The organism is Mesorhizobium sp. M0618 (assembly GCF_040320765.1).
GTDB lineage: Bacteria > Pseudomonadota > Alphaproteobacteria > Rhizobiales > Rhizobiaceae > Mesorhizobium.
In genome coordinates this window covers 1-56,663 of sequence record NZ_JAMYQH010000031.1, presented here as the reverse complement: position 1 = coordinate 56,663, position 56,663 = coordinate 1, and the positions used below count along the sequence as shown (strand labels likewise).

Genomic DNA, 56,663 nt, shown 5'->3' with positions numbered 1-56,663 from the left:
CCCTTGCTCGAGCCGCCCGGCGCCCTCGGCGTTGGTGCGATTGATTTAAGGGCTCACAATCATCGGGAGAATTGCTGAGCAGCGGCATTCACTTCACCGCTTTTCGGCAGAATGTCTATTGCGCGTAGTTTATCGGCGCTTCGCGATTCAGGCGTAACGAGTGGGCCGCAGCCAATACCAAAGTGTCGGGCACACCTTCGGACAATACCGGTCAGAATCCACCTTGTTTACCTGACGTCACCGCGAAAAGACCCTGCGGCGGGCTAACAATAGGAGCCGACATGACCGACCCGACGCTGCAAGCGAAACCACCGGCTAAGACATTAGACACCAGTCCGCCCAGCATGAATCTTGAACTCGTTGTAATCCCGGTATCCGACGTGGATCGTGCTTTAACGTTCTACAAAAACCTGGGCTGGCGGCTGGACATCGACCACGGCAAGGGCGACGATTACCGCATTGTCCAGTTAACCCCAGTCGGCTCAGGAGGCTCCGTGATGTTCGGCCAGAACATCACCACGGCGGCGCCCGGCTCTGCCCAGGGCATGCATCTAGTCGTGCCCGACATCCTTGCCGCGCGCGACGACCTCGTACGACGCGGCGTAAAAGTCAGCGACCTTTTCCACGACGTCGGCGGAATCTTCCATCACTCTAACGGCAAGGGAATTGCCAAGGGGCCGAATCCCGATAGGAAGAGCTATGCCTCTTATTTGACGTTCGAGGATCCCGACGGCAACGGATGGACCTTGCAGGAGGTGACGGCGCGTCTACCTGGAGCTCCTACCGACACCAGCTTCACGACGCAGCTTCACGAAGCCGTCTGGGGATCTGAGCGGTAAGCGAATTTGTTGATTCAGGTTCGGCTCGCGCAGGGCTCGACTACGTCACCACGTCCCACGCCTATTGCAATCAAATCTCGTGCGATCTGACTGAATGCATTGCGTGGTTTTCATTGCGCTTCAAGGAAACGCAGGACGTGGTGACGGTTTGCTCGACCTAACCACTGGCGCTAAACGGCGTCGATAAATCACGAAGGCCGGCGCATCCCCGCCTGAGGGCGTCCGCTCGACTCACCTTGGAGTGACCCTGGCTCGAAACGCTTTGAAGCAGAACGGCGATCTTGCAAGTCGCATCGTCGAAGACAAGGCCGGGAATTTTGGGCGCATTGAGCCCTGACCGGCCGATGCAGGTTACGTTCGCTTTACAAACACGATCGTTCCCTGCACCGCCGCTAAATGCGAACGCAGCGTCGCACAGGCGGACCGCGACGGCCGCTACAAGATCCATTTGTTCATCAAACATGGTGCAGCCTCCAGCGGCGGGCCGTCCGACAGCAAGGCAAAATCACGACGGGCGATACCAAAGTGCACTTATGCAGGGGCGGCGTCAGGGATAGCGTCTAGACATCGCCTCCGTCTTTGACAAGGCGATCCGCTGCAAGCAGCGAAACGCTCCTGCGTCCTCCCCTCCGCCGGAGCGCGCGGATTTAGCCAAGATCCGCCTTGGGGCCGTCTCCTTCCGCCGGGAGACGGCCTCTTTCAAACGCCTCGCCCAGTGACATGCAATGGCAGCGGACGCCGCTTTAGGCCGAATAAACCGTTCAAGGAAAATAAAATGAAGAAGACCCGCCCCCCGGGTATTTTGCGCTACGACCATCCGGCAGGTGGCTGGGATGCGTTGAAGGCGGTTGCCAAGACGCTGGCCCGCCAGCAGATTGCCGTGCAGGGCAGCAGAACCTTGCTGAGGGCGAACCAGCCGGAAGGATTCGACTGTCCCGGATGCGCGTGGCCAGACCCCAAGCACACCTCGTCGTTCGAGTTCTGCGAGAACGGCGCCAAGGCGATCACGTGGGAGTCCACCGCGAAGACGACCGATGCGAGCTTCTTCGCGGAACACACCGTGTCAAAACTCTGGAACTGGAAGGATCACCAGTTGGAAGATGCCGGGCGTATCACGCTCCCACTACGCTACGACGCCTCCAGCGACCGCTTTGAACCAATCGATTGGGATGCGGCATTCAAGTTGATCGGCAGCGAACTGAATACTCTCGTCTCGCCAGATCAGGCGGAATTCTACACGTCTGGACGGGCTTCCAACGAAGCTGCGTTTCTATATCAGCTTTTCGTTCGCGCCTACGGCACCAACAATCTCCCGGACTGCTCCAACATGTGTCATGAAGCCACCAGCGTTGGCCTTCCAAAATCCATCGGCGTCGGCAAGGGGACAGTGACGCTCGAAGACTTCAATCACGCCGACGCGATCTTCAGCTTCGGACACAATCCGGGTACCAACCACCCGCGAATGATGACGACTCTTCATCAGGCGGCCCGCCGCGGCGTTCCAATCATCGTTTTCAATCCCCTTAAGGAGCGCGCGCTCGAACGGTTCGCGGCGCCCCAAGACCCCGTCGAGATGGTCACGATGTCCTCGACGCCGATCGCCTCGGCCTATTACCAGGTCCGCGTGGGCGGCGATATGGCCGCTCTAAAGGGACTCATGAAAGCGGTTTTCGAGCTTGACGCAGCAAGTCTTGCCGCAGGCCGCGGCGGAGTCCTCGACAGGCAGTTTATCGGCGAGCATACCTCCGGTATTGATGCACTTCGCGCCGACGTCGAAGCCACCCGTTGGGACGAGATCTTCGAGGCCAGCGGCTTGACGAAGCAGGCCATCGAGAGCACTGCGGGCGTCTACGCGAAGGCAGAAAGGGTCATCGTCTGCTACGGCATGGGGATCACGCAGCATGCGCGGGGCACCTACAACGTCCAGCAGATTGCAAACTTTTTGATGCTGCGAGGAAACATCGGCCGCGAGGGCGCAGGCATCGCGCCTATCCGGGGTCACTCGAACGTTCAGGGCGACCGGACAGTCGGCATAACCGAGATTCCGAGCAAGACACTTCTCGACGGCATGGAACGTGCGTTTGGATTTCGACCGCCAAGCGGGAAAGGCCACAACGCGGTCGACGCCGTGGAAGCCGCTATCGATGGCCGCGCCAAGGCGCTGATCTGCCTCGGCGGCAATCTCGCTGTCGCAATGTCTGATCCAGAGGCCACGTTTCAAGGCATGCGCAAACTCGACCTTTCGGTGCATATCGCAACGAAGCTCAACCGCTCCCATCTGCTAACCGCGAAGACTACCCTCGTGCTGCCGTGCCTCGGTCGCACCGACCTCGATATGCAGTCATCGGGACCACAGTTGGTTACGGTCGAAGATTCGATGTCCATGGTTCACGCGTCGCGAGGCTTCCTGTACCCACCGAGCGATCTCGTCCGATCCGAGCCCGCAATCATCGCAGGGATCGCCAAAGCCACGCTTGGCAATCGGCATGGCATCAACTGGGACGGCATGATCGCAGACTATGACGTTATCCGCGACAAGATCGAGGAGGTCTTTCCCGACTTCTGTGAGTTTAACAAGCGCGTGCGCAAGCCAGGCGGCTTCAGGCTGGACATCGCGGCGTCGTTTCGCCGGTGGGACACCCCTGGGGGCAAGGCAAATTTTCTGACATCTCCAGGCCTTTGGGAAGATCCACTACCTGACGGTCATGACTCACTAATGCTGACCACGATCCGTAGCCACGACCAGTACAACACGACCATCTATGGATTGGACGATCGTTATCGCGGTGTGTTCGGGCGGCGCGACGTGGTCTTCATGAATGGCGAGGATCTCGCCGGCCGAGGACTGAAAGACGGAGATCGTGTCGACGTCCAGGGGCTGACCGAAGGGGCAGACGACAAGCATCTCGTGCGCGGATTCACGGTCGTCGCCTATGACATTCCCAGAGGTTCGTTGGCGGGCTACTATCCGGAGATGAACGTGGTCATGTCGCTTAATCACTACGATCGATTGTCAGGCACGCCATCCTACAAAGGCGTTCCGGTTCGAGTATCACTAGCTTCATCCTGATCGCAAAAGAAATCGTCTCCGTCGTGTCGTGCGCCTCCAAACAATCAGTTCGGCAAGAGAAGGCGACGAGGCCGTCACCGTCAGTCACTCCCGACACCTTCGTCTACTAGCGGTTTTGACCCGTCAGTCTCAAACTTCGCTGGTCAGCCGCCGCGCTGCGATAGAATTTTGAGCGGCAGCCATTCATCGTCCATCATCAGAGAGGCAATCATGCGCAATCTTGAATTTGAGAACCTCACACGTCGGTCTTTCGGCGGGGTCGCACTAGGACTGACGGCGGCGGGTATCCTCCCCGGACGCGCCGCGGGTGCGGACCAGGGAAAGAAGGCCGTTCGTAAGAATAGCCATGAACTGGTTGCCGACAAGCGTATAGACGCCGGAGACCTCAATATCGGATACGCCGAACTGGGCCCTGCCGACGGCTCGCCCGTGATCCTTTTTCACGGTTGGCCGTATGACATCAACGCCTTTGCCGAGGTGGCCCCGATGCTCGCAGAGAGGGGGCATCGTGTGATCGTGCCACATCTGCGCGGATACGGCAGCACGAGGTTTCGTTCCGACGACAGGATGCGCAATGGCCAGCCGTCGGCCCTTGCCGTAGACGCCATAGAGCTGATGAACGCACTTAAGATCGGCAAGGCGACGTTGGGCGGGTTCGACTGGGGTGCGCGGACAGCCGACATCGTAGCCGCGCTTTGGCCGGAACGATGCAAAGGCCTGGTTTCCGTCAGCGGCTACCTGATCGGGAACCAGACCGCCGGAAAGTCCCCCCTCCCACCCGCTGCCGAACTCCAGTGGTGGTACCAGTTCTATTTTGCGACGGATCGTGGCCGAGACGGGTATGAAAAATACACGAGCGAGTTCGCTAAACTGATCTGGCAACTCGCCTCCCCGCATTGGAAGTTCGACGACCCGACGTTCGAGCGAAGCGCCAAGGCGTTTGCTAATCCGGACCACGTCGCGATCGTTGTTCATAACTATCGCTGGCGGCTTGGTCTGACGAAAGGCGAGAAGCGGTTCGAGGAATTCGAAACCAAGCTCGCTTCAGCTCCCGAAATCCACATTCCCACGATCACGATGGAGGGCGACGCTAACGGAGCCCCCCATCCGGATCCTAAATCCTACGCCGGCAAATTCAAAGGGAAGTACGAACACCGTCTGATAACTGGCGGGGTTGGCCACAACCTCCCGCAGGAGGCCCCCGAGGCCTTCGCCAAGGCGGTACGGGATGTCGATTCCTGGGCGTGACCGATCACGAAGGGTTCAACCTGCGCCCTGTCCAACGGGATTGGTTATCCGTGATACCCATTATAAAAACAGGCTGGCGCGAGGCTCGCCAGCCGTATGCTAGCTTGCGTGTTCATCCGCGTCCTCAACTACTTAAGCGCCTCGTCGTCCCCAAAGGATTTATGAATTGGAAATCGGAATCGACAGTTTCGCAATGCTGCTGACCGACCCCGCTACAGGTCAGTTGCAGTCAGCCATCGAACGGATGGCGAGCGTGCTCGCAGAAGTCGAGCTCGCAGATCAAGTCGGACTCGATGTCTTCGGAATGGGCGAACATCACCGGGAGAACGCGCTCGATTCAGCACCTGCGGTGATCCTTGCCGCGGCTGCCGCACGCACGACGTCGATCAGGCTTACAAGCGCCGTCGCCGTTTTGAGCGCCGCCGACCCCGTGCGGCTTTTCCAGGAGTTCGCCACACTGGATCTCATATCCCGCGGACGAGCGGAAATGGTGGTCGGTCGCGGTTCCTCCGTGGAGGCTTACCCTTTGTTCGGACTCGACCTGCGTAACTACGATGCGCTCTTTGCGGAGAAACTGGACCTGTTGCTGAAGATTAGGGAGCAGCCCAACATTACGTGGGCGGGCCGCTTTCGCCCTGCGATCAATGGCGAAGGTGTTTTTCCTCGCCCGCACCAGCCAGCCTTGCCCATTTGGCTGGGCGTCGGCGGGACGCCCGAATCGTTCGTCCGTGCCGGAACGCTCGGTCTGCCGCTGATGGTCGCCATCATCGGCGGAAGTTTCGAGCGTTTCCTGCCCCTCGTCGAACTCTATCGTCGCGCATGGCTGGCCGCCGGCCGTCCTCCAAAGAACCAGAAGATCGGCATCCACGCTCTGGGCTTCGTCGGGGAGACTGATGTCGCTGCCAGGGAAGCGTTCTTCCCCGGGTGGTTCCAGATGTTCACGGAGGCGGGAAGGGAGCGCGGCTGGCCGCCGCCAACACAAGCTCAGTTCCAGCATATGTGCGGGCCAGGTGGCGCGTTTCTGGTCGGCAGCCCGCAAACTGTTGCTGCGAAGATATTGCATGTTAACGGGACGTTGGGAGGGATCGCTCGAATCACCTTCCAGATGAGCACTGCCGCCCTCGAGGCGAAAGCGATGCGTCGTTCGATCGAACTGCTGGGAACCCACGTTGCGCCTTTGGTGAGAGGACAACTTGGCGACTAGCAAGAGCGCTTCTACGGCGGGCGCCGACATCGGGAGGCGCCCCCCTCTTTTGCCGATCTTTTATCCGAAAATCAATCTCTGGTAATTGGCCAGCATTTTCGGATCCTCGACCGACCCGTGATGGTGTAGCTGCCGCCAGGCCCCTTCCTGCGTACGAACCACCGGGTCGTCCGGAAGGCGACGTCGAGCTTTTCCTTCGCCGTGCTGCATGCTCCACGCTCGCGACCGACGAACAGATGCCAGTCGTCGGCGCCCTGGCTGGTGAAGTCATGGAAGGTCACGTGAACCTTCGCCTGACCTCTGAAGACCTTCGAATACCCGTCTGCGATCTCCTGCCATCCACGGCGGATACCACCGATAGGGTTGTCCATGCTGGGCTCCGAACCGCCGAGCCACACGGCTTCGAGCCCGGTGAGATCGCCATCATTGAAGGCTCGGTAGAATTCGATCAGCGCATCCAAGGGACTGCCTTCGCCCGGCTTCGTCTCGCCGCCGTCGACTTCTGTAAGATTCGGGTTCATCGGCATCGTCCTCGCATCTAAGTCCACGGCGGTATCCTCATTCATTGCGCGCTTCGTCCGCTCTGGAAGCAATGCTCGATGGACATCGCCGATTCCATTGTACGATGGTGTCGTCGGTTTTTTGAGGGACGAACGTGCGCTTAGGGCGCAAGCAAAGCTCTCATCGAATCGATGCGGCCTTACCTTCGGCTGAAGTTGACGTTGACGTTGACCGCAGCCGTTGTCGCCGCCCTAATTTCGGTCAAGGCCTGCCCAAGTCCCACAACGTTTAACTGTGGGCTTGGAAGGGAACCGAGAGCGCCGGCCTTGTCAGCGGCGACGACCATGTCGACCGTCGTTGGGCCAGCCATCGGCGCCTGGATGATGGAAAGCTCGACTTCCGAACAGGTCGAGAATTAGGCGATCCGGCCAGCGGGTCATGGGGACTCCTTGCCGAGCGTGACGTTCCACGCTGATAGCTCCGGACCCCCTCCACGTCCACTAGACCTTGGTGTGCTGACGAAACTTCCGATCCCAAGGTATCGGAGACACCTTGGTACAATACCGGGTCTGAATTTAATGCGCGATGGTTTTTGACAGAGGGGAAGACGGCGCGACCGTCGGAACACTCCCGGCTCGTGGCCGGTCCAACGAACACTCAACACCAGAGCGACCGACCGCCACCTGGCGGCCGAGGGTACCCGCGTCGCCAGAACGGAGGCAGGCATGAGCGTGCATAAGACTGTGATCGGCACCGGCACGTCACAAGGGATCGGAGCAGGCCTGGTGAAGACAGGCGACGTCGATGGCGTGGTCTATCTGACAAAATCGTCAAGCATTTCCGGGGAGGTGCTGCACGTCGACAACTGCGCACATCACGTCAAATGGTAGTCGCGAGCGCGGAAGCGCGGTTGAAGGAACTCGATCTGCTCGTGCCGGTGGCACCCACCCCGTTCGGCGCTTACGTCCAGTCAGCGCGGGCCGGCTCCCTGCTGTTCTTGAGTGGCATGCTTCCGGTGGTCGACCACGTCCCCCGTTACACTGGCCTTGTCGGCAAGGACTTATCGGTCGCCGAGGGCTATGACGCAGCGCGAACCGCGTGCCTCAGCGGTCTTGCTGCTGCGCGGTCTCATCTAGGATCGTTGGATAGGATTCGTTCAGTTGCCAAACTGGGCGTTTACATCGCCTGCCCGGCGGAATTTCACGAGCATCCAAAGGTAGCCGACGGCGCCTCAGAGCTGTTGCTCGAGGTTTTTGGTGCCGCCCGGCTTCCGCCCCGCATCGTGCTTGGCGTTTCTAGCATACCGCTTGGAATGCCCGTCGAGATCGAACTCGTCTTCGAGATCGAATCTTAGCGAGGCAACTTGCTCTAACCCGAAACGGAGGCAGTCATGAAGATCAGACCCCCTACTACGACAAGAGCCATTACCATGTCGTCAAAACTGCTCACTGCTACTGCCGTGCTGCTGATTCCGGCGCTTGCCCTCGCGGGGGAGATGAAGGCGCCCGAGAAGGTCTATCGATCTCTGGACGTCAGAGCCGTGGCCGGTCAGGAGAAGGCGCTGATCAAGCTTGAGAAGCGGACGGCTGCCTATTGGCGCGTCACCTTCGACAATCCGCCGTTCAACATTTTCGGGCCGCAAACAATCCCGCAGATGGAAAAGGTCGTTTCTCAGATAGAGAAGGATCCCGATCTCCGCGTCATCGTGTTCGATAGCGCGGTGCCCGGCTTCTTTCTGACCCATTATAACTTTACGCCACCCCTTGCTGAATCCACCGGCCTCCCCTCTGGACCGACCGGACTGCACCCACTCCCCGACATGCTGGTCCGCATCAGCAAGGCGCCCGTGGTTTCCATCGCCCTGATCCGCGGCCGCGCGACGGGGGTCGGGAGCGAGCTTGCGCTGGCTAGCGACATGCGGTTCGCCAGCCGCCAGAAGGCGATTCTGTCGCAATGGGAAGTCGGCGCGGGCCTCGTCCCTGGTGGCGGCCCGATGGCACGGCTTCCCAGACTGATGGGACGTGGCCGCGCCCTCGAAGTCCTCCTTGGATCCGACGACATCAACGGCGATCTCGCCGAGGAGTACGGCTACGTCAATCGGTCGTTCGATGACGACAAGCTCGATCCGTTCGTCGACGGGCTGGCAACCCGGATCTCCGGGTTCGACCGCCAGGCGATCGCTGACACCAAACGCCTCGTCGATTTCGCGAGCCTTCCGAGCGATCCCGAGATCGCGGCAGGATGGGACGCCTTCATAACATCGGTCCAGCGCCCGGTCGCGCAGAAGAACATCGGCCGTCTCATCGATATGGGCCTGCAGAAAGACCCGGACGTCGAAGCAAGACTGGGACATTACACGCAGTCTCTTGCCGACAAATAGCTAAGGCGGAGCCCGCCAGTGACGGCAGGTCGCGCGGGCACCAATTTGAACTGCCAAACCCAGTCGCGAAGTCGCACTTCGCCTCGCGGTAACGCGATAATCGCAGCCCGTAAAAACCCCGTTAAACCATGGAGAGACACATGCACAGCATCGAAAACCAGATCGTCGATTCAAGCTTCTCGGCGATTATCAACGCTCCGATCGAGAAGATCGACATTCCGAAGTGGTGCTTCAATCTTCCGGAAAAAGAATACCAGGGATGCTCCCCCGCGCACATCGCAGCAGGTTTCACGACTGCGGCGGACGGCACCCGGATGTCGATCAACGTCGAAACGATCGGCGGGAGCCTGATGGTCCAGCACTATCACGAGACCTTGGGTGAAAAGAATCGTCTGATCCTCGACTCCGATTCCGACGTCTTCACGTCGAACGGCCGAGTGACCATCCACGTCACCTGGGAACTGAGCGTGAAGAAGATCGATGCCGTCCGCTGCGAGTTTACGAATCGCGTTAGATCCTACGCGACCGACGAAATGATTGCCTACCTCGGGAGCCAGGGGATTCCGTTCGATATCTTCCGCTCTCAGCGGCAGCCGATGTCGATCGCGCACAACAAGGGGGAGACACCTCTGTTTGCGGCAAGCATCGAGCGGGCTGCACTTCAGAACACGTCCACGAAGGCAGCCTGAGCGCCGAAGGAGGTATCCCATGACAGAACTGTCGTTCGACCGGAGCAACACTGGCTTGCTGGTGGTGGACCCATACAACGATTTCATCTCCGAGGGCGGCAAGATCTGGCCTCGGATCCAGGAGGTCGCGGAGGCGAATAACTGCATTCCGCACATGCTTGAGGTGTTGACGGCCGCACGCAAGGCCAAGTTCCGGGTCTTCTTTGCGATGCATCATCGCTATCGTGCCGGCGACTATGAGAACTGGAAGTTTGTGGCGCCCATCCAGCGGGCGGCATGGCACCGCAAGAGTTTCGAATTCGGAACGTGGGGCGGTGAATTCCGCGCCGAATTCGTGCCGATGGCCGGCGAGGTCGTCGCCTCCGAGCACTGGTGCTCGAGTGGCTTTGCCAACACCGACCTCGATCTGGAACTGAAGCGGCATGGAATCCAGAGGGTCATCGTGATCGGGCTCGTCGCTCACACCTGCATAGAGGCCACGGTACGATACGCCGCGGAGCTCGGCTACGACGTTACGGTCGTAAAGGACGCGGTTGCCGACTACTCGCCAGAGATGATGCATGCGGCACTGGAGGTCAATCTCCCAAGCTATGCCAGCGCGATTGTCGACACTAAGGAAACCATCGCGGCGATCGCCCTCACGCAGGCGGCGTAGTCTCGCGGTAGCGCCGTCTCCACAATCCGGCAGGCGTCTACGCGCACGCCGGATTTTTTTTGCCCGGAACAAGTATTATGCGGGTCGAGTGTTGGGATGCCTTTTCGATGCTTACTTGGGTTCGGAAGCCATCCCTCGAGGCCTGCGCGGCGGGCTGCGATTTACCGCAATCGCGCCCGCGGAGTGCGGTTCCGTCGAAGGTCGGCTTCTTGCACTGGGCGATGTTCTCGTTCTGCAAGCGCTGCACGTGGACGCATCAAAGTGAGCTCGCTAGTCCGTGGGACGGCTTCGCCTCTTCGCGAAAGGGGTCCGCGACGGCAGTTTGCAGGAAATCGCGGTGTTCGAGCGTCGAAGTTTCCACTGGCGTCTTCAGTCGTCGGCGGTGAAACCGCGTCTGCCCTCGCCGCCGATCATCTTCAAGACTTGCACCGCCCTTCACTAAACCTCTGCGCTGGTCGGCAAAGCCGCCGCCGGCGCCCGGTCGCGGGGTTGGGGCTCCAATCGGGGACTTTTGCGCTTTTGTCGGTGCCGGATTCGAGGTTGGCCAGACCCTCGTCGCCGAACTGCCTTTCTGGCTGCACAGATACAATTGGCATCGCCCACACGGCAGCCTAAATTCCAAACTACCCATCAGACGCCTCGATCTAACCCTGGACAACCTGTTGAGGTTCCACAGCTAGGCGGGCCGTCCCCGCGCCAAGAAAGACGATATCAATGGCGGGGGCGGCTCATGCCCCCGCGACATCCGGATCCCACGTCAGGCGCCTGCAGTCTTGGCGGCCATCGTTGCCCCCGCCCACCAGACAAGTTCGTCGAGCGCAGTCTTCGCCGACGGCAGGAGGTTGGCTTCGATCTCCTCGATCGGCTTGTTGGCGCCCATTGAGGAGACTGTGAAGAAATCGCTGCCGCCGATATGAACAGCCGCATGGGTAGAGACCATCTGCAGCTCGACCCCGATCCCACGCAGATGTTCGAGCGCGCGTGAACCGCCTGCAGTGCCGTATGCGATCGCGGTAAACGGCTTGCGAGCCCATTCCGTGTAGGACTGGTCGAGGGCATTTTTCAGTACGCCGGTGATGGAGCGGTTGTATTCCGCGACGACGAATATGTAGCCGTCGTAGCGACCCACAGTCTGCTGCCAGCGGACCGCTTCCGCGTTCTGGCTGGGAGCATAGGCATTGGATGCCACCTCGTCGAAAAACGGCAAGGGATGGTCGCGCAGATCAACCACTTCAACGTCGATGTCGTTGCGGCCCCGCGCCTGCTTCAGGATCCACTGCGCCGGCTTGTCGGCGAAACGAGTAGGCCGCGTGGAGCCGATGATGATGGCGATTTTTGGTTTCATAGCCATAGTATTCCTCATTTTTGAGTTGAAAATGATTACCTCTTGAAGAGGATCAGTTGCTGTTCAGGGCGTCTGCGTAAGCAAAAAGCCCGGGGGAACCTCCCGTCATGATGAATAGGACGTTCGATCCAGGGGCGATGACTTCGGTTTCAATATCGGAGAGCAGACCCGCAAAGGCCTTGCCTCCGTAAACGGGATCAAGGAGCAAGCCTTCCGAGCGGCCGACGAGCTTGACCGCTCCAACCATTTCGGAGGTCGGTATGCCGTAGCCCCCACCGAGCTGCGTGCCGTTTATGTTCAGATCTTCCGCTTGAATACGGGCTTTGCTCCCGAGAAGCTCAAAGACAGCGTTGACTTTGCCGGCCGTCGCGGCGACGCATGCGTCCGCTGGCGACAGGACGGTATGTGCCCTTATTTGGAAAGGATCTCTTCCCGAGATAGCTGCTCCCGCCACAAGGCCTGCGTGCATGCCGCCGCTGCCGTTCGGGATGACGACCTGGTCGAACGGAGTGCCGATTTCAGTCGACTGCGATTCGATTTCGAATGCGCAGCCGACGTAGCCCAGAGCCCCGACCGGAGTCGAACCGCCGAGCGTGCCCACGAAAGCCTTCCCCCCAGACGCCGCTATCTCCGCCGCCCGGCGCAAAGCGAACCCGCCTGCATCGTCTCCCAGTTCCAGAATATGGACGTGCGCACCGAACAGTCGGTCCAATACGACGTTGCCGTTGGCTTGATAGATCTCGGTCTCGCGGGGCACCATTTGAGCCAGAACGACTTCGCATGCCAGACCGGTTCTGGCGCAGGCGGCGGCGGCTAATCGGGCGAAGTTGGACTGAATTCCGCCGGTCACGACCACGGTATCGCAGCCTTCCGCCATCGCCTCCCCGAGGAGAAACTCGAGCTTGCGGAGCTTATTACCGCCCCCGCCGAGTTCCATCAGATCGTCACGCTTCACCCAGATCGAGACGCCTTTGCGTCTTTCGCCAAGGACCTTCTCCAGATGACTGAGCTGCTGGATCGGCGTTGGTCCATTCATGAGACGTACGCGCGGAAACCGGTTCACTAGATCGCTATCGGGCATTGCTCGCCTCGCAGTTCGTAATCAAGATTCGTGAGAGCAGCGTTCGACGCTTCAGCGCAGGGTCTTGAACGCCGCACGCAGTTCATATGTGAAGAGTTCAGGCTGTTCCCACGCGGCGAAATGCCCGCCCTTATCGACTTTGTTGTAGTAGATGAGGTCGTGGTATGCCTTGTCGGCCCAACTCTTGGGCGCTTGGTAGATCTCGCCGGGAAACACGGTGATTGCCGCGGGAATATTGATGTCGACAGCGTTGAAGTTGTTGGCGTTGTTTTCCCAGTACAGACGCGCGCCCGAGGTTGCCGTCCCGGTGAACCAATAGAGCGAGATGTCGTCCAGCATCTCGTCTTTAGTCAGCGACTTCTCCGGATCACCTCCGCTGTACGTCCAGTCTGCGAACTTGTCGTAGTACCAGGCGGCAAGACCGACCGGTGAATCCGTCAACGCATAGCCCAAGGTTTGCGGCCGGGTGACCATCATCAGGGCGTAACCCGCTCCCTTCGTGTAAAGAGCGCTCATCTGCTCGTATGCGACTTTTTCGTCTGCGGAGAGACCGTCGGGAGCGGGCTCGCCATCGGCAAGAGCCTTCGCGATCTCCGGAGGGACAGTGGCCGGCATGTTAGTGTGGATGCCGAGCAGGCCTTCCGGCGCTTGGGCTGCCATCTTGTCGGAAACGACCGCGCCCCAGTCGCCGCCCTGCGAGACATAGCGGTCATAGCCCAACCGCTTCATGAGCGCGTGCCAGGCACGTGCGATGCGGTCCGGTCCCCACCCAGTCTCGGTCGGAACCTCGGAGAAGCCGTATCCTGGCATAGAAGGTATGACCACATCGAAGGCGTCCTCGGCGGCACCGCCGTACGCGGTCGGATCGGTAAGCGGTCCGATCGTCTTGACAAGTTCAAGGACAGATCCCGGCCAGCCATGCGTCATGATCAGCGGCAGCGCATTCTCATGCTTGGACTTGACGTGAATGAAGTGGATGTCCAGGCCGTCGATCCTGGTCATGAACTGCGCATGCGTGTTCAGCTTCTTTTCGCACTGGCGCCAGTCGTAATGTGTCCCCCAGTATTCGATGAGCGGCTTCAACCTTTGAAGCTGAGCGCCTTGCGTGCGATCGGAGACCGTCTCCTTGCCGGGCCAGCGGGTGGCGCGAACGCGGCGACGGAGCTCGTCGACGTCCTGCTGCGGAATCTCGCACTTGAACTGACGCACTGCGTCGCCTCCCGCCGCCGCGCGGGCAGGTCTCGGGAGAGCGCTGAGGGCGGCGGTTGCGGCTGTGGCGGCGAGTACTTCGCGCCTCGTCGGCGACAGTACGGTCTTGGTCTCGACTTCTGCTGACATGACGTCCTCCGTCTGGATCGAAGTGGTTGTGATGTGGTCCAAGGATCGTCTGGCAGCAGCGCTGCCGATGATATTGTGCCTAGGTATCGCCGATACCTAAGCACCGGTTGTCGGGGTGAGCGGCGGGTCGACACCTTCGAACAATGGACGCTGACCTTGGCAATCGCAGATCGTTCTCGGATCTGGTGTAACTGCCCCGTGCGACGGAATGGTCCAAGAACCAAGCTCACCGACGTCCGTGCACGCCGACCACATCGACATGAAGTTCAACGCCGTCATTCGCATTGTCCGACGTCGATCGCGCCAACGGGCTTGCGCTGGCGGCCTCGATGCCGACGTCTCCGGAAAGGACGGTTTCGGCGTCTCCGAAGGGCTGTGCCGCAGCGCCCTCCCCGCCTGTGCGGCGCGTGAAAGGGTCGATCCGATCGGACCGGCGTGTTCCCCGCTGGCTACCTGCGACAGCGTTTGTGTCCGCCATTCACGTCAGGCGCTAAGCCGTAGCTCGCCATGTTGGTTAGGGAGTTAGACGCGTCCGCTGTTCTTCAGAATAGTCACTTGCCTAAAGACGCCCGCCGCAACTCAAATCACCCAAGGCTACCCGATTCCGCCGCGATGCGTCCAATTTCTGATCGAAGACGCGGAACAGCGAAGTCAATGAACGTTCGGACTTTCGGAACGGCTGCACGGCCTTGAGGGGTCAATATATGAACGGGCAGAGCCGGCGGCTCGGCGTGCGGAAGAATGATCTTGAGGCGGCCGTCGCGGACGTACTCAGCGACGTGATAGGAATAAAGCCGTGTCACACCCATTCCCTCCGCAGCCGACGCGGCGGCCGCCCGAACGCTGTTGACGAGATACCGAGGAGCGAAGTGCACGGTTCTCGGGATGGACGAATCCTGGGGCGGTGCGAAGCTCCAGGATTCGAGACCGAAATTTGAGAAGGCGATGAGGTCGTGTTTGGCCAGATCGGGAAGCTCGTTGATGTCGGGGTGGCTTTCGAGGTATTTCGGGGCGGCTACAACCACGCGCCGGACGTCGCCTCCGATGCGCGTGGCGATATGTGTTGAGTCCGTGAGGTTGCCGATCCGAAGCGCCGCGTCCACGCCTTCGTCGACCAAATTTACGAGCCGATCAAGCATCAGAAGCCGAACCGAGACGCTCGGATTCTCGCGCAGATAGCTGTCAAGAATGGGTCGCAGCACTTCCTCCCCCAATATGGGAGGTGCGGAGATGGTCAACGTTCCCCGAGGAGAGGATCGTTCCGAACCCGCGACCAGGTCGGCTTCCTCAAGGTCGACCAGCACCCTCCGGCATGCTTCGACGTAGCGCTGACCAGCCTCGCTTAGTTTCAGGCTGCGCGTCGTACGATGAAGAAGTTCGACGCCGACATGTCGCTCCAGCATTCCCAGTGCGCGACTGATTGCAGTTGGGGATCGCTTCAGTCTGCGGGCCGCTGCCGCGAGGCTTCCTTCCTCGACGGCCGTGACGAAGACCTTCATTGCGTCGATACGATCCATCAGGGCAGTCCCTCTGCTTGTGCAAACGTACGGCAGCCCAAGCCGTTCGTCTCGACGAAATACGCCCAATTCTCTTCAAAGGCATAGCGGACACCTTGGTGCATTGCTCGCAAAAGCCGTGGATGCGAGGTCCCGAAAGTCTCAAGGTCCATCCAAGGCCGCTTGACGAGGTCTTCGCGGGCGGGAAATAACCGCCCGCCATTTTTTCGACGACGATAGCTGTTGGGAGTATCGACGCCCTCGTAGCCCATCGGAACAAGAAACATGGTTTATTGCCGTGATCGTTAGCTTAAGCGAGCAACTGGCATCCCGGAAATTCATGTCCGGTTCTGCGATCTATCGCGAGTGCCGGTCCAATCCGACGTATGTCGCGAGAACCAGATCATGCAATTCGTTACCGTGCATTTGACCCGCGAAGCGAGAATCTTCCGACAGGCGGAGGACGGTGCTCTCCTCGCCGCGACCTACACCCGCCTCCATTCGTCACGGCCTCCCGAGTCATGGCGCGGCTTGGCCGAGGTAACGCATTGCAGCGTCGAGCTAGTATTTCCGGATCGTTCCAAGCTTCGCGACATCTAACTCCAGGCTGAACTGGCATCCGCGACGTTGCTTTCGGGAATGCCCCGTGGCCTATGTCGTGCACGAGGCAGTGTTCGGCCGGGCAGCGAATCGACCAGGTACCCGCCGCGTTGCGCGAAGTGAGATGCATGGTTGCCTAAGCTCAAACCTGCGCTTATGGCCCAGACGTCTCTCATTCCCATCCCGCGCCGCAGTGAGCGGCAGAAGGCCATATTCACCGGCATTGGAGTCATCTGTTTAGAATGCCATTGATCAGAGCGACGCGCTCGATGCTTGCCGCGAGTGAAGGTGTTCGTGCAGTATTATGAGTCGTACACCAAAGTTGCTGTTGTGACCGTATCTGATCGAACGAAATACCTTCGCGCCCGAGATAAGAGAGGAAGTCGTCTGTTGCGCGGGAACGCAGGCGGTTTGTAAACGCGCATCGGCGGTTGTCGACTGCATTGACGCTGAGGTCCCACTCGGTGTCGATCGTAGTACGGCCCGAAGGCGTGAACATTTCGGAGACGGACTTCAATATGAGACGATCGCTGCGGTGAACTGTCTCAACATAGTGGTGGACAAGAAGGGTTTTCCCGGCAGCTGCGACATGAATTGACATTCGCCGGCCATCTAAAGCTGTCGTGAAGCACGGCGGCGATGTGGTCGGGCGAGCATGCGCGATACTCGTCTTCGGGAAGGGAAAAGCACCAGGTTAGGAATATCAATTGCCTGGATAGGCGCGTTGACCATCGCCGTGAAACTTTGATCGTTAGCTCCCGATGGTCCAGCCTCGTCCCCGGTGAGCGGGAGGCAATAGATGTGTGAACAGGTCCGATAGCCGGAAACGAAGACATGCTCTCTCTCCACGTGAAGCCATACGGAAGAGAGCAAGTAACAGGCGTTGTCGCTATGCACTTTGCGAAACTCAAGGGGTTTCGTTTTCTGCATAGCCGACTCCCAGGCAGTCGGCGTTTATCCGCGTGCAGGCGCGGAGTGGATGATCTCACGTCATCTCACGTTGATGAAATCACGTATTCAACATAGCATGCAGGCATAGGTTTGACCTGCGGTTTGCTCTGGAGCTTGCTCATGGAATTGTTGTCCTCCCATCATGTGTTCTCAAGCGGTGATCTCGAGGAGGGCGCGAGCTTTGCTGGCCAGGTTTGGGAGCGCAATCGAAGTATAAAGACCGATCGTCGCCGATATGGCATCCGGTGGAACCAGTTTGACATGGAAAAAATCGGGTTCTCTGACGTCGAGCATGATTGCGCCGTGGATCTTACGGCCCAGGGACCGTTATCCGACCATTTTCGCCTATTCTTCCACGAGTATGGATCGATCAATTACACCGTTGACGGCAAGGCATTTGAATCCCATTCACGCAACCCGCGTGATGCATGCGCCAGACACTGACTTGCGTCTCGGCATCAACCCGTTCGGACTCCTCCTTATGACAGTTGACGGGGCCGGCATCAGGAAGGCGATGCGCCAACGGTTCCGAAAGCTGGCGCCTTTCCGAGAATGGGTAGGCTTATTGCCGGAAAGCCCACGACTAGCGACGCTGCAATCTACGGCAAGATGGATTGCCTCCGAGGCGGATCGCGTGGGTTCACCGGTGGCTACGCCAGGCAAACCCCGCCTATTTGCGCAACGTCTTCTCTTGAGCTTGATCGTCGAGTGCCTATCTGAGGCTTCCCCGTCTGAATCGGAGCTAGTGCAGGACCTCAGTCTCGCACAGGTCCGACGTGCCGAAGATTGGATCAACGCGAATTTGAGCGAAGTAATCGGAGTGGACGAAGTCTCATCGGCTACAGGCGTGGGGGTTCGTTCCCTGCAGTTGAGCTTCAATCGTGTCCATGGATGTCCGCCGCAGGAATTCATTATCAATCGACGCCTTGATGAAGCTCGGCAACAGCTGCTCGTTGCCACGCACGAGGCAACCGTCACGTCGATTGCGACAGGTCTGGGTTTTTTCGAACTCGGGCGATTTGCTCAGCCCTACCGCCGACGCTTCGCCGAGAGCCCCTCGGCAACGCGTGCGAGAAGTCTCGGGCCGCGGATGTCCTCGGAAACTTGAACATCCTTTTGTCAGCCTCGGCCTTATTTCGATATCCATCCTTGGACGACGTAGGCACAAAATCTTCTGTCACGGTCGACCTTGATCTTGCGCATGGGGTCGTTGGAGCCTGGGCGCGTTCGACCAGGCCTTCGCAGTCTTTTGACTAGTTGATCACAAGGGGCGCGGGGCTCGGTTCATTGTTCCGTGCGAGGGTCGTCTTTCAGATCCACATAATCCAGCCCCAATGGGCCGATCGCAATTACCTGTGTCACATAGTCTCCCGATTTGGCCCAATGGAAATGTGGTTGGCCACCCGGAAGGAAGATCAAGGTTCCCGGCGCAAAAGCCTCCAGCTTATCCTCATCGAAGACTTCCCCGCGGCCTATATAGAAGACGCCGGAAATCACGGTGTAGAGACGGTCTTCAGGATGGCGGTGCGGCGCCATCCGAGTCCCAGCAGACAACCTGACTCGGACGGCGTAGGGCCCTGGCTGGGTAGGGTCTCCCACCAGGGTCGCTACGCGGGCGGCGTTCGGGTATCCGGCAAATGGCTCCCAAACGATTTCCTCTGGTCGGACGGCCAAGAAGTGCTCTTGGCCGGGCTGATGGGACCGACTCGACCCTGACGGGATATCAGATGCTATGGACATGGAAAACCTCACTCGATGTGGTCGGATGGGAATGCTGCAGTCGCATGGAACGGCCCCTCAGGGTCGCGGACTTCCAACCCATTACTGCTGCGATGCCGCGATCAAGGTAGCGAACAGGTGAACTCTTGACCTATTGTCCCAAGGTGTCATCGATACAATGGGATCGGCCCGGCATGCATGGTCAATGGTTGATACCAAGTGTAGCGGCCATAGTGACGAGATCCGGCAGCGACTTGGCGTGCATCTTACGCGTCATCTGCCCCCGATGCGCCTTGACTGTGATCTCGCTGATGCCGAGTTCAAAAGCGATCTGTTTGTTCATCAGACCGGACACAACAAACGACAGAACCTGCTGTTCACGCCGACTGAGTGAAGCGTATCGTTGCCTGAGCACCTCCAGATCAGATTGCGATGAGAGCGCGGCCCTACTGCGCTTGAGTGCGTGCTCAATGGCCGACAGCATAACATCCTCGCGGAACGGTTTTGTCAGAAATTCGGCGGCACCAGCCTTTATTGCCTTGACGCTGGTGGGTATGTCGCCGTAGCCGGTTACAAAGATTATGGGGGTCTCGGTACGCTCGGCAGCGATGAGTTGCTGCAGATCAAGTCCATTCAACTCAGGCAGATTGACGTCAAGGATAAGACAATTTGGCACTGCCATCCGAGGTTGAGCAAGAAACTCCATGGCAGATTCGAATATCCCCGGCTGCCAGCCGGCGGATCCAATGAGCAGCTCGAGGGATTCGCGGACTGAAATGTCGTCGTCGACCACGAACACGACAGGCGTCTCATTCGTCATGGGTGTTGATCCGATATGGTTCGGTGCGTAACCTAAATCCCTAAGCATTGCGCAGCTCCAGTCAACAAATCTCGTATTCGGTCGTGTTGTTCAAACGAATGGAATTGCCTTCGCCAGAGCCACTTGCAAGGCGGCGTCGCTGAATGGCTTGTAAAGGCAATCCACGGCCCCGTCGGCCATTAGTCGCCGCCTGACGAATTCATCCCGATGTGCGGTGATGAAAATGATCGGCACCTGTTGCCCCCTGTTGCGTAAGTTGCGCAACAACTCGGTTCCAGTCATGCCCGGCATCGCAATATCTAGTATCAAGCAACTGGTCCCGACCTCGTCGCCTGACGCTAGAAAGCGTTCGGCCGATGAGAACGCCTCTACACGATAGCCCAACTCCCTTAGGAGGTCAGGCAAGGACTCACGTACAGATTCGTCATCGTCGACGATCGACACGAGTGGACTTTTTTTGTTCATCAAAACCTCACCGTAATGCACTGCTTTTTGGCCGTTCGGAATCGAACGGTGTCGTAAGATCGCAGGCCATTGTCGGGACGGAGAGTGTGAAGGTCGCGCCCGGTCCTTCGTTTGCTTCAGCCCACAGCTTCCCGCCGTGACTCTCGATAATCGTTCGGCTGACGGACAATCCGATGCCCATACCATCGCGCTTAGTTGAGTAGAACGCATCGAATACGCGAGCAGGATCGACGGTGCGAAATCCGATACCCGAGTCGGATATAGAAAGGCGAACCGCATCCCCTTCGCCAAGTGTGGTCGTCAGGACGACGTGTCGTGGTGCGTTGTCGATATCTGCTACCGCATCAGCAGAATTGCGCAGCAGGTTCATAACCACTTGCTGTAGTTGGACTCGGTCGCCTGAAACGAGCGGAAGCCATTCGGCCAATTCGGTCCTTAGACTGGCCCGGGCTCGTTGCAAATCGCTCCAGCAAAGCGCGACGACCTCTCGCACGGCTTCGTTGAGGTCGACCTGCTCAACTTGGAAAACACGCTTGCCGAATAAGGCACGCAAACGCGTGATCACATCTGCCGCGCGGTTTCCGTCGCGGATGGTGCGACGCGCGGTTTCCCGGGCCCCCTCAATGTTAGGGGGATCAGCAGCCAGCATCCTTAGCGACGTGCTGGCGTTCGTGACGATGCCTGAAAGCGGCTGATTGACCTCATGCGCGATGGAGGCGGCCATTGCGCCGAGGCTTGTCACCCTGGTGACATGGGCAAGTTCCGACCGCAGCTCGTCGCGGGCCTGTTCGGCCAGCCGCTTCTGTGTAACGTCTTGTACTGCTCCGATACATTCCGATCGGCCGTTGTCGCTTCTTATCAAGCGACCTATCACCCTGAGATATTTGATCGCACCGTCAGGCATGCGCAGCCTGATTGCATACTCCGGATTGTCGCCGCCTGAGCGCACCTCCGCCATTTTTCCAGCAAGTAGCGGTAAATCTTCCGGGTGAACCCGGCCTTGAATGGCCTCGAATGTGATCAGAACGCCCTCGTCGAAACCGAAGATGCGCTTAAGTTCTTCGGAGAATGTCAATTCGTCTGACTCGACCAGCCATGAAAAGGTGCCTGAGAGGCTCATTCGCTGACCTTCGGCCAATAGCATCTGGCTGTGCTTTAACTTCTCTTCCGCATGTTTGCGATCGTCGATGTCGGTTAGGAGCCCGTACCAGCGAATGATATCTCCCTGAGAGTTGAGGAGAGGCAGCCCGCGTATCTGAAACCAGCGAAAGACGCCGTCAAAACGGCGAAAACGGGTCTCGAAATCGTAAGGTTCACCCGAAACGACGGATGCCATGAAACTGTCGATACAATGTTGCAGGTCGTCGGGATGGGTGATCCCGTTCGTTGCCCAGTTCATTACTTCTTCGAGGGGCAGGTTGAAGTAGTCCAGAAGCTGCCTGTTGCCGCCGTTCAGCGCGCCCTCTGGTGTAAAGAGGCAGATCATACCGTCGATGCTGTCCATGGCGAGGCGTGCTTCGATCTCGCTTGCGGCAAGGGCCTGCTCAGCACGCTTCCGATCCTCGATATCGGTGATAAAACCGTAGAATTTGACCACGCTTCCATTCTTGTCGCGAACAGAACTGGATCGAAACAGGAACCATCGATACGTTCCGTCATGGCGGCGTAGGCGGCCCTCTGCTTCCAGGGGAAGGCCTGTATCAATGCCTTCGCGCCAAAGCTTGGCCATTCCTTCGATCTCGTCCGGATGAACAGCGGCTACCCAGCGCCAGCCGAGAAGCTCCTCTATGGGCAGGCCGGTGAAATCGACATAATGTTGATTCATAAAGTCCACCCATCCGTCTGGCTGGGCTGACCATGCAAGGGCAGGAATTGAGTCCACTATGTTGCGAATATCGACTTCATTCGCTCGCGATGCGGCCTCCGCGCGTTTCTGTGCCTCAATGTCGGTGTTGACTCCGTACCACTTAACAATGTTTCCGGCCTTGTCGAACAATGGCTCCACGCGGAACAGAAACCATCTGTACGATCCGTCGAAGCGTTGAAGCCGCGCTTCACATTCACCGCGCCGCGCGGTCGCCATAGTTGCGCCCCAGACGGATTTCAAAGTCTCGACGTCAGCCGGATGGACGGAAGCTATCCATCCCCAATCTCGTATATTTTCAAGGCCGAGACCGACGTACTCCAGGTAATGCCGGTTAAAAAAGTCGGCCGTACCGTCGGCCCTCGCAGACCATACAAGGGCGGGTATCGTGTCGATGATCATTTGTAGATTGTTTTCGCTGTTTCTCAGCGATTCCTCGATCCGCTTCCTGTCATCGATGTCAATGAGCAGATGGAACCAGCGCAGGATGTCCCCGCTGGGATTTCGCAACGGCAGTCCTAGGACGTTGTACCACCGATAGACACCGTCGACGCGTAGGTGACGGCTCTCAACATCGTAGCTGGTCCCCTGAAGGTGAGCGTAGGCCTGCGCGGCGATCGTTCTCTCCAGGTCGTCTGGATGCACCACGTCGGACGCTTTCCAGCCCTTCAAATCTTCCAAAGTCTTCCCGAAATAATTGAGAGTTGGCTGGTTAAGCCATTCGACAGCGCCTGTCGGCGACGTCACGGCGACCGGGATCGGAATGCTATCCACAATGTGTTGGAAACTAGTCGTCTGCTCCAAGGGGCCTTCTACTAGAGGCTGCAGTGTCTCTAGCTCCGTTCCTACGCCGCACCATCTTTCGACTTGCCCCTGATCATCGAATAGCGGACTGCACCTGACGAGGAACCTGCGGTGGACTCCGTCGAAGCGACGCAGGCGAACCTCCAGTTCGGCCAGGTCTGCCGCCTCAGACATCGATCGCCATCGTTCAAGCAGCGCGGGCAGATCGTCAGGGTGAACGATCGACTTCCATTCACTGCCGTGAGCCTCATCGAGGCCGAGACCGGTGTATTCGGCCCATTGTCGGTTGACGAAATCGATACGGCCGTCTCGCAATGCAGTCCAGACCAGTCCGGGCAGTGCATACAGAACGCGGCCTAGGTCCATCTTCATTGGTCCATCTTCATTGGTCCATCTTCATTGCCGTCCCTTTGCGGAAATCGCGCGGCTCTGATCCTGCGCCAAGCGGGCTGTGACGTCCACTATGCCTTGGTGTTGGTTTTGTCACAGATTTGCGCGTCCAGCCGCGGGCAATACAAAGGTATCGCCAATACGTTCGTGCAATCGCGTTCCGGCTCACGTCGAGCGAAATGTTCACCCATCGACTTGACCGGGAAACAGAGGACACCGCAATGCGAGCAAACTCGACGATGCCCAACCGACGCGAAGTCATTGCCACCACAGTTGCCTTGGGAGCGTTATCCGTCGTTCCGAGTGCTTTGAAGGCGGCCGCGGCAGAAACTTCTATCCGCAAATTTTCCGCCCGTTTCACGCAACACCAGCTTGACGATCTGCGCAAAAGGGTCAGTGCGACTCGTTGGCCTGACAAGGAAACCGTCGCTGGCGACACGCAGGGCGTTCAATTGGCCACAATCCAGAAACTGGCCGCTTACTGGGCGTCAGACTACGACTGGAGCCCAATGCAGGCGCGGCTGGATGCGCTGCCACACTTCATAACGGGCATAGACGGGCTGGACATCCACTTCATCCATGTCCGATCCAAGCACAAAGACGCCCTGCCGCTGATTGTCACGCATGGCTGGCCGGGTTCAATCATCGAGCAGTTGAAGATCATCGGGCCACTGACGGACCCAACAGCTCATGGAGGCAGCGCTTCCGACGCCTTCCACGTGGTCATCCCATCGCTGCCGGGCTACGGCTTCTCTGGCAAGCCAACGGCGCCGGGCTGGACTCCGACCCGCATCGCGAAGGCCTGGGCGGAGCTTATGCAGCGTCTTGGCTACACCAAGTACGTGGCTCAGGGCGGTGATTGGGGCAATGCGGTCACCGAAACGATGGCCCTGCAGCAGCCTTCCGGACTGCTGGGTATCCACACCAACATGGCAGCCACGGTTCCAGCCGAAATTGCGAAGGCGCTTGCCGCTGGGACGCCGCCGCCGGCAACTCTGACTCCGGACGAAAGGCGTGCCTGGAATCAGCTCGACGATTTTTACAAGAACGGACTCGGCTACGCGATTGAGATGAACAATCGTCCGCAGACGCTCTACGGCATTTCTGACTCGCCGGTCGGCCTCGCGGCTTGGATGCTTGATCACGACATTCGCAGCTATGAACTGATAGCGCGTGTCTTCGACGGACAAACCGAGGGTCTGACACGTGATGACATCCTGGACAACGTCACACTTTATTGGCTGACCAACACCGCGATTTCCTCGGCGCGTCTCTACTGGGATAACGCACACTTCCCTGCAGGAGGATTTTTCGATCCTCGGGGCATCCAGATTCCGGTGGCAGTCAGCGCGTTTCCCGACGAGATTTACCAAGCTCCGCAGAGCTGGGCCGAGAAGGCTTATCCGAAGCTCATCCACTATAACCGGCTTCCTAAAGGCGGTCATTTCGCCGCCTGGGAACAGCCGGCGACCTTTAGCGCCGAGCTTCGGGCTTCGTTCAAAACGCTACGCGAATCTATCTAGTGCGAGCACAGGCGCCTCCCACGCCTCCTCGCAAGGGCGCGGCTGGGTTCCCCGGCCCGGCCGCGCCAATGTCAAGCTGCACCTTCAAGTGGAGAACACCATGAAAACGTCGGTAAAAGGAACTGCATTGGTAACGGGCGCGTCCTCGGGCATCGGGGCCATCTATGCCGACCGGCTCGCACGCCGCGGCTACGATCTCATTCTCGTGGCGCGCAACCAGGAAAAGCTTGACGGCGTGGCGCGCCACATATCGGGCGTAACAGGCCGCGCCGTCAAAACGGTTGCGGCCGACCTTAACGACAAGGCTGACCGCGGCAGGATTGAGGCGCTCCTTCGAGGTGGAAGCGGGATCTCGATGCTTGTCAACAATGCAGGTCTCGGAGCCGTCAGCTCCATACTCGAGACCGATGTCGACGCCATGGATGACATGATAGAATTGAATGTCACAGCGGTGACCCGCCTGACCTATGCGGCGGCGCCGGCTTTTGTGGCACGGGGAGGCGGGGCTATCATCAACATCAGTTCGGCTATGGGCCTCTGGCCGGAGCTGCTCAACGGTGTCTACGGCGCAACAAAGGCTTATGTCACGGCCTTCACCCTCTCACTACACAAGGAGCTTGCGGACAAGAATATCGCCGTCCAGGCGGTGCTCCCAGGCGCGGTGCAGACCAACTTCTGGGATGTGGCCGGTGGTGATCTTTCCAACTACCCGGACGAACGGGTGATGCAGGCAGAAGACCTGGTCGACGCCGCACTGGCCGGCTTTGACCAGGGAGAGCTTGTCACGATTCCGTCGCTCCCGGACCGTTCGGATTGGGATAGCTACGAGGCGGCGCGCCAAAAGCTGATCCCGAACCTGTCCCGAAAAGTGCCGGCGTCCCGTTATAGGCTTGCTGTCGACGCATAGCAGCGCAACTGGGATCCTTCTGCGCCTTCGAATCGACGAAAGGAGAATGCTATGACCCTTGCCGAAGTTGTTAGCGGCAATGCCGCACCGACCGTGACGAGCGATATGAAGCTCGAAGTTGTTGTGATCCCGGTGTCGGATGTAGATCGCGCCAAGGCCTTTTACGGCCGAATCGGGTGGCGGCTCGACGCCGATTTCCCGGTAGACGAGTCGTTCCGCGTTGTGCAATTCACGCCGCCGGGTTCCCCGGCGTCGGTGCACTTCGGGATAGGGCTCACATCTGCCAAACCCGACGCAGCAAGTACAACTTATCTCGTGGTATCTGACATCGAAATCGCACGCGCCGAGCTTTTGGCAAAGGGGGTTGAGGTCAGTGAGGTGTTCCACCGGGCCGGGCCAGGCCAACCGCCTATCCAGGGGCGCGATCCCGAAGGACGTAGCTACGTCTCGTTCGCGACATTCACCGATCCTGACCGCAACATATGGCTGATGCAAGAGATCACCAATCGCTTTCCCGGTAGGGTCGATGCCGATTCGACAAGCTTTGTCTCCTTGGCGGATCTCGCAGGCGCACTGCGCCGCGCGGCTGCTGCACATGGAAAACACGAAAAGCGCGACGGTGGCCGGCATGATGAGAACTGGCCGGATTGGTACGCCGAATACATCGTTGCCGAATATACGGGCAAAAAGCTGCCTCTTTAGCCTTACAAGCGGATGACAAGCTGCCGCGTGCTTCTGGAACCGAGGCTATTGATCTGGGACACAGTTGACGGTGAACCCGTCGCGTAAGGAGTATTAATGGCTACCGCGCCCCTTTTCGGCAGGTGCAAACCCCACCTGCTTGGCCAGAATGTTGTTGTCATTGGAGGCAGCGCCGGGATCGGGCTAGAGACAGCCCGGCGTGCCCGCTCGGAGGGCGCCAGCCTCATCTTGGCAAGCCCGCGACAAGAATCGTCTCGAACTGGCAGCGCAAGAGACCGGCGCGAAACACATTGCCACTTTCGACGCCAACGATGCCGACGCGCTGGAGGCGTTTTTCTGGAATCTTCCAATGTTAGTGGATCACGTCATGGTCACAGCCGGCGCGCCCCACTATCGCCCACCGCTTGAAGTGTCGCCTGAGGAGGGCGCAAAGATGTCACGGAGCATCTGCTGCTCGCGATTAATGTGGCCCGATAAGCCGTGGGCAAGTTAATGCCAGGTGGATCGCTAACATTCATTGGCGGCACTGGCGCACGTCGTCCCCGTCAGGGCCTTGCAATCGCTTCGACGGTCACGGTTGCGTTGCCTGCGCTCATCGCCAATCTGGGCCCTCGAACTGGCCCCCGCCCGCGTGAACCTGATCGCGGCCGGCTTCGTCAATACGCAACTCTCGGCGTCGTTGTTGGGCGACAATCTTGAAAAGCGGCGTGAAGAGCTGAGGCGAATTTTGCCTATCCGGCGTGTCGTCGAGCCGGCCGACGTCGCAGCGCTCGCCGTTCATATCATGAGTAACAAGGCGATGACGGGCGCGACATACGACATCGACGGCGGTCAGCAACTTGTCTCGTAGCAATGCCGAGCCTTCTGCTGATTTCTTATGTCTGATGTGTCTTGGCTAGTGCGCTTCGAAATGGAACCCGCCGTTTGCGGACGCCAGGACCACAAGCGGCAACAGCACCTTGAGACGATGTTGGCTGGCCGGGTCGATCGGGGAAGATGGCGTTGAACGTATCGATAACACCGCAGCGTCGGCGCGATAGCCGTCAAGCAAGCCGCATGCATAGATGCAAATGCCCATCCATAAAGCAAAGGCCACGAGTAGCGGATCACGGCAACCTCCGCGATCATCCGATGCAGATCGGCGAAGGCCAAGGAGCTGACAGGAAGTCGAACGACAGCACAGGCCAATGTTTGTCGGCTGCGCTCACGGCCGGGGCCATTTCTTCATCCGAGGATCATGCCTGCGGCGGAAACCAAGATCCACAATCCGAACAGCGGAACCAGGATCCACCGCGCTTGGTTGACGCTGATTTCGTTCTTCGTTTTGACGATTGCTGCGACGCGTGAATTGCTCAGCCGTTGGTCGCGCATGGCACATCTCCTGTGTTGAATGCGCTAGTGATCGAATGGCGACCGCCGCAAATCCATTGCACGATAGTGTCGGCAATACTTTTGTGTTGGTCTACGAAGCAGCGTCTTCCCGCCTGATATTGAGGCACGACAAATTGTGATTGGAAGGGTATCGCTTCGGAGAGAATACCTCAGATACAGTTGATGATCACCCCGGCTTAGGTAGCTTGCAGGGCTTGAGAATCCTAGTCTTGAGCCTCAATGCAGGTCTGTTTTCAAAGCGATGGTCGGGATGTAAAATGCATACGTTGCGCGCCGATCCAAGCGGCGCCCATTCAAGAGACTTGGGTCCAGCGGCAGTCTGGAAACCCCGAGATCCGCGCGTCCGGCCAGGATGTGCTCGCCTCATAGCTTCCCGAAATCGAGCGGACATTCGAAGCGGTCTTCAAGTGGATGATCGCTACGACCTTGGGCAAGGTCACGAAACCGAAAACAGAAGGCGCGGCAATCGCGATCCTCTGCTTTTCCTCGTTCTTCATCGCGAAGAGCGACGCGTCCAGCCGATCCAGCGACGTCAGGGCCAGTTCTGCGTTTCGCAGGAGTTCCCAGGCCTCCTGCCCGCGGCGGACCTATGCTGGCATCGGCGCGCCACAGCCGATGCGCTTCGGCGCCTACACCTTGGCGGACCTTCGCGCCGGCCTCGAAAGCGCAGATGGCAGGCGCCGGGCGTCGATCTGGCCGCAATGTCACCGAAGCCTACTACTGGAGCAACGTCTTCCTGAACGCAAACGTCGTGTCGCGCTTCGTCGGCCAACCGGCCACCTACGGCGTGGCGGTCTCCGGGCGGCTCTGACAGGCCCTCAACGAGAGCGGCTACAGGAACCGCGACGACCGACACCATAGTCCTATGGACGCGTGCGGGTCGGGCTCTGCATTCTCGTCAACCGGGGACAGCACGAAAGTCAATGATGGAGACGGATCAGACTCGCCTGCTGGACGCACTGCCAGGGATGGTATGGACTGCCACGCCAGACGGATCCTGTGACTTCGTCAACCGACTTTGGCGCGAGTACACGGGAACTACGCTCGAGCTGGCGAACGCTTCCGGCTGGATCTCGCTCTTCCATCCGGATGACTTGGCGGTCGTTGAGGCGGCGTGGAAAGAAACCCTTAGCGTCACGGCGCCTGAGGAAATCAACGTGACGGCTCGGCTCCGCCGACACGATGGTGTCTATAGGCGTTTCAACCTGCAGACCCGTCCACTCAGAGACATGGCGGGAAACCTGATCGGTTGGTGCGGCGTGAACACCGATATCGAGGACCGCACGCGGGCCGAGGCTCAGTTGGCGGCGGAAAAGCGTCTGCTTGAGCTCGTCGCACGTGGTCTGCCGCTTCCTAGCGTGCTTAACGAGCTTTGTCTTCTCGTTGAGGATCTCTCGTCTGGCTCGGTGTGCAGTATCCTCTACGTCGACCACGACGGGCAGCGATTCCGGGTTGCGGCGGGCCCAAACCTTCCGGCAGACTACAACGCGGCGCTCGAAGGCTTGAAGATCGACCCGGAGTACGGCCCCTGCTCACTGGCCGTCGTATCCCGCGCGACCATTATCGCCGCCGACCCGCCGCGAGATCCTCGTTGGGCAGCGTCGCCCTGGCCGCAACTCGTCACGGGTTTCGGCTTGGCGTCGTGCTGGTCTGCCCCGATCTTTGACAGTCATAGAAACGTGCTCGGGATTTTCGCGATCTACAAGCATGTGCCGCAAGGCCCCACGGGCCAGGACGAGGAACTGGTCGACCGCTTCGCGCGCATTGCCGGCATCGCTATCGAGCGCGCCAGATCCGACCTCGCCCTGAAGGCCGGGGAGGCCAACCTCCGGCGGGCCAACCACTTCCTAGTGGGAGGGCAGCGGCTCAGCAAGACCGGCAGTTTTTCGCTGGACACGGCTTCCGACGAGCAGGTGTGGTCGGAGGAGAATTATCGCATCTGGGAGTTCGATCCGGCCGTGCCCCCGACCATAGAGATGGTCATCGCCGCCATCCATCCGGAGGATCGCGAGCAGATGCTGGAGACCTTCGCCGCGGCTACGCAAGCCAAGGAAGGGTTCGAGGTCTTCTATCGCATCGTCACGCCTGTTGGGGGCGTGAAGCACCTGCATACTGTGATGGAGATCATTTCCGAAATCTCTGACCGGGCGGTTTATCTCGGCAGCTCGCAGGACATCACCGAGAGCAAGCTGGCCGAAGCGGCTCTGAAGACGGGCGAAGCGGATCTCATGCGAGTCAACCTGTACTTAACCGCGGCCCAACGGCTCAGCAAGACGGGCAGCTTCACCTGGGGGGTTGAAACAGGCCACCTCGACTGGTCAGCCGAGTCTTACCGAATCTGGGGCATCGACCCCTCGCTACCACCTGCAATGTCGATGGTCTTGAACGGAATCCACCCCGATGATCGGGAGTGGGTCACGACGGGCATGAGCGAGGCGACGCAGGCAGGCGCCAACTTCGAGATGGTGCACCGCATCGTAACCCCCGCGGGCGTCACCAAGCATATTCGCTCGGTCGTCACACGCATGTCGGAAACCACGGATGGGCCGGCCTATTTCGGCGCACTTCAGGACATCACCGAAGCCAAAGTCGCCGAAGAGGCGTTGAAGGCGAGTGAGGCTGGTCTGCGGCGTGCCAACCGCTACCTCAAGGCCGCGCAGACCCTCAGTCGCGTTGGCAGTTACACCTGGGATGTAGATTCCAACAAGCTTGACTGGTCGGACGAGAACTATCGGATTTGGGAGGTCGACCCGGCCGTCACGCCCACGTTAGACGTCATCGTGAACGCAATCCATCCCGACGATGTAGATGTGGTCTTGAAGACCATCGATGGTGCCCGCCGGTCTGGCGAGAACTTCGATGTCATCTACCGCATTGTCACGTCGGCAGGCGTAAAGCATATACACACCGTTAGCACCCGGATTCCCGAGATCACCGATCGTATTGTTTATATCGGCAGCAACCAAGACGTAACCAAAGACCGGCTCGCTGAGGCCGCTCTTAAGGCGAGTGAAGCGAGGCTAGCGCGCGCCAACCGCTACCTAAAGATCGCTCAGTCGCTCAGCCGGATCGGCAGCTTCACGTGGGACCCAGAGTCCGATGATATCGACTGGTCAGACGAAAACTATCGGATCTGGGGCGTTGACCCGGAACAGCCTCCGACAATGGACACGATCTTCAGCGGCATCCATCCCGAGGACCTGCCCCGGGTGGCTCAGGTTACCGCCGACGGTCAGCGCTTCGGGACCGACTTCGACGTCTTCTATCGGATCGTCACGCCAGCCGGTGAGACCAAGCATGTCCACACCGTCATCGCGCGCATTCCGGAAGTCGCTGAGCGTCTCCTCTACCTGGGCAGCACGCAAGACGTCACGGTCAGCAAACGGGCGGAAGACGAACTGGCACGGGCCAACACTTACCTTACCGCGGCCCAACGCTTGAGCCAGACCGGGAGCTTTACTTGGGACGTCCATGCTGATGAGCACAATTGGTCTGAGGTCATTTACAAAGTGTTTGGGTTCGAGCCCGGTTGCAAGGTGACTATGGACATGATGATGACGGCGATTCATCCGGACGACGTGGGTCAGGTCGAGGCCCTGATCGGCGGCGCGCGAATAGGCGAAAACTTCGAGCTCGAATTCCGTGTTATTAACACCGATGGGGGTATCCGCCACACTCAAGTGGTCGGCCATCGGATCGACCAGATTCCCGATCGCCCGGTGTTCATGGGCGCGCTGCAGGATATCACGGCCAGGAAGCTTGCCGAAGACGACCTCAATCGGGCACGTGAGGACTTGGCTCATGTCGCGCGCGTGACGGCGCTTAGCACGCTCACCGCATCCATAGCCCACGAGGTCAGCCAACCACTGGCTGGTATCATCACCAATTCAAGCACCTGCCTGCGCCTGCTCGCGGCCGAGCCGCCTGACGTGGCGGGAGCCTTAGCGAACACCCAGCGCACTCTCCGTGACGGCAATCGCGCATCGGAAGTGATCAAGCGCCTGCGCTCGCTCTACGCTCGTCGCGCCCCGACCCTTGAACCCATCGACCTGCAGGAGATTGCCCGCGAAGTCCTTGCCCTTCTCGCAAGCGAACTACAGCGTCGCCGTGTGATCGTGCGAACGACCTTTGCAGGAGACCTGCCCCCCGCTGCCGCGGACCGAGTCCAGATCCAACAGGTTATTCTGAACCTCGTCCTGAATGCCGCTGAGGCCATGAGCGAGGTCACGGACCGTGTCCGAATGCTTCGGATCGCGACCCGGTGCGAACCCGATGGCGATATTTCGCTTGAAGTGCGCGATTCCGGGCACGGTATCAACCCACAGGGGACCGAAAAGCTTTTCGAGGCGTTTCAGACGACCAAACCCGATGGCATGGGCATAGGGCTGTCCATCAGTCGCTCGATCATCCAGGCCCACGGTGGCAGCCTCACGGCGGTACCCAACGGGAACGAGCCTGGAGCGACGTTCACATTCTCCCTGCCGTGCAAGGCCGTAGAGGTTGCAGGTCTCAATTCAAGGCAAGCGTAATGATGCACCGTGATCTGGTCTGCGTGGTGGACGACGACGAATCCGTTCGTGAGTCCCTTCCTGACCTCCTGAATTCCTACGGGTTCGTCACGCGCCCCTTCGAGTCGGCGGAAGCTTTTCTCGCTTCCGAAGTACTGACGTCGCCTGGGTGTCTGGTTATTGACGTCTCGATGCCGGGGATGACAGGCCCCGAACTGCAGATTCAGCTTCTGAATCGGCAAATCGACGTAGGCATTGTATTCATAACGGCTCACGCCGATGCGATGTTGGAAGCGCAAGTGCTCGAGCGCGGCGCGGTGGCTTTTCTGCTCAAACCTTTTACGGAGGAGGCGATCGTCAAGGCCGTGGAAGCTGCGCTAGGAAGGGGATGAGGGTTCCGCATGCAAAAGCCGTTCAACGCGACGATGGCCCCTCACCCGCCCTCCGCCATAGGAGTACCCCGGCCTGACAACGCTCGAAACGGTCTGTGTCGTCGACGATGACATCTCTGTTCGCGAGTCCCTCGAAGGCCACATCCGGGTCTCGGGCTGGACCGCGCGGGTGTTCCCCTCTGCGGCGAAAGCCGTTCATGGCGGGTTGTTTATCGATGCCCGCTTATCGGCACGGATAGGAACGCCCTATCGGCCGATTTTGGGCGCAAAGCGGCCATATCGTTGGGCCTGCATAAGGAATAGAGGTCTGATGCTGGCGCCGTCAGTGATACCGATCCCTAAGCAGGCTACCATTCCCAATGTCCTTCGCTCGAATGCCCTTCGTAGAGGGTGGAATTCTTTTGGGGCAGGCTGTGGATTGCACTCACCAAGCAGAAAGAATGAGGAACCCTTTGTCCGGCGAAAACAGCAGCAGCCAAGTTCATCCCATCGAGCTCACAGCAGAGGTCGTCTCCTAGACTATCCGTGCTGCTATTGGTCGGCCGAAGCGCTCGACGCGTTTCGGGCGGCATCGACACAGTACAGCGCACGTTCGTGACGTGGGATCGCTGTTACTGCTTCGTTGGCGATTGCCGGCGCGCAGACGGCACCAGCGTGGCGGACTGGATGGTCGAGCACGGCCAAGCGCTGCATTAGGCCTCGCTACCGCCACGGCGCCTATGCAGGTAGCGGGCAAAAGGCTGAAGCGACCAAGGCGGATTTTGAGTGGGGAAACTCCAAGAGCCGTGCGACTGGCGGGCGGCGTACGCGGACGGCGCGGCGCCGTCGCGCCAGCCTCTAGGCATCATCAGTTGCAAGTTGGTTGCGCAAAGCGGTCTGTCGTGCGCGCGAAGGCGAACGTGTGGCCAGACTAGCTCATGCGACGAGGCCCAGTGGTATCTCCACAACTGCTCGCGGGGCGGCAAGCTGGACCGTGACGCCGACGGCATGGCCTGCGAGCCTTTGCTGAGACCGCGCTGGGCTTGTCCCAATGCTCATGGTCGAACGTCACCACACCAACAACCAGGGTTGTCCCTCAACCTGTAGCGGAAAAGTGGAGCCAATCTCGCGACTGATTGGATGTCGGCCCCATGCTACCCCCGGGTATCGGCGCGGATGAAATATAGGAGGAGGGGCGCAACGCAGCTGCGCCTTCCCCAAAAACCAGCTAAGTGACAGGTCACCAGCTGGAACTGCCCCATACTACCTTACGTGCTTCGGTTGATCCATTTTGTTCAAATACCGGATGTCACGGCCACGTTGCTGAACCGGTTGCCTTGAGATCATTCTCTGAACGTCCTCTGTGAGTTCCTGAAGATCCCTTTCGAACCTTCCATCATCATCTTCATCCCCCATTTCGTTGTGGAGTTTGAATTCACTCCAGACCTTTTCTCTGTTTAGCGTGTGGAAGGGCACTTGGCACTGATATGCTACCTGAAGCGCGTTTGGTTCGCTGACCCACACCTCATCGAAACCGCCGCACATTGCGGCTCCAGCACCACGGCATTGTTCTAACGCAACAACGCTCACCCAGGTATATTTTTCATTGAGATAGCTGACTATAGATTTTGCCGATTCAGCATTTCCGCTTTCTGTTTGCAGGAAGAGAAAGAGGAATCCTCTTTCGCCGATTTTTTCAGTTTCCTGCACTACATATCTGATGGCAGTCCCATCAATGTCAGAGTTTACATAGAGGAAATTACAATCCCACCTGTGTTCAAAAAAATTAGCTGCGAGCGATACGTATTCACGAAATTCCATCGACATCCTTTCGAGTTCGCCGCCAACACGCTTGCCGCGCCGGCTCGAGCTGTGAAATAGTCACCGCTGTCTCGCCTTTCGATGGGCAGATTAGACTTGCCCTATAGTATCGGGCAGAAAGGCCGAGCCCAGTCAGCTTGATACGCCGAATGTTGCCGCGAAAGACCTGTAGGCAGGAATCATCGCCTCGCCGGAGGGCCTAGTTCGCTGAACTGGGGTTGATACGACGAAGCCAGTCGGCGGTTGCACTGGTCCACTAGCTTTCTGCGAGATGCGCTGCCGAACGTGAGTGTTCCTCGCGTTCCGTACTATTATTTCACGTGGCCTAGGCTGCCTCGACCTCTCTGAAATTCCGCCAGAGCCGATTGACTGCCGGAAATAGGTTGCTCACGCCCTCCAGCTGGGCGATACGATCGCGTACGGCATCCTCGCTGATCACATCGAGCGGCATGCCCATGTGCTGGAGCCACAAAGCCGAGAACTGCCAGTCGCAACATTTCCCACCAGAGAGCCACTCGGCGATCTTGTCAGGGCGATAGTATATTCGATTGCCCTGCCCCCGACGCATCGGCTCGGTTGCGGGCCCCAAATCGCGCATTCTCCAATTCGCTAAGCTCTGGAGGCTGGCGCCAAGAAACCTTGCCGCGAGGCGAGATGGTATCGGGCGCCATGGAGGAAGGTTTGTCGTCATGGCAACCGAGAAGAAGTGCTTTACGTCGAGGTGTTTGGCGATCCCCTTCGGTGTCCAGCTGTCCAACTGTCCAACCTCTTTTTCTTCAAAGTGATAGCTAGAAGAGATACAAGTCTGCATGGTCCGTTGCTCCGCGCACCTGGTCAGTTGGCCACTTGGACAGCCGCCGCGACAATCGGCATCAATCCCGATGTCATGACATCCACGTCTCTAGCCACCAGAGCAGTTCTGACCTCGTCGCTCGAAGCGTTTAGCCACCTTTCCACCTCCTGCCACGCCCAGACGTAGCCACGCGGCGATCTTCCAAGGCGCGGGACTGATGTCTTAGTGCTCCGCTTGCAGTCACCGAGCTTTTTCAGGATCGGAGTGATCTGCTGCACGGTTACCGTTCGCCTCATGCGCTCTTCAACGGCGCTGGCCACATCTTCTGCCAGGTACACCTGACGATTGAACGGCGCCGAACCCGTTTCCCGAAGCTCAGTGATAACCTGTTCCAGAAGGGATGCGCTGGCCCGGATCAACTCTTCTTTGGCACCGGTAAGCGGCGGCTCTGCATTCGCGTCGAAGTCTGATAGATCGAGGTGGAGGAGATAGTGCTTGAAGGCCGCAACACTCTCGTCTGACATGCCTCCCTGCCAAAGTTCACTGTAGTATGCGTCCTCCCGTTTAGCGGCTTCCACCTTGCACACGAAGAGCCGCCGGTCGTCATGCTCGATGGCCATGGGCTTGTCGCTGTTGGTCATGATGATGATGCCGCGCGGCGTTCTCACGTTGAACGCATCAACCCCCTTGCGCTCGACGGACTGGATCTCCTCCGTGGTCCATCTCTTCAGGCGATTGTAAGCGGTCTTCAGCTCGTCGATCTGCAGTTCGTCGAGGGCTAGCAGACGAGTGTTTCCCAGCTCCGCCTGCCAACGCTCGCCTAGGATGCCACCGTACACCTCGCGAACATCGTTCTCATGAAACATGCGCTTTACGGCGCGCACCAAGAGGTTTTTGCCGACGCCTTGTTTAGATTGCAGCACGATAGCTGACTTGATCTTAGCAGCCGGCCGCTGGACGAGATGAGCAAGGTATTGGAGAACCCATTTCCTCTCGCCCTCGCCAGGCAAAAGATAGCGAAGATGGTCATGCCAGATCGAGGCGTCACCTTCCACCGCGGCGACGCCTCCGTCCTGCCAGGTGTTGAATGTCCGGATGCCATTTTCCTCGACGATGAGCTTGTCATTCCCAACCAGGAAGTCGTGTTCATCGGCCAAGCATGAGAGTGCCGAATTGCGGAAAGTGGTGCTGGCCAGCCGCTTCTTCTGCATATTCCGCGTGAAGGAGCGATCGAAATCGTCCTTCGTCTTGTCCCGTCCCGTCGAGATGTCAAAGAACAAACCAGTTTTGGCGTCGAGCACATATCGCCCCTGCAGTGGCACAAGCCCCGGTTCCGACTTTGCCAGCTGCACCGGGGTGCGAATCACCATTCCTTCACGGAACAGGCAGCCGTTGCACTCGGAGTTTGTTTCGGCAATCGTCTCGCATAGCTTCGGGCGGTATTTACTGGCGTGATCCAGTTTGGCCTCCGCTTCGCGATATGAGTAGCGGGGATCACGGCTGGACAGATTGTGAAAATACCGCCTCCCTTCCGGAATGTGCGCCAGAAGGTCCGCAGCATCCTTCCACTGCGGTTCTGTTAGGCGTTCGCTGCCCTCGTCACACCCTTTGAGAAAACTACATCCGGAGATCATCGCCAGAGCTCCAGCAGCATTCTTGCAGGCATCTTCGTCGCCCGACATCATTTCCTGACGAAGCGTGTCGGCTAGTTGGTGCTCGCCGGAACGCGGCGAATTGTTGGAACTCGAAGCAACCCGATCCGCGACAACGTCTTCCAGTTGCTCAAGGGTCCAGAGCCGATCACTTGACGTGCCCAAGATGCGGACAGGCTTGGCCGGCTTAGTCTTAGGATTGAAAGTGCCGGGGACCCTCAGGACACGCGCGAGATCTGCGATAGGGTCCAACTTGAGGCCATGCCGTTCCCAAGTTATTCGGGCCTGCTCATACCACGCTGACCAGAGCCGCTGAATGCGGCTCCGATCGTCCTTGCTTTCCAAAAGCAGCGGCTGCTGAAACTGCCAGATCGGGTAGAGCCCTCCCCCAGAATGGATGACCAGAGTCGGCTCGGGCAGATCGGCTTCATTTAGCAGACCGAGCGCCTGTTCCTCGGTTTTGGGGAGGTTCGTGGCAGCGTGGACCCCCGTAGCCAGGTCGATGTCGAGCGCCAAGAAGGCGAGGGCACAGGCCGTGTCCCCTCGGCGCGTCTGTTCCTCAAAGGCTTGCCCGTCGTGGAGGGCCACCGCGAGATACCGATGAACGTTATCGGGCTGCGCTGCCAGGAAGTCGAAGACGATTTCCCGATCGGCGTATGGGAAGACCGCATGCCGTCTACGTTCCCCCGACAGATCGCGTTCGAAGACAACCAGGTTTCCCCCGCTGTCCTGCCCGAACATCCGCTCGACGTAGTTCTTAATTTGTTTCCTGTCGGACTGCATGCGGACCTACCATGCCTTCCGAGAAAACAAGGTAGTCAGAAACCTGCGCGGATCTGCGTTGTCATAGTGTTCGAACTCACGAATGCGCCGAGTGCGATCGTCTTTCAGAATGATATCGGCCGCTTGCCTTATATCGTCGTCACCTGCTTCCCGAGCTGCCCAGGATTTCCAGCTTGGAACGAACGCCTTCGAAAACCAGTAATGTCCAGACGCAAAGGCGGGATGGGGCTTCGGGCCCAACCCTGCCTGTACCAGTTCGATGAGCGCTTGCTTGGTGATGTGAAGTTTTAGAGCTACCTTGTGGTCGACCATAAGATGTCTTTCGTACTTAGCCAAATATGGGAAGAGGTCTATGGGATTTTGTTCTTTCATGTATTCCGCCTTTCGGTTCACCTGGCCGCTGCCAGTGGCGAACAGATGTTGACTACCGATGAGGGGAACAACCGAAGTGTGCTGCGTGGTGCTGCAGTCAGATCTCACCACGAGGCGCGTGATGTGCGCAGGCCCGCGAACCACACAAGTGCAGCCTTTTGGACGCCGAGCATTTGAAACTCGGCATCCATGACGCGCTACTAATGCTTGCTGGGATCAGTGGCTCACATTTGGAGCTGCGACCATCACATCCAAATCATACCGTCCGGCCCAGCTATATCCCCAGGCGATTGAAGTGGGCTTTGGAAGATCCTCCAAACTGACCTCAGGGACACTTGCGTCCTCACAGGAAAGCAAGATGGTCTCGTGATCGGGAAGATCATCGACCAAGTGTGTGAGCCATGGGCGAATGTGAAGGCTTTTGTCCCAGAGACTGAAAACTGCGAATGGACAGTTTTTGTAGACAAGCATGTGGCTGGCCTTCACCACCCTATGATAGAAAAAATCTTCGCCCGTCGAGAGGTAGACGCCTGCAGAGGGGATAGCGTCGTCCTCCTCCTCACGTCGACGCAAGATAGGCTCCTCAGGAAAGTGTGGTTCACCGTTTGTCGTGACCGGAGGTGGGAGCGCCCCATGCTCAGCCATTCGCAAAACGTTTTCTTTGAGCACACCAAGCAAGTCGGCAACTTCTGAGACTGTCAAATATTTGTCGGACATTGGTTTCCTTTCAATGGATGGTCCGACCCATTTGGTCCCGCCAAGCTCGTTCCGCTAGGCGCGTAATCCGCGATACTCTAGGGGAAGAGAACTCCGTCGAGATCGTCTCCGAGTGACCAATCCCGCCTGCGCCAAAACTTGAGCCAGGTCCAAGGGCCCAAACCCGACTGGTCAACTAGCCGCGGTAGCTGTGTCTATATCACTGCATGGACCAGGCGCCGGCGCCCCCACAAAAGTCAGTCGAGCTTCAGCCTCTTCGACCCTATCGCGTGAAGACACTGCGCTAGGAAGACAGCGCTGAAGCGTCCGCGTGACAGTTTGTTGCGGATGTTCGGCACCTTCTCCTCGACGCCGATGACAGCCAACTTCTCGGCCAAGTCGGCGTAGCTCAGACCCTGAAGCTTTAGCTCGGCCTTCAACACCCCGCTGATCAGTCGCTCCCACTCGGCTTCGGTCATCCGAACATTCTCCAGCAAAAAATCTTTGGCGGCCTATTGAAGGCAATTTTGCGCCACTTATGTATCGCATATAGTGCAAACACACCGTATACGATCAACTACCAATCCCAAGGAACTCACAACATGACCATCGACCAGACAACGGCAAAAGTGCTGACCGACCTTCTTCGCGAACTCTCCTCGGAACTGGACCTTCATCACGAAGATGAAGAGTTTACAGCCCTTAAATCAACGATTGAAACGCTGCGAAGCGCTGCCACCCTGATGACGGACGCCGGCCACAAGACCCCTGAAGTCTATCACCATGTCATGCGCCGCTTCGAACGGGCGACTCGTTCCTAACATAGCCGAAGCCAAACTTCACGGCGTCCAGCCTTCCTCCTCAAAGGACTTTCAATGACCAAACTGTTCGACCCGTTCATCTCGAGCTCCGACTATCTGGCCCTGGCGCGTGATCGCGACCGGACCGGAACATCCAGACTACACGAGGATCTCTCCCAAATGCTCGACAACGACTACGCCTGCGGCCTAAACCAAGAACACGTCGATGTCCTTATCTATCCCGCCAACTGGAGCTCCGCCGTACGCGATGAGAACAGGAAACCGCGGGCCTATCTCCACGCAAGGGTTAACCAAAAGGGAAACGCGGAGGTTAACTGGGCGCGAGGCGACCACGAAGTCGTTTATGAAAATGACTTTCTGGCCAGGTACGTGAGCGCGGCTCAGTCCGCCGCCTCGGTCACAGGGCGAGGCATCGGGGAACTGATGTGGTGGAAGGGCTTCGAGCTTCTGGTCAGCAATGCAATTATCCGCAGATCGCCTGTAGCCACCGCGCTCCTGTACGCCCACGCCGCCAGCCTCAACGAGCTCGCATCCGTCCTTGCCCAACACGTCAATCTGGTCGGCGCAATGGCGCTCAAGTTCACCTATCAGGATGGCGAAATAACCTCGGCGGACTTCATGTCGACCATCCCGCCTGATCGGCTCCGAGAGATAATCCAGGAGCGGGGCCGGCGGAAGGCGGCAATGCTTCGAGAGGCCGTCGCACGCATCGCGAAGTTTGATCCTGAGGATCCTGAATGATCCTCTGCCACCTCTTCCTCCTTCTTCAGGCACCCGATGTTTTTCCAATGGCTTCGGTGTCACGTCCGCCCCCGGCTCTCGCAGCGTTCTTCGAATCTGCCGATTGACAGTCGTACCTAAAAAGCTCCACCGACATCACGTGGGCGACACCTTCTCGGCCGAGCTTTCCCAATGCAGGCCCGAGGAGCGATGGCACAACCAGCTGGATTTTGGGCTGGCATTTCCGTGCTGCAGCTCGGCCGCCGGCCTGAACGTTTTGGAACCAGCTAGGCCGCAGATCTTTCGATCACCTGCGCGCCTGGTACCGGACAGGGGAAGGTGTACACGATATCCTGTGCTGATCGGTCGGGTTTGCTTGGGAATGGACCTATCTATGGCCCGCAGAAATTTTTGCTTTTTCGGGTAATAGCACTCGCCGCCGGACGGTCCGGGGCAAAGAAAAGCACTCCCCCTATAGTACCACGCCCAAGGCCCATAGAACCGTATTGTCCAACGAACTAGATCAGGCTGGCCCCGCCATCAATGGCCTCCACACACCAGCGTGTTTTCTGATCTGTGACCAACCGCATTTTTGAGAATAGCCATCACCCCGACCAAAGCGCCCCGCTCCGGCTGGACATAGCCGCTTGCATCGCTTTCCCCGACGGTACGATGGGGGCACCAGGGCTGCGCAAGGAGCGGGATGCTGGCCGACTTGTAACAGAGATGATCGCGGGGAAGGAGTATGTCACCTTGGCCGCGATCGCCGAGATGAGGGAAAGATGTCGAGGACTTCGAAAGGGGCACGCCTCGTCTGGCGGGACGAAAGCAGGAAGCAGGACGGATCCCTACGGAGCCGCGCCGGCTGGTTCATTCGTGACGGCAACACCTTCGTCAGCGCTTGCGGCGGCACTGGCAACCGCGAACGCGCTGAAAAACGGCTTGCCAGCTACATCACCGAAAAGTACGAGCCGGTCCGCGAGCGCAGTCGTGATCCCGCTACGGTCGCAATAGCCGACGCCATTAGTGTCTACCTAACTGACGTCGCGCCAAATCACGCCAAGCCCAAGGAAACCGGTGGCCGTATGGTCTCAGTGCTGAACTGGTTCGGCAATATGATGATCGGCGACATCGACGGCAAGATCTGCCGCGACTATGCTAAAGCACACGGCGGCGGTGCAGCCGCTCGGCGGCAGTTGGAGGACTTGCGGGCAGCGCTGAACAACTATCATCGAGAGGGCTACATAACCTCAGCGCCGGCCATCGTGCTGCCACCTAAGTCCTTGCCCAGAGATCGCTGGCTGACACGAAACGAAGCGGCGGCTTTGATCCGCGCTGCGTGGCGCATGCGTCAGTCGTGGAAAGGTCGGGCTAGCGACCGTCGCACAGGGCGCCACGTCGCGCGCTTTATCCTTGTCGCGCTCTACACCGGCACGCGCTCGGCGGCGATCTGTGGTGCCGCCGTCCGACCTACCGAAGGGGCGGGCCATTTGGACCTGGAGCGCGGCGTTTTCTATCGTCGCGCAGCTGGTCGCCTCGAGACCAAGAAGCGCCAGCCGCCGGTACGTCTGCCCGATCGTCTGCTTGCCCATGTACGGCGATGGGCCGTCACTCCGCTGGAGATCAAGACCAAGGGTCGCGGCAAGAGCTCAAACGTCGGTCGAATGATCGCCCACGACTACGTCGTTGAGTGGAACGGGAAACCCGTCCAGTCAATCAAGAAGGCGTTCCGCTCAGTGGTCGAGGCAGCCGGATTGGGCTGGTACGACGATGTTGAAGCTCCGGATGGAGGCGTCAGACGCATATTCCGTACCGATGTGACTCCTCACATCTTCCGCCACACCGCTGCAACATGGCTAATGCAACAAGGCTCCGACCCTTGGGCAGCCGCTGGCTTCCTCGGCATGACCGTCGAGATGCTGATCCAGACGTATGGCCACCATCATCCAGACTTCCAGGCAGAGGCGGCCGAGGCGATTGTCTCCAAGTCGCGCTACAGGAGCCTTCCAAAAAATGTGGTACGCATGCCGGAGGCACAGACGACGAACGCCCCCACAGCTCCCCACAGAAACCCCACAGGTATGCTAGAAACAAAGGTGAACAAAGGTCGCCGACCGTGATGAGGAATGGCGGAAATCCGGGTTTTCGCTGGCAGACCCCGTCGTTCGGGACGAGGGGGTCGCAGGTTCAAATCCTGCCACTCCGACCAGAAAAAACAAAGAGTTAGCGCATCCCGACTTCGGCGCTCCACCTGCCCCTCAAGCGAGATTACTCTCGTCCCCCGTCAGTCGGATGGGCGAATTTTTATTCGCGTGCCCGGCTGACAGCGATGCTGTTGCACTGGACAGTAACCAGACGGCCTCAACCGGCCGCCTGATGCTTTCGTGCGTGCGCTTCGCGGACAGATTCCGGAAAACATCCCGACTGGCACGCGCGTCCGCTCAGCGGAGGCCAAAAAAGCTCAAGATCGCTATCACGATGACCACAGCTCCGACGAGCCAAATGATATTGTTCATGATCTCTCTCCTGTTGCCTGGGGGAGCCCGCGCCTCTGGTAGAGAACGCGGGCCGACCAGCCTTTGCCGACTGATCTGCAGCAGACACCAAATCGTGATCCTGGCTGCGAGAAATAAACCGTCAGGCACGCCTAATGTTCCGTCGTTGCGTTCTATGATCATGGGCGCCGGCATCATCACCACGACAGCGCTGCCGTGACGGGCTCCGTCCTAACCCATCGGCACCATCCCGCGGTGATCGAACGACGGGTACTAACGCAGGGATCCGGCCCCGATTCTTGATGGGAGTCGAGTTTGGATGGGAGTGGGGCCACGAGAGGCCTCTTGGCACGCGTCCCGATCATGTGCCCACGACCAGACTTAGGTCCGGCCCTTGCCCGACCGAAGTCCAGGTTGGAAACGCTTGCCCTTGCCCCAAATTCGGGTGGCGGGCAAAAAATGGTCAATGAAACTAAGAGCAGCAGCATGTCGAACCGTGAGACCAAAAGATCCCATGCCCTGAGCATGCGCATGACAGAGATCAAAGCCAGGATGCAGGAAGCCCAGATTACCGAAGACGAGATGAAGACCTTCCAGAAGGTCGCGGCCATCATGGAGGGTCGCGAGGGGCGAATCGAGGTTGACGACCTGATTGCCGCGTCATTCCTCACCGACACGCAGCTGAACAGCCAGAAGCGTTAAGCGACCATGCCGACGATTAGCAGACTTTTTGATTCCCCCGCCGATGCGGCGCGGGTTGCCAGCGACTTGGTGGCGGCCGGAATTCCTCGCGTACAGATCGCGATCATCGGGCCTTACAATGACGAGGCGGGATCTCTTCGGGTTTCCGCTTTGGGATCGTTATTTGGCGCTGCCGCCGGCGGGTTGGTCTGCCTGAGTGCCGTTGCGGCCTATGGCATCAATCCTGTTGCTGCGGGCGTATTGCCAACAGCGGTGGCTGGCGCGTTCTGTGGCGGCGTTGCCGGCGGTCTGTTTGGAACATTCGCCATAGCCGCCATAAAAGCGGATGATCAGGAGGTTGCCGAGGGGGTGGTTCTGGTGACGGCGCATGTCGATGAAAATGACGCCGACATCGCTCAGACAGTGCTCGGCGGTCGCCCCCCGTCGACGCTCGTGGCCGAAGCAGCGTAGGAGCCGAAGCAGCGTAGGAAAGGCGTCACGACGTCCCCGGAACTCTTCCTTTGCCAGAGATTGAGCCCAACACTCGGCAGATAGCAATTCGAGTGACTGAAATGTTCCTGCGTCGACCGAAAGGCCGGCCCCAGTGGCAGGTTCGCGGCCGCATATTTTGACGAAAAGGTGCGTCGGCTTTAGGGTCGATGGACCTGATGAAAGAGTGAAACGGCGGGCCGAGTGCGACATGAATTTGAATTCAACCACAATCCCGCCCTTGATCCTTGTGATGACGCTGGTTCTCGTCGCTGGCTGTTCATCGCTCGGAAGAACCGTCGATCCAGCGAAATACGATTCGATGACGTGCACCGACCTCAACAGTGCGATGGGAGACGTCGCCCGTGACATCTCGCAAACGGCAATCACGCGCGGCAAGGTCACCAACACCAATGTTCCACGCTGGCTGCTCGGCGGCTCACGCGTGAAGACCGCGGTGGCCAACCGCGAAACAGCCAGGATCGACCGGCTTAAGCAGCAACAGGATGCCATTGCCGCTGTGCGAGCGCGCAAGTGCCCGAGGTCCGCGAATTGAGCGGACAGCCAATGCCTTGGTGCGGAGCCCGGTTCAGGCGCTCAGCCGAAATCGCGTCACGTCGATCGCGGCCGCCATCAGCGTCTGCGTGTAGGCGTGCTGCGGATTGCTGAAGATCGCCTCGGTCGGCCCTTCCTCGACGATCTTGCCCTGTTTCATGACGATGATGTAGTCGGCCATGGCGCGCACGACCGACAGATCATGGCTGATGAAAAGATAGGACAATTCGTGGTCCGCCTGCAGCTTGCGCAGCAGTTCGACGATCTGTTTCTGCACAGAGCGATCGAGCGCCGAGGTCGGCTCATCCAAGACCACCAGCCTGGGCTTCAGGATCATGGCGCGAGCAATGGCGATGCGCTGCCGCTGGCCGCCCGAGAATTCGTGCGGGTAGCGATTACGTGCGTTGGGGTCGAGGCCGACCTCGCGCAAGGCCTCGACCGCGCGTTGATCACGCTGCTTGCCTGAAAGATCAGGCTCATGCACCAGAAGTCCTTCAGTGATGACCTGGCCAACGGTCATGCGCGGCGACAGCGAGCCGAACGGGTCCTGGAAGACGAGCTGCATCTGGCGCCGCAGCGGCCGCATCGCCTGCCGGTCGGCTTGGGAAATGTCGCGATCGCCGAAACGGATGAGCCCGTCGCTCGGCAACAGCCGCAGCAAGGCGCGGCCGAGGGTCGACTTGCCCGAGCCGGATTCACCGACGATGCCGATGGTCTGGTTGCGCTGCAGCCGGATGGAGATGTGATCGACGGCACGCAGCATCAGCGGTTCACCAGCAAGAAACCCGCCGCCGATCCTGAACGTCACTTCGACATTCCTGCCTTCGAGCAGCACCGGGGCATTGGCGGGCGGCGGCGCCTTGCTACCGGTCGGCTCGGCCGCCAGCAGCATTTTCGTGTAGGCATGCTGGGGATTGACGAAGATGGCCTCCGCCTCCCCCTCCTCGACAACCTCGCCCTGGCGCATGACATAGACCCTGTCGGCAAAGCGGCGGACGATGCCAAGATCGTGGGTGATGAAGACGATCGCCATGCCGAGCTTGCGCTGCAATTCGGCCAGAAGCATCAGGATCTGCGCCTGGATGGTCACGTCGAGCGCCGTCGTCGGCTCGTCGGCGATCAATATGTCAGGGTCGTTGGCGAGCGCCATCGCGATCATCACACGCTGGCGCTGGCCACCGGACATTTCATGCGGATAGGATTTCATCCGCCGCTCGGGATCGGGAATATGCACCAGCCGCAGCAGCTTGAGCGCCTCTTCCCGCGCGTCGGGGGCATTCAGGCCCCGGTGCCGGCGGATCGGCTCGATCAACTGATTGCCAATCGAATAGAGCGGATCGAGCGAAGTCATCGGCTCCTGAAAGATCATGCTGATCTTGCGGCCACGAACCTGGTTGAGCTCGGATTTGCTGAGCGTCAGAAGATTGCGGCCGCGATAATCGACGCTGCCTGTCGCTTCGCCATTCGATGCCAGCAGGCTCATCGCCGCCATCATCGTCTGGCTTTTGCCGGACCCGGATTCGCCAACCACGGCAACGGTCTCGCCAGATTTGACATGGATGTTGATGCCCTTGACTGCTTCGACGGCGCCGTCAAGCGTGCGGAAGCGGACACGCAGATCCTTGACGCTGAGGATTGTTTCGGAAGCAGCCATCTCGGCGATCCCCACCTTAGCGATCCCTTGGGTCGAGTGCGTCGCGCAGGCCGTCGCCGACGAAATTCAGCGCGAACAGCGTCGAGACGAGGAAGAAGGCGGGGAACAGGAGCAGCCAGTTGGCGGTGCCAATGTTCTTGGCGCCGACCGAGATCAGCACGCCCCAGCTGGTCATCGGCTCCTGCACGCCGAGCCCCAGGAATGACAGGAAACTCTCCAGGATGATGACCTGCGGCACCAGCAGCGTCATGTAGATGACCACCGGGCCGAGCAGATTGGGAATGACGTGGCGCAGCAGGATACCGCGCTGGCCGACACCCATGGCTTCCGCCGCCTGGACATATTCCTGCCGGCGGATCGACAGCGCCTGGCCGCGCACGATGCGCGCCATGTCGAGCCACAGCACGGCGCCGACCGCCAGGAACATCAGCACGAAGTTGCGGCCGAAGAACACCACCAGCATGATGACGAAGAAGATGAAGGGCAAGGAATAGAGCACGTCGACGATGCGCATCATCACCTCGTCGATTTTGCCGCCGGCAAAGCCGGCAGCGGCCCCGTAGACCACGCCGATGACCACCGCCACGACACCCGCGAGCAGGCCGATGGCCAGCGATATGCGCCCGGCCATCAGCGTGCGCGACAACAGGTCCCGGCCGGTGTTGTCCGTGCCGAACAGGAAATACTGCTGCTTGATCGAGGCGCTCATCGTCACTTCGAGACCGTCGGGCGACTTGCTCTCGATCTTGGTGCCGTCAAAGGCATCGGAACGGTCGAGATAACGGATGTTGCGATCGTCGATCGGCCTGGTCGACTTGACGGTGACGAAGACCTGGTTGCCTTCCTGCCGCCACTCCTTGATGTCGACCCGCATGCGCTTGATCGCTTCGGTAAGCGCCGTCTCGACCATGTCGGCCTTCGGATAGGCTGACAGGCTTGGCGGCATGCGCACATAGTCGGCATAGATGGTAGTGTATTGATGTGGCACGAACCACGGCCCGAATACGCTGACGACACCGATCAGGGCAAGGTAGTACAGGCTGAACATGGCGGCGCGATTGGCCTTGAGACGCGCCCAGGCATCCCCCCAGAGTGAACGGCCGATGACGGCGGGGGCGGCTGTGGCTGCGATGTCAGTCATAGCGCACCCTCGGATCGACGACCGCGTACATGACGTCGACGATCAGGTTGAAGACAATGGTAAAGATGGCGATCACCACCACCGTTCCCATCACCAGCGTGTAGTCACGATTGAGCGCGGCATCGACGAAATAGCGGCCAACGCCTGGAATGGAGAAGATCGTCTCGACAATGACCGAGCCGGTCAGCAATGCCGCCGCCGCCGGACCGGTGAAGGAGACGATCGGCAGGATGGCGCCGCGCAGCGCGTGCTTGACCACCACCGACCAATCGGACAGGCCGAGCGCGCGCGCCGTGCGGATGTGATGGGACCGCAAGGATTCGATCATCGAGCCACGCATCAGCCGGGCGACGATGGCGATCTGCGGCAGAGCGAGCGTCAACACCGGACCGACCTTGTTGATGAAAGCGCCATCGCCCCACCCACCGATCGGCAGCAGCCTCCAGGTCAGCCCGAACAGGAGTTGGATCACCGGCGCGATGACGAAGGTTGGGATGGTGCTGCCGGCCGTCGCCAGCGCGATCACCGTATAGTCGCCAAGCTTGTTCTGGTTAAGCGCCGCAATGGTGCCGAGCACACAACCGAGCAGCAGCGCCAGGACGAGCGCCGAGGCGCCGAGCTGAACCGATATAGGCAGGCCCTTGGCGAAGAGTTCGGTGACGGTGAAGTCCGGCATGTTGTAGCTCGGGCCGAAATTGCCGCGCAGCAGATTGCCGAGATAATGGACGAATTGCAGCCAGAGCGGGTCGTTGAGGCCGAACTGGGCTTCGAGATTGGCCTTGATCTCGGGGCTCAGCCCCCGCTCTTGGTTGAATGGGCCGCCCGGCGCGACGCGCATCAGGAAAAACGCCATGGTCACGATGACGAACAGCGTCGGGATGGCGGTCAGAAGCCGCCGTAATACGTATCGCAGCATCGGTGCCCCGCTTGATCCAGAGCAACGCGCGTCCAGCCGGACGGTTGCGCTCTAGCCTTCAAATCTTCGCACCGACATACCGAAAATCGATTCCGGTTTCCGGACCGATGCGATGGCAAACCAGCACCGCCGCGCATTGAGTTGCGCGGCGGCCCGGCTAAGGATCAGTCCTTACTGACGAAGCGGGACGGATGGATATCCATCACATTGTCGTCGAAGCCATGCAGCTTCGAGGAAACGATGTCGTGGAAGCTGTAGTAGAGAAGCGGAATGTTACCGACGTCATCGACAAGGATGCGCTCGGCCTCAGCGAGGTCCTTCATGCGCTCTTCCGGCTTACCGCCGGCAGCCGCCGCCTTGTCCATGGCCGCTTCATATGCCGGGCTGACATAGCTCGAATAGTTGTTGCCGCTGGCCTTGCGGGTGATGCCGAGGAAGGTCTCCGGATCCTTGTAGTCGGCGATCCAGGCGGCACGCGCCACGTCGTAGTCGCCCTTCTGCTCGAGGAAGGAGTAGTGGGTCTTGGTGTCGGTGTTGACGAGCGAGACGTCGACGCCGAGCGGCTTCAACTGTTCCTGGATGGCGACGGCCGTGTTCTTGTGGTTTTCCGACGTGTTGTAGCGGATCTCCATCTTCAAGGGATGCTCGGGCGTATAGCCGAGTTTCTCGAGGGTCTTCTTGGCAGCGTCCTCGCGGTCGATCTGCGACATGTCGGCGTATTTGGCCGTTGCCGGCGAGTAGCCCGCGATGCCCGGAGGCACCATCGAATAGCCAGGCAGCATCGAGTTCTGCCAGACCTTCTCGGCGAGGAAGTCGCGGTCGATCGCCATCGAGATGGCGTTGCGCAGTTCGACATTGTCCCACGGCGCCTTGTCGGTCTTGATCGCATAATAATAGGTGCCGAGATAAGGTCCGACGCGGACCTGGTCGCCGAACTTGGTCTTGAGGTCAGCGAGCTGTTCGGTCGGCAGGTCGCCGTAGCTGTCGAGTTCGCCGGCCTCGAAGCGCTTCATCGCCGATGAGCGGTCTTCGGTCGGGATATAGTTGACGACGTCCATCTTGACGGTCGCGGCGTCCCAGAATTTCGGATTCTTGACCAGCTTCATGTGGTCGTTGGGAATCCACTCGGCCAGCGTATAGGCGCCGTTCGAAACGAGATTACCCGCCTTGATCCAGTCGGCGCCGAGCTTGTCGATCGAAGCCTTGTTGACCGGATAGGTGGCCTGATGGGTCAGCATCTCCAGGAAGTAAGGCGTCGGCGCCTTCAGCGTGACTTCGAGGGTATTTGCATCAATCGCTTTGACACCCATATCCTCCGGCTTGCCCTTCTTGGTGTTGACGTCCTCCGCACCCTTCACCGGGTACAGCATCGAGGCGTATTCGGCAGCGGTGGCCGGGTCTTCCAGCCGACGAAACGAATAGACGAAGTCGTCCGCCGTCACCGGGCTGCCATCCGACCAGAGGCCATCCTTGCGCAGCTTGAAGGTGTAGACAGTGCCGTCGTCGGACACTGTCCAGCTTTCGGCCGCGCCCGGAATGAGGTTCGTCTTCTGGTCATGCATGACCAGGCCCTGGAACAGGTCGCGTATGATATCGGCTTCGTAGACTGTCGAGGTCTTGTGCGGATCGACCGTCTCCGCTTCGGCGGCGCTGCCTCTGTTATAGACGGTCTCGGCGAAAGCCGGCGTGTAGAACGTGCCGGCGGCCAGCGCCATGGTCGTGGCGAGCACCGTCGCCTTCAGCATGTTTTTCAGCATGAAGTTCTCCCTGTCGGCGCTGCCGTTGGCGCGCCTATTAAGTGTTGACGCCCTGGAGCCGATATCTGACCCCTTTGAGCGCGCCGCTGGTTCCCGTCCTGCGGCTCGTGCCCAGACACTAACGCGGAGAATTTTTATTTCAACAGACTCTCTGGGTCACCCAAAGTAAGGCGGACGAAAGCTATGGCGTGGCCGCTGAAACACCAGCCGAAACCAGAAGCTTGACTTGGTTTCTTCACCTCGACGCCATTTTTCACCGCGAATCGGAGCCACGCCAGTTTGCCGGAATGTCTTAATGCGTTCTTAAGCAACCACAGGTTACATTACGATTGCCTTCTATACAGTTCGATCTCAGACGCGTGGCGGCTATGAGCAACGGAGCAAGTAAATTGCCCAAAGTCTTTCAATTGGTGCGAAAATTTCAAGAAGAACGTGGAACTTCTGCGGTTGAATTTGCCTTACTCTCGCCGATCTTCATTCTTCTTCTACTCGGAATGGTTGCATACGGTATATATTTCGGCGCCGCCAACTCGATCCAGCAGATAGCGGCGGATGCGGCCCGCACGGCCATTGCCGGGCTGAACCAGACCGAGCGCCAGACGCTCGTGGCCAGCTTCGTCACCAACAATGCCGGCGGATATCCCTTCGTGGATGTCAGCAAGTTGACCTACCAGGCCAACGACAGCGCGGCCGATGGAAGCCAGTTCGTGGTGGCCATCCAGTACGATGCCCGCAACCTGCCGATCTGGAACCTTTTCCCGGGCATAGCCATGCCCGGGACCACCATCAAGCGCCAGTCAACGATTAGGGTCGGGGGCATTTAAATGCTGCTGCATGCGTGCAATGGGATCGGTCGGCTTGCCCGGTTGATGCTGAGTGACAGGAAAGCGAACTTCACCGTCATGGCGGCATTGAGCGCGCCGGTGGCGCTGGCGCTGGCCGCGGTGGCCATCGACGAAGCCTCGATCTACACCGAGCGCCGCGAAGCACAGGCAATGGTGGATCTGGCGGCGATCACCGCCGCCTCGAACATGACCAAAGTCAACACAGCGGTTGTCACCACGCTGACCGACAACGGCATGCCAGGGGTTGTCGTTCAAAGCTCGGGACAGACGATCGAGCCGGCGGCCGGCAAAACCGTCGTGACGGTCACACCCGGGCGATATGTGGCATCCGGCGCCAATGTGGGCCAGCGTTTCCAGGCCAGCGTAACACCCTACAATGCCGTCCGCGTCACCCTGAAGAAGATCCCTGCCCGCTATTTCGCGAGTTCGCTGATCCCCACTCCCGTCATCGGCACCCAAGCCACCGCCAGCATGACGCCGCAGGCGACGTTCTCGGTCGGATCGAGGCTCGCCAGCCTCGATGGCGGCATCCTCAACGCGCTTCTCGGCGGACTTCTCGGCAGCAACATCTCGCTCAGCGTCATGGACTACAACGCGCTGATCTCGGCGGATGTGAGCGTGCTCTCCTTCGTCGACGGCGTTGCCACACAGCTGAACCTGACCGGCGTGTCGTATTCGGATGTGCTGGCATCGAAGGCGACCGTCGGCCAGATCGCCACGGCCATGGCCAATGTGCCCGGGCTTGGCAACACGGCCAAGGTCGCCCTGCAGACGATCGCGTCCAAGTCGACCAGCACGGTCAAGATCCCGCTCAGTCATCTGGTCGATCTCGGCTCCGTCGGCAAATTGGGCCTCGGGCAAAGGCCCGCCGGCCTCGGCGTCGATGCCAGCGCCTTGGGAATGCTGACGGCCGCTGCCGGACTGGCAAACGGTTCGAAGCAGGTCGACGTCGCCCTCGGCGCCACCATTCCCGGGGTGCTGTCGACCACGCTCGCCATCGCCATCGGCGAACCGCCGCAATCCTCGCCATGGCTGGCGGTTGGAGAAGCCGGCACCGTGGTGCGCACCGCGCAAACGCGCATCAAGCTGCTGGTCACGGTCGGCGTCGGCAATCCAAACCTGGGCGGCGGCATCAGCCTGCTGTCGGTCAAGCTGCCGCTGAATGTCGAAGTGGCCTACGCCGAGGCCAAGCTGACCGACATCAGCTGCCCGACCGGCCCCGACAGCCTGAAGGTTACCATTGCCGCGAAGCCCGGCGTCGCCGCGGTGAACCTTGCCGCCAGCGACGCCGATAACAGCCCCACCGCTTTCGCCGATTTCAGCAACCCGCAGTCGTTCTCCGACGCCAACATAGCGAATGTCAGCCTCAATCTGTTGCTGCTAAAAATCCCGCTAATACTGGTGAAGGGGTCGGCGGGTGCCGATATCACCAACGTCAGCCCGACCAACCTGGTCTTCAACAAAACCGAGATCGCCGCCAAAACCATCAAGACGACGCCGACACGGGACCTGACTCAGACGCTGACAACATCACTGGTCGACAAGTTGTCACTCTCCGTCAACGCGCTGGGTATCCTCGGGCTTGACGTAACCGCCCTGCTCGGCGCAGTGAAACCTGCGGTGACGACGCTCTTGAAAACCGTGACCGCACCAGTCGACACATTGCTTTACAATCTGCTCGATACGCTCGGCGTGCATCTCGGCGAAGCCGATGTCCGGGTCACCGGCGCGACATGCGGACGTGCGGTGCTGGTGCAGTAACGGTCCGGGTATCAGTCGAGCCTGCCAACAAAGGCTCCGAGCGCTGGCAGCAAAAGCTCGGTCTCGACGACCGCGGCATTGCCATCCAGCTGTACAACCGCTCCGATATCCCCCGGCAACGGCCAACTGGCCGGTCCCTCGGCGAAATTGAAGACACAGAGCAGTCTTTCGCCGCCGCCCTCGCGGATGAAAGCCAGCACGTCACCCTCGGCGTCGAGAAAGCGGATCGAGCCTGATACCAGCGCCTCATGCTCCCCGCGCAAGGCCAGCGTGGTCCGATAGGACTTCAGCACCGAGGCCGTGTCGGCATTCTGGGCGTCGACCGCGCGGGTGCGATGGCTGGCCGGTATCGGCAGCCAGGGCTTGGCCGTGGAGAAGCCTGCATTGTCGGCGCCGGCCTCCCAGACCATTGGCGTGCGACACCCATCCCTGCCCTTGACGCCTGGCCAGAAGCGGATGCCGACGGGATCGCGCAGATCCTCATAGGCCAGCTCCGCCTCCTCCAGGCCCAGCTCTTCGCCCTCATAGAGGCAGATCGAGCCGCGCAGGCAGGCGAGCAGCATGATCGAGAATCTTGCGACCGCGTCGGGATCGCTGCCCGGCCTTGTCCAGCGGCTGACATGGCGCACCACGTCATGGTTGGAGAACGCCCAGCAGACCCAGCCGTCGGAGACGGCCGCTTCGAAGGCTTCGACACAGCCACGCACATGCGCGGCCGAGAACTGCGGACCGAGCAGGTCGAAGGTGTAACACATATGCAGCTTGTCGCCGCCTGAGGTGTAAGCGGCGAGCGTCTGCAGCGAGCGGCCTTCATCGCCGATTTCGCCAACCGCGGCGCGGTCGGCGTATTCGTCGAGCAGCGCCCTGAAGCGGCGCAGGAACGCCAGGTTTTCCGGCCGCGTCTTGTCGAACAGATGCTCCTGGTAGAGGTAGGTGTTGGTCTCGCCGTTGGTGCCGGCGACGCTCGACGCCAGCGGCGGATTGCTGCGCAGCCAGCGGTCGTGGACATAGTAATTGACCGTATCGAGCCGAAAACCGTCGACGCCGCGCTCCAGCCAGAAGCGCACCGTGTCGAGAAGCGCGTCCTGGACATCCGGATTGTGGAAATTCAGATCGGGCTGCGAGGCAAGGAAATTGTGCATGTAATACTGCCGGCGGGTCGAATCCCATTCCCAGGCAGGGCCACCGAAGACGGAGAGCCAGTTGTTGGGCGCGCCGCCATCGGGCTTGGTATCGGCCCAAATGTACCAGTCGGCCTTGGGGTTATCGCGGCTGGCGCGGCTTTCGACAAACCAGTCGTGCTTGTCGGACGAATGCGACAGCACCTGGTCGATGACGATCTTCAGGCCGAGACGATGCGCCTCGGCGACCAGCGCATCGAAATCCTCGAGCGTGCCGAACATCGGATCGACATCGCAGTAATCCGACACGTCGTAGCCCATATCGGCCATCGGCGACTTGAAGAAAGGCGACAGCCAGACCGCGTCGACACCAAGCGAGGCGACATGGGCGAGCCTCGATGTGATGCCTCTGAGGTCGCCGCTGCCGTCGCCGGTGGTGTCCTGGAAGGAGCGCGGATAGATCTGGTAGATGACGCAACCGCGCCACCATCCGGTCCTGTCACCTGCCGCCATTGCGCTTCTCCCCTGTGCCGGCTTGCGCTCGTTCGATCATGAAGATCACCGCCCGTCCCGATATCGGTCGCGAACTGTCCGCCGCATCCGGCGCTTTGATGGCTGGAGCCCAGAAGAAGCCGTCTCGCTCAGGCAAGGTGAACATGCAGGCCCGGCGATCGCCGTTGATGATGACGGCAAGGCGGCTGACGCCACCCAGGATCATGACGAGGCGGTACCGCTGCGGGTCCTGCCAGCACTGTTCATTGAGCGGCGCGCCTGTCTCGGTCAGCCATGCGACGTCCGGCATCCCCGAACCTGCCTGCGGCTGGCCAGTTAGGAAGCTTGTATCGAAGAGCGCCGGCATCGACCGGCGCAGCCTCGAGAGTTCCACCGTGTAGCGCTCCAGCGCCTGGTCACGGCCGGCCCAGACGAGCCAGGTGATCTCGTTGTCCTGCGCATAGGCGTTGTTGTTGCCTTGCTGGGTGCGGCCGAATTCGTCGCCCGCGGTCAGCATGATGGTGCCGCGTGAGGCAAACAGCGTGGCGAGCAGCGCGCGCTGATCGTTCAGGCGAGCAGTTGGTACGGCCGGATCGTCCGCATCCCCTTCGACGCCGTTGTTCCAGGACAGGTTTTCATTGTGGCCGTCGCGGTTCTGCTCGCCATTGGCTTCGTTGTGCTTGCGCTCGTAGCGCACGATATCGGCGAGCGTCATGCCGTCATGGGCGGCGATGAAATTGACGGTCCGACTGGCGTTTTGCCTGTTCGTTGCGAACACATCGGACGAACCGGCAAGCCGGGTCGCCAGCGCACCGACCATGCCGGCGTCGCCGCGCCAAAAGCGTCTGACATCGTCGCGATACTTGTCGTTCCATTCGAGGAAGGGCGGCGGGAAATTACCGAGCTGATAGCCGTCGGAACCGATGTCCCACGGCTCGGCGATCAACACCCGATCGGCCAGCAGCGGGTCGTCGCGCATCGCTCTCAGCAGCGGCGCCTCGGCATCGAATGTTCCCTCGACCCGCCCCAGAATGGGAGCGAGATCGAAGCGGAAGCCGTCGACGCCGGCATCCCTGACGAAATGGCGAAGCGTGTCGAGGACCATCTCCTGGACGACAGGATGGTCGCAAGCGATCGTGTTGCCGGTGCCGGTGTCGTTGGCCAGCCTACCGTCAGGCGTGTGCCGGTAGTACGCCTGGTTGTCGAGGCCGCGCAGCGACAGCGTCGGGCCAAGCCAGTCGCTCTCGCCGGTGTGGTTGAAGACGAGGTCGAGGATGACGCCGATGCCAGCCTCGCGCAGCACGGCGACCGTGTTTCGCAACTCCATGACGCCGCCCGGCGCCAAACGCGGATCGAGGGCCATGAAAGTCACGGGATTGTAGCCCCAGGCATTGCGCAGCCCGAGCGGCGGCAAATGTCGCTCGTCCATCGACGCGGTCACCGGCATCAGTTCGACCGCGCCAACCCCCAGTTTTTTCAGATGCTCGATAACCGCCGGGTGAGCAAGTGCGGCGACTGTTCCGCGCAATTTTTCGGGAATGTCCGGATGCAGCATGGTGAAGGCGCGCACCGGCACTTCGTAAATAAGGCCGCCCGGCTGGAATAGCGGCGGGGCAGCCTGCACCGGCTTCGGCAGCGCAGCGGCAATCGCCTTGGGCATCAGCGGTGCGGTATCGGCGCCCTCGCCCCGGCGCTGGGCCAGCCGCCAGTCATAGACATAGGACCTGTCGATCTCGACGGCATAAGGATCGGTCAGGAGCTTGGCGGGATCGAACCACAGTCCGCGTTCCGGCGCGTAGTCGCCATCGGCGCGAAAGCCGTAGCGGATGCCCTGGCCAAGCCCCGCAACGAACAGCGCATGGACGCCCTCACCTTCCGGCTGCAGTTCGAGCCGTTCGATCTCCCGGTTGCCCCGCTCGTCGAAGATCGAGACCCAAAGCCGACGGGCGGCCTGCGACCAAGCGGCAAAGCGGATGCCTTCGCGGGTGACGGTGGCGCCGAGCTGGGTCACTGGAAAATACCGCCAAGGTTAGCGCGAGGCACCCCCCTCTGCCCTGCCGGGCATCTCCCCCTCAAGGGGGGAGATCGGACCGTCGCATCGCTTTCGCCAACGGCCAACGCAGCATGAGGAACGAGGCGCTGAAACTGCCGATCTCCCCCCTTGAGGGCCTGTTGCAAAATTGTGTGGATGTGATTCCCTGTTTTTGAAACGGGGATCTTGCGATGACGACGAAGC

The 56,663-nt window shown here is 59.6% G+C and carries 51 protein-coding genes and 2 pseudogenes; 28 read left to right on the top strand and 25 right to left on the bottom strand.

Going from position 1 to position 56,663, the window contains the following annotated elements:
* Nucleotides 1-281: 281 nt before the first annotated feature.
* Nucleotides 282-839, top strand: coding sequence for a VOC family protein (locus tag NKJ04_RS27040; RefSeq protein ID WP_050592726.1), 558 nt, complete (start codon nt 282-284; stop codon nt 837-839).
* 157 nt (nt 840-996) lie between these two features.
* Here the strand turns inward: NKJ04_RS27040 and NKJ04_RS27035 are convergent, their stop codons facing one another.
* Nucleotides 997-1,302, bottom strand: coding sequence for a hypothetical protein (locus NKJ04_RS27035; RefSeq protein WP_352678226.1), 306 nt, complete (start codon nt 1,300-1,302; stop codon nt 997-999).
* Between the two features lie 312 nt (nt 1,303-1,614).
* On the opposite strand from NKJ04_RS27035, the gene NKJ04_RS27030 reads away from it, so the two are divergent.
* From NKJ04_RS27030 to NKJ04_RS27020, 3 genes are all read left to right on the top strand, one after another.
* Nucleotides 1,615-3,909, top strand: coding sequence for an FdhF/YdeP family oxidoreductase (locus tag NKJ04_RS27030; RefSeq protein ID WP_352678224.1), 2,295 nt, complete (start codon nt 1,615-1,617; stop codon nt 3,907-3,909).
* A gap of 210 nt (nt 3,910-4,119) precedes the next feature.
* The gene (locus NKJ04_RS27025; RefSeq protein ID WP_352678221.1) at nt 4,120-5,157 is read left to right on the top strand and encodes an alpha/beta fold hydrolase; all 1,038 of its coding nucleotides are present in this window, start codon (nt 4,120-4,122) and stop codon (nt 5,155-5,157) included.
* Between the two features lie 166 nt (nt 5,158-5,323).
* A complete protein-coding gene (locus NKJ04_RS27020) occupies nt 5,324-6,361 on the top strand; it encodes an LLM class flavin-dependent oxidoreductase (protein WP_352678218.1) in 1,038 nt (345 codons plus the stop codon).
* 60 nt (nt 6,362-6,421) lie between these two features.
* Here the strand turns inward: NKJ04_RS27020 and NKJ04_RS27015 are convergent.
* Both NKJ04_RS27015 and NKJ04_RS33725 read right to left on the bottom strand, forming a co-directional pair.
* A pseudogene (locus NKJ04_RS27015) lies at nt 6,422-6,882 on the bottom strand (YybH family protein).
* Nucleotides 6,883-7,061: 179 nt separating this feature from the next.
* Nucleotides 7,062-7,208 (bottom strand): hypothetical protein, encoded by a 147-nt coding sequence (locus NKJ04_RS33725; RefSeq protein ID WP_502897976.1) that lies wholly within the window; start codon nt 7,206-7,208, stop codon nt 7,062-7,064.
* Nucleotides 7,209-7,587: 379 nt separating this feature from the next.
* Here NKJ04_RS33725 and NKJ04_RS33720 point away from each other — a divergent pair, with 379 nt between their 5' ends.
* The 6 genes and pseudogenes from NKJ04_RS33720 to NKJ04_RS26980 all read left to right on the top strand — a co-directional run.
* On the top strand, nt 7,588-7,752 hold the full coding sequence (locus NKJ04_RS33720; RefSeq protein WP_502897974.1) for a hypothetical protein: 165 nt from the start codon (nt 7,588-7,590) through the stop codon (nt 7,750-7,752).
* On the top strand, nt 7,746-8,216 hold the full coding sequence (locus tag NKJ04_RS27000) for a RidA family protein (protein WP_352678215.1): 471 nt from the start codon (nt 7,746-7,748) through the stop codon (nt 8,214-8,216). The genes NKJ04_RS33720 and NKJ04_RS27000 overlap by 7 nt, the downstream gene beginning before the upstream one ends.
* A gap of 36 nt (nt 8,217-8,252) precedes the next feature.
* Nucleotides 8,253-9,242 carry an enoyl-CoA hydratase/isomerase family protein gene (locus NKJ04_RS26995; RefSeq protein ID WP_352678212.1) on the top strand — a complete coding sequence of 330 codons (990 nt, stop codon included), beginning with the start codon at nt 8,253-8,255 and terminating at the stop codon, nt 9,240-9,242.
* A gap of 140 nt (nt 9,243-9,382) precedes the next feature.
* Nucleotides 9,383-9,931 (top strand): hypothetical protein, encoded by a 549-nt coding sequence (locus tag NKJ04_RS26990; protein WP_352678209.1) that lies wholly within the window; start codon nt 9,383-9,385, stop codon nt 9,929-9,931.
* 19 nt (nt 9,932-9,950) lie between these two features.
* Nucleotides 9,951-10,586, top strand: coding sequence for a cysteine hydrolase family protein (locus NKJ04_RS26985; RefSeq protein ID WP_128302951.1), 636 nt, complete (start codon nt 9,951-9,953; stop codon nt 10,584-10,586).
* 557 nt (nt 10,587-11,143) lie between these two features.
* Nucleotides 11,144-11,266 (top strand): annotated as a pseudogene (locus tag NKJ04_RS26980) (IS481 family transposase); the annotation flags it as partial.
* Nucleotides 11,267-11,343: 77 nt separating this feature from the next.
* Here the strand turns inward: NKJ04_RS26980 and NKJ04_RS26975 are convergent.
* The 5 genes from NKJ04_RS26975 to NKJ04_RS26955 all read right to left on the bottom strand — a co-directional run bounded on the left by NKJ04_RS26975 (nt 11,344) and on the right by NKJ04_RS26955 (nt 16,133).
* The gene (locus tag NKJ04_RS26975) at nt 11,344-11,937 is read right to left on the bottom strand and encodes an NADPH-dependent FMN reductase (RefSeq protein ID WP_352678206.1); all 594 of its coding nucleotides are present in this window, start codon (nt 11,935-11,937) and stop codon (nt 11,344-11,346) included.
* A gap of 46 nt (nt 11,938-11,983) precedes the next feature.
* The gene (locus tag NKJ04_RS26970; RefSeq protein ID WP_128302950.1) at nt 11,984-13,012 is read right to left on the bottom strand and encodes a D-cysteine desulfhydrase family protein; all 1,029 of its coding nucleotides are present in this window, start codon (nt 13,010-13,012) and stop codon (nt 11,984-11,986) included.
* Nucleotides 13,013-13,063: 51 nt separating this feature from the next.
* Nucleotides 13,064-14,350, bottom strand: coding sequence for an epoxide hydrolase family protein (locus NKJ04_RS26965; RefSeq protein ID WP_128302949.1), 1,287 nt, complete (start codon nt 14,348-14,350; stop codon nt 13,064-13,066).
* Nucleotides 14,351-14,934: 584 nt separating this feature from the next.
* A complete protein-coding gene (locus NKJ04_RS26960) occupies nt 14,935-15,867 on the bottom strand; it encodes a LysR family transcriptional regulator (protein ID WP_128302948.1) in 933 nt (310 codons plus the stop codon).
* Complete coding sequence (locus NKJ04_RS26955) at nt 15,867-16,133, bottom strand: hypothetical protein (RefSeq protein ID WP_155930593.1); 267 nt, start codon at nt 16,131-16,133, stop codon at nt 15,867-15,869. The genes NKJ04_RS26960 and NKJ04_RS26955 overlap by 1 nt, the downstream gene beginning before the upstream one ends.
* Before the next feature lie 1,384 nt (nt 16,134-17,517).
* Between NKJ04_RS26955 and NKJ04_RS26945 the strand changes: the two genes are divergently transcribed.
* Both NKJ04_RS26945 and NKJ04_RS26940 read left to right on the top strand, forming a co-directional pair.
* On the top strand, nt 17,518-17,841 hold the full coding sequence (locus NKJ04_RS26945; protein WP_352678259.1) for a hypothetical protein: 324 nt from the start codon (nt 17,518-17,520) through the stop codon (nt 17,839-17,841).
* Nucleotides 17,759-18,505 carry an AraC family transcriptional regulator gene (locus tag NKJ04_RS26940; protein WP_352678256.1) on the top strand — a complete coding sequence of 249 codons (747 nt, stop codon included), beginning with the start codon at nt 17,759-17,761 and terminating at the stop codon, nt 18,503-18,505. Before NKJ04_RS26945 ends, NKJ04_RS26940 begins: the two co-directional genes overlap by 83 nt.
* A 176-nt stretch (nt 18,506-18,681) precedes the next feature.
* On the opposite strand, the gene NKJ04_RS26935 is transcribed toward NKJ04_RS26940, so the two are convergent.
* The 4 genes from NKJ04_RS26935 to NKJ04_RS26920 form a co-directional block, all read right to left on the bottom strand.
* Entirely contained in the window at nt 18,682-18,933 is a 252-nt protein-coding gene (locus NKJ04_RS26935; RefSeq protein WP_245273262.1) for a cupin domain-containing protein, read from the bottom strand.
* A gap of 385 nt (nt 18,934-19,318) precedes the next feature.
* A complete protein-coding gene (locus NKJ04_RS26930; protein WP_352678201.1) occupies nt 19,319-19,936 on the bottom strand; it encodes a response regulator transcription factor in 618 nt (205 codons plus the stop codon).
* 90 nt (nt 19,937-20,026) lie between these two features.
* Nucleotides 20,027-20,401 (bottom strand): response regulator transcription factor, encoded by a 375-nt coding sequence (locus NKJ04_RS26925; protein ID WP_352678198.1) that lies wholly within the window; start codon nt 20,399-20,401, stop codon nt 20,027-20,029.
* A 7-nt stretch (nt 20,402-20,408) separates the two neighbouring features.
* Nucleotides 20,409-23,441: a PAS domain-containing sensor histidine kinase gene (locus tag NKJ04_RS26920; RefSeq protein ID WP_352678195.1), complete on the bottom strand. Its 3,033-nt coding sequence runs from the start codon at nt 23,439-23,441 to the stop codon at nt 20,409-20,411.
* Between the two features lie 239 nt (nt 23,442-23,680).
* Here NKJ04_RS26920 and NKJ04_RS26915 point away from each other — a divergent pair, with 239 nt between their 5' ends.
* The 4 genes from NKJ04_RS26915 to NKJ04_RS26900 all read left to right on the top strand — a co-directional run bounded on the left by NKJ04_RS26915 (nt 23,681) and on the right by NKJ04_RS26900 (nt 27,441).
* Nucleotides 23,681-24,982, top strand: a complete 1,302-nt coding sequence (locus NKJ04_RS26915) for an epoxide hydrolase family protein (protein ID WP_164892853.1) — start codon at nt 23,681-23,683, stop codon at nt 24,980-24,982.
* Nucleotides 24,983-25,082: 100 nt separating this feature from the next.
* Nucleotides 25,083-25,889: an SDR family NAD(P)-dependent oxidoreductase gene (locus tag NKJ04_RS26910; protein ID WP_128302942.1), complete on the top strand. Its 807-nt coding sequence runs from the start codon at nt 25,083-25,085 to the stop codon at nt 25,887-25,889.
* A 51-nt stretch (nt 25,890-25,940) separates the two neighbouring features.
* Complete coding sequence (locus NKJ04_RS26905) at nt 25,941-26,591, top strand: VOC family protein (RefSeq protein ID WP_128302941.1); 651 nt, start codon at nt 25,941-25,943, stop codon at nt 26,589-26,591.
* A 517-nt stretch (nt 26,592-27,108) separates the two neighbouring features.
* On the top strand, nt 27,109-27,441 hold the full coding sequence (locus NKJ04_RS26900; protein ID WP_348629819.1) for an SDR family oxidoreductase: 333 nt from the start codon (nt 27,109-27,111) through the stop codon (nt 27,439-27,441).
* Between the two features lie 374 nt (nt 27,442-27,815).
* Here NKJ04_RS26900 and NKJ04_RS26895 read toward each other — a convergent pair whose 3' ends face one another.
* Entirely contained in the window at nt 27,816-27,962 is a 147-nt protein-coding gene (locus NKJ04_RS26895; protein ID WP_023812705.1) for a hypothetical protein, read from the bottom strand.
* 691 nt (nt 27,963-28,653) lie between these two features.
* On the opposite strand from NKJ04_RS26895, the gene NKJ04_RS26890 reads away from it, so the two are divergent.
* From NKJ04_RS26890 to NKJ04_RS26875, 4 genes are all read left to right on the top strand, one after another.
* Entirely contained in the window at nt 28,654-28,794 is a 141-nt protein-coding gene (locus NKJ04_RS26890) for a hypothetical protein (RefSeq protein WP_164892851.1), read from the top strand.
* A gap of 112 nt (nt 28,795-28,906) precedes the next feature.
* Nucleotides 28,907-32,512: a PAS domain-containing protein gene (locus NKJ04_RS26885; protein WP_352678189.1), complete on the top strand. Its 3,606-nt coding sequence runs from the start codon at nt 28,907-28,909 to the stop codon at nt 32,510-32,512.
* Nucleotides 32,512-32,883, top strand: coding sequence for a response regulator (locus NKJ04_RS26880; protein ID WP_128302939.1), 372 nt, complete (start codon nt 32,512-32,514; stop codon nt 32,881-32,883). The genes NKJ04_RS26885 and NKJ04_RS26880 overlap by 1 nt, the downstream gene beginning before the upstream one ends.
* 765 nt (nt 32,884-33,648) lie before the next feature.
* Nucleotides 33,649-33,969, top strand: a complete 321-nt coding sequence (locus NKJ04_RS26875; RefSeq protein ID WP_352678186.1) for an excalibur calcium-binding domain-containing protein — start codon at nt 33,649-33,651, stop codon at nt 33,967-33,969.
* A gap of 156 nt (nt 33,970-34,125) precedes the next feature.
* On the opposite strand, the gene NKJ04_RS26870 is transcribed toward NKJ04_RS26875, so the two are convergent.
* From NKJ04_RS26870 to NKJ04_RS26845, 6 genes are all read right to left on the bottom strand, one after another.
* Nucleotides 34,126-34,683 (bottom strand): hypothetical protein, encoded by a 558-nt coding sequence (locus NKJ04_RS26870; protein ID WP_128302938.1) that lies wholly within the window; start codon nt 34,681-34,683, stop codon nt 34,126-34,128.
* A 325-nt stretch (nt 34,684-35,008) separates the two neighbouring features.
* On the bottom strand, nt 35,009-35,494 hold the full coding sequence (locus tag NKJ04_RS26865) for a hypothetical protein (RefSeq protein WP_128302937.1): 486 nt from the start codon (nt 35,492-35,494) through the stop codon (nt 35,009-35,011).
* A gap of 23 nt (nt 35,495-35,517) precedes the next feature.
* The gene (locus tag NKJ04_RS26860) at nt 35,518-37,911 is read right to left on the bottom strand and encodes a primase-helicase family protein (RefSeq protein ID WP_352678183.1); all 2,394 of its coding nucleotides are present in this window, start codon (nt 37,909-37,911) and stop codon (nt 35,518-35,520) included.
* Nucleotides 37,912-37,917: 6 nt separating this feature from the next.
* The gene (locus tag NKJ04_RS26855) at nt 37,918-38,283 is read right to left on the bottom strand and encodes a hypothetical protein (RefSeq protein ID WP_155930531.1); all 366 of its coding nucleotides are present in this window, start codon (nt 38,281-38,283) and stop codon (nt 37,918-37,920) included.
* Nucleotides 38,284-38,499: 216 nt separating this feature from the next.
* On the bottom strand, nt 38,500-39,000 hold the full coding sequence (locus tag NKJ04_RS26850) for a hypothetical protein (protein ID WP_023808487.1): 501 nt from the start codon (nt 38,998-39,000) through the stop codon (nt 38,500-38,502).
* 236 nt (nt 39,001-39,236) lie between these two features.
* Nucleotides 39,237-39,458 (bottom strand): DUF6471 domain-containing protein, encoded by a 222-nt coding sequence (locus NKJ04_RS26845; protein WP_023808488.1) that lies wholly within the window; start codon nt 39,456-39,458, stop codon nt 39,237-39,239.
* Nucleotides 39,459-39,581: 123 nt separating this feature from the next.
* On the opposite strand from NKJ04_RS26845, the gene NKJ04_RS26840 reads away from it, so the two are divergent.
* From NKJ04_RS26840 to NKJ04_RS26815, 6 genes are all read left to right on the top strand, one after another.
* Entirely contained in the window at nt 39,582-39,800 is a 219-nt protein-coding gene (locus NKJ04_RS26840) for a hypothetical protein (protein ID WP_023808489.1), read from the top strand.
* Between the two features lie 54 nt (nt 39,801-39,854).
* Nucleotides 39,855-40,541 carry a hypothetical protein gene (locus NKJ04_RS26835; protein ID WP_023808490.1) on the top strand — a complete coding sequence of 229 codons (687 nt, stop codon included), beginning with the start codon at nt 39,855-39,857 and terminating at the stop codon, nt 40,539-40,541.
* A gap of 761 nt (nt 40,542-41,302) precedes the next feature.
* A complete protein-coding gene (locus NKJ04_RS26830; protein ID WP_023808491.1) occupies nt 41,303-42,640 on the top strand; it encodes a site-specific integrase in 1,338 nt (445 codons plus the stop codon).
* 906 nt (nt 42,641-43,546) lie between these two features.
* On the top strand, nt 43,547-43,717 hold the full coding sequence (locus tag NKJ04_RS26825) for a hypothetical protein (RefSeq protein WP_430981656.1): 171 nt from the start codon (nt 43,547-43,549) through the stop codon (nt 43,715-43,717).
* Between the two features lie 6 nt (nt 43,718-43,723).
* Entirely contained in the window at nt 43,724-44,167 is a 444-nt protein-coding gene (locus NKJ04_RS26820; protein ID WP_352550712.1) for a hypothetical protein, read from the top strand.
* 229 nt (nt 44,168-44,396) lie between these two features.
* Nucleotides 44,397-44,741: a hypothetical protein gene (locus tag NKJ04_RS26815; RefSeq protein ID WP_352550714.1), complete on the top strand. Its 345-nt coding sequence runs from the start codon at nt 44,397-44,399 to the stop codon at nt 44,739-44,741.
* Between the two features lie 33 nt (nt 44,742-44,774).
* On the opposite strand, the gene NKJ04_RS26810 is transcribed toward NKJ04_RS26815, so the two are convergent.
* From NKJ04_RS26810 to NKJ04_RS26795, 4 genes are all read right to left on the bottom strand, one after another.
* On the bottom strand, nt 44,775-46,394 hold the full coding sequence (locus NKJ04_RS26810) for an ABC transporter ATP-binding protein (RefSeq protein WP_352678178.1): 1,620 nt from the start codon (nt 46,392-46,394) through the stop codon (nt 44,775-44,777).
* A gap of 16 nt (nt 46,395-46,410) precedes the next feature.
* Nucleotides 46,411-47,535: an ABC transporter permease gene (locus NKJ04_RS26805; protein ID WP_127295647.1), complete on the bottom strand. Its 1,125-nt coding sequence runs from the start codon at nt 47,533-47,535 to the stop codon at nt 46,411-46,413.
* Entirely contained in the window at nt 47,528-48,451 is a 924-nt protein-coding gene (locus tag NKJ04_RS26800) for an ABC transporter permease subunit (RefSeq protein ID WP_027035849.1), read from the bottom strand. The genes NKJ04_RS26805 and NKJ04_RS26800 overlap by 8 nt, the downstream gene beginning before the upstream one ends.
* Before the next feature lie 164 nt (nt 48,452-48,615).
* Complete coding sequence (locus NKJ04_RS26795) at nt 48,616-50,208, bottom strand: peptide ABC transporter substrate-binding protein (RefSeq protein ID WP_352678173.1); 1,593 nt, start codon at nt 50,206-50,208, stop codon at nt 48,616-48,618.
* A 368-nt stretch (nt 50,209-50,576) separates the two neighbouring features.
* Here NKJ04_RS26795 and NKJ04_RS26790 point away from each other — a divergent pair, with 368 nt between their 5' ends.
* Together NKJ04_RS26790 and NKJ04_RS26785 are read left to right on the top strand one after the other, a co-directional pair.
* A complete protein-coding gene (locus NKJ04_RS26790) occupies nt 50,577-51,032 on the top strand; it encodes a TadE/TadG family type IV pilus assembly protein (RefSeq protein ID WP_164780233.1) in 456 nt (151 codons plus the stop codon).
* Nucleotides 51,033-52,814, top strand: coding sequence for a TadG family pilus assembly protein (locus NKJ04_RS26785; protein ID WP_352678170.1), 1,782 nt, complete (start codon nt 51,033-51,035; stop codon nt 52,812-52,814).
* Between the two features lie 11 nt (nt 52,815-52,825).
* Here NKJ04_RS26785 and bglA read toward each other — a convergent pair whose 3' ends face one another.
* Together bglA and glgX are read right to left on the bottom strand one after the other, a co-directional pair.
* Nucleotides 52,826-54,448, bottom strand: a complete 1,623-nt coding sequence (gene bglA, locus NKJ04_RS26780; RefSeq protein WP_352550718.1) for a beta-galactosidase BglA — start codon at nt 54,446-54,448, stop codon at nt 52,826-52,828.
* On the bottom strand, nt 54,435-56,438 hold the full coding sequence (gene glgX / locus NKJ04_RS26775) for a glycogen debranching protein GlgX (protein ID WP_352678167.1): 2,004 nt from the start codon (nt 56,436-56,438) through the stop codon (nt 54,435-54,437). The genes bglA and glgX overlap by 14 nt, the downstream gene beginning before the upstream one ends.
* Between the last annotated feature and the right edge of the window lie 225 nt (nt 56,439-56,663).

Excerpts from the sequence above, each read along its gene's own strand:
- NKJ04_RS27000 (WP_352678215.1), top strand. The coding sequence starts at position 7,746 with ATGGTAGTCGCGAGCGCGGAAGCGCGGTTGAAGGAACTCGATCTGCTC.
- NKJ04_RS26920 (WP_352678195.1), bottom strand. The coding sequence starts at position 23,441 with ATGAAGATGGACCTAGGCCGCGTTCTGTATGCACTGCCCGGACTGGTC.
- NKJ04_RS26930 (WP_352678201.1), bottom strand. The coding sequence starts at position 19,936 with ATGACGAATGAGACGCCTGTCGTGTTCGTGGTCGACGACGACATTTCA.
- NKJ04_RS26925 (WP_352678198.1), bottom strand. The coding sequence starts at position 20,401 with ATGAACAAAAAAAGTCCACTCGTGTCGATCGTCGACGATGACGAATCT.
- NKJ04_RS26890 (WP_164892851.1), top strand. The coding sequence starts at position 28,654 with ATGGCAGGCGCCGGGCGTCGATCTGGCCGCAATGTCACCGAAGCCTAC.
- NKJ04_RS27030 (WP_352678224.1), top strand. The coding sequence starts at position 1,615 with ATGAAGAAGACCCGCCCCCCGGGTATTTTGCGCTACGACCATCCGGCA.
- NKJ04_RS33725 (WP_502897976.1), bottom strand. The coding sequence starts at position 7,208 with ATGGTCGTCGCCGCTGACAAGGCCGGCGCTCTCGGTTCCCTTCCAAGC.
- NKJ04_RS26815 (WP_352550714.1), top strand. The coding sequence starts at position 44,397 with ATGAATTTGAATTCAACCACAATCCCGCCCTTGATCCTTGTGATGACG.
- NKJ04_RS26845 (WP_023808488.1), bottom strand. The coding sequence starts at position 39,458 with ATGACCGAAGCCGAGTGGGAGCGACTGATCAGCGGGGTGTTGAAGGCC.
- NKJ04_RS26880 (WP_128302939.1), top strand. The coding sequence starts at position 32,512 with ATGATGCACCGTGATCTGGTCTGCGTGGTGGACGACGACGAATCCGTT.
- NKJ04_RS33720 (WP_502897974.1), top strand. The coding sequence starts at position 7,588 with ATGAGCGTGCATAAGACTGTGATCGGCACCGGCACGTCACAAGGGATC.
- NKJ04_RS26955 (WP_155930593.1), bottom strand. The coding sequence starts at position 16,133 with ATGTTTCTTGTTCCGATGGGCTACGAGGGCGTCGATACTCCCAACAGC.
- NKJ04_RS26905 (WP_128302941.1), top strand. The coding sequence starts at position 25,941 with ATGACCCTTGCCGAAGTTGTTAGCGGCAATGCCGCACCGACCGTGACG.
- NKJ04_RS26865 (WP_128302937.1), bottom strand. The coding sequence starts at position 35,494 with ATGCAGACTTGTATCTCTTCTAGCTATCACTTTGAAGAAAAAGAGGTT.
- NKJ04_RS26910 (WP_128302942.1), top strand. The coding sequence starts at position 25,083 with ATGAAAACGTCGGTAAAAGGAACTGCATTGGTAACGGGCGCGTCCTCG.
- NKJ04_RS26985 (WP_128302951.1), top strand. The coding sequence starts at position 9,951 with ATGACAGAACTGTCGTTCGACCGGAGCAACACTGGCTTGCTGGTGGTG.
- NKJ04_RS26995 (WP_352678212.1), top strand. The coding sequence starts at position 8,253 with ATGAAGATCAGACCCCCTACTACGACAAGAGCCATTACCATGTCGTCA.
- NKJ04_RS26970 (WP_128302950.1), bottom strand. The coding sequence starts at position 13,012 with ATGCCCGATAGCGATCTAGTGAACCGGTTTCCGCGCGTACGTCTCATG.
- NKJ04_RS26820 (WP_352550712.1), top strand. The coding sequence starts at position 43,724 with ATGCCGACGATTAGCAGACTTTTTGATTCCCCCGCCGATGCGGCGCGG.
- NKJ04_RS26790 (WP_164780233.1), top strand. The coding sequence starts at position 50,577 with ATGAGCAACGGAGCAAGTAAATTGCCCAAAGTCTTTCAATTGGTGCGA.
- NKJ04_RS26975 (WP_352678206.1), bottom strand. The coding sequence starts at position 11,937 with ATGGCTATGAAACCAAAAATCGCCATCATCATCGGCTCCACGCGGCCT.
- NKJ04_RS26800 (WP_027035849.1), bottom strand. The coding sequence starts at position 48,451 with ATGCTGCGATACGTATTACGGCGGCTTCTGACCGCCATCCCGACGCTG.
- NKJ04_RS26810 (WP_352678178.1), bottom strand. The coding sequence starts at position 46,394 with ATGGCTGCTTCCGAAACAATCCTCAGCGTCAAGGATCTGCGTGTCCGC.
- NKJ04_RS26895 (WP_023812705.1), bottom strand. The coding sequence starts at position 27,962 with ATGCGCGACCAACGGCTGAGCAATTCACGCGTCGCAGCAATCGTCAAA.
- NKJ04_RS26795 (WP_352678173.1), bottom strand. The coding sequence starts at position 50,208 with ATGCTGAAAAACATGCTGAAGGCGACGGTGCTCGCCACGACCATGGCG.
- NKJ04_RS26940 (WP_352678256.1), top strand. The coding sequence starts at position 17,759 with ATGGATCGATCAATTACACCGTTGACGGCAAGGCATTTGAATCCCATT.
- NKJ04_RS26835 (WP_023808490.1), top strand. The coding sequence starts at position 39,855 with ATGACCAAACTGTTCGACCCGTTCATCTCGAGCTCCGACTATCTGGCC.
- NKJ04_RS26945 (WP_352678259.1), top strand. The coding sequence starts at position 17,518 with ATGGAATTGTTGTCCTCCCATCATGTGTTCTCAAGCGGTGATCTCGAG.
- NKJ04_RS26840 (WP_023808489.1), top strand. The coding sequence starts at position 39,582 with ATGACCATCGACCAGACAACGGCAAAAGTGCTGACCGACCTTCTTCGC.
- NKJ04_RS26785 (WP_352678170.1), top strand. The coding sequence starts at position 51,033 with ATGCTGCTGCATGCGTGCAATGGGATCGGTCGGCTTGCCCGGTTGATG.
- NKJ04_RS26915 (WP_164892853.1), top strand. The coding sequence starts at position 23,681 with ATGCGAGCAAACTCGACGATGCCCAACCGACGCGAAGTCATTGCCACC.
- NKJ04_RS26805 (WP_127295647.1), bottom strand. The coding sequence starts at position 47,535 with ATGACTGACATCGCAGCCACAGCCGCCCCCGCCGTCATCGGCCGTTCA.
- NKJ04_RS26990 (WP_352678209.1), top strand. The coding sequence starts at position 9,383 with ATGCACAGCATCGAAAACCAGATCGTCGATTCAAGCTTCTCGGCGATT.
- NKJ04_RS26825 (WP_430981656.1), top strand. The coding sequence starts at position 43,547 with ATGACAGAGATCAAAGCCAGGATGCAGGAAGCCCAGATTACCGAAGAC.
- bglA (WP_352550718.1), bottom strand. The coding sequence starts at position 54,448 with ATGGCGGCAGGTGACAGGACCGGATGGTGGCGCGGTTGCGTCATCTAC.
- NKJ04_RS26870 (WP_128302938.1), bottom strand. The coding sequence starts at position 34,683 with ATGGAATTTCGTGAATACGTATCGCTCGCAGCTAATTTTTTTGAACAC.
- NKJ04_RS26935 (WP_245273262.1), bottom strand. The coding sequence starts at position 18,933 with ATGGCGCCGCACCGCCATCCTGAAGACCGTCTCTACACCGTGATTTCC.
- NKJ04_RS27035 (WP_352678226.1), bottom strand. The coding sequence starts at position 1,302 with ATGTTTGATGAACAAATGGATCTTGTAGCGGCCGTCGCGGTCCGCCTG.
- NKJ04_RS26885 (WP_352678189.1), top strand. The coding sequence starts at position 28,907 with ATGATGGAGACGGATCAGACTCGCCTGCTGGACGCACTGCCAGGGATG.
- NKJ04_RS26850 (WP_023808487.1), bottom strand. The coding sequence starts at position 39,000 with ATGTCCGACAAATATTTGACAGTCTCAGAAGTTGCCGACTTGCTTGGT.
- NKJ04_RS27040 (WP_050592726.1), top strand. The coding sequence starts at position 282 with ATGACCGACCCGACGCTGCAAGCGAAACCACCGGCTAAGACATTAGAC.
- NKJ04_RS26830 (WP_023808491.1), top strand. The coding sequence starts at position 41,303 with ATGTCGAGGACTTCGAAAGGGGCACGCCTCGTCTGGCGGGACGAAAGC.
- NKJ04_RS26960 (WP_128302948.1), bottom strand. The coding sequence starts at position 15,867 with ATGGATCGTATCGACGCAATGAAGGTCTTCGTCACGGCCGTCGAGGAA.
- NKJ04_RS26855 (WP_155930531.1), bottom strand. The coding sequence starts at position 38,283 with ATGAAAGAACAAAATCCCATAGACCTCTTCCCATATTTGGCTAAGTAC.
- NKJ04_RS26965 (WP_128302949.1), bottom strand. The coding sequence starts at position 14,350 with ATGTCAGCAGAAGTCGAGACCAAGACCGTACTGTCGCCGACGAGGCGC.
- NKJ04_RS27025 (WP_352678221.1), top strand. The coding sequence starts at position 4,120 with ATGCGCAATCTTGAATTTGAGAACCTCACACGTCGGTCTTTCGGCGGG.
- NKJ04_RS26860 (WP_352678183.1), bottom strand. The coding sequence starts at position 37,911 with ATGCAGTCCGACAGGAAACAAATTAAGAACTACGTCGAGCGGATGTTC.